The 56,225-nt window shown below is 70.7% G+C and carries 50 protein-coding genes and 2 pseudogenes (1 of these 52 running past the window's edge); 33 read left to right on the plus strand and 19 right to left on the minus strand.

What is annotated here, in order from left to right; translation table 11 throughout:
• From ACWDAG_RS34235 to ACWDAG_RS34245, 3 genes and pseudogenes are all read left to right on the plus strand, one after another.
• Positions 1–95: pseudogene (locus tag ACWDAG_RS34235) on the plus strand (Uma2 family endonuclease); the annotation flags it as partial.
• 40 nt (positions 96–135) lie between these two features.
• Complete coding sequence (locus ACWDAG_RS34240; protein ID WP_450699441.1) at positions 136–477, plus strand: DUF6193 family natural product biosynthesis protein; 342 nt, start codon at positions 136–138, stop codon at positions 475–477.
• Positions 478–620: 143 nt separating this feature from the next.
• Positions 621–902 (plus strand): hypothetical protein, encoded by a 282-nt coding sequence (locus ACWDAG_RS34245; protein ID WP_450699442.1) that lies wholly within the window; start codon positions 621–623, stop codon positions 900–902.
• A 208-nt stretch (positions 903–1,110) separates the two neighbouring features.
• Here ACWDAG_RS34245 and ACWDAG_RS34250 read toward each other — a convergent pair whose 3' ends face one another.
• Complete coding sequence (locus ACWDAG_RS34250) at positions 1,111–1,611, minus strand: NUDIX domain-containing protein (protein ID WP_450699443.1); 501 nt, start codon at positions 1,609–1,611, stop codon at positions 1,111–1,113.
• Between the two features lie 35 nt (positions 1,612–1,646).
• A pseudogene (locus tag ACWDAG_RS34255) lies at positions 1,647–2,354 on the minus strand (tetratricopeptide repeat protein); the annotation flags it as partial.
• A 14-nt stretch (positions 2,355–2,368) separates the two neighbouring features.
• On the opposite strand from ACWDAG_RS34255, the gene ACWDAG_RS34260 reads away from it, so the two are divergent.
• Positions 2,369–3,514 carry a tyrosine-type recombinase/integrase gene (locus ACWDAG_RS34260; protein ID WP_450699553.1) on the plus strand — a complete coding sequence of 382 codons (1,146 nt, stop codon included), beginning with the start codon at positions 2,369–2,371 and terminating at the stop codon, positions 3,512–3,514.
• Between the two features lie 7 nt (positions 3,515–3,521).
• On the opposite strand, the gene sodN is transcribed toward ACWDAG_RS34260, so the two are convergent.
• On the minus strand, positions 3,522–3,917 hold the full coding sequence (gene sodN / locus ACWDAG_RS34265; RefSeq protein ID WP_007491258.1) for a superoxide dismutase, Ni: 396 nt from the start codon (positions 3,915–3,917) through the stop codon (positions 3,522–3,524).
• Between the two features lie 145 nt (positions 3,918–4,062).
• Here sodN and sodX point away from each other — a divergent pair, with 145 nt between their 5' ends.
• Positions 4,063–4,497 carry a nickel-type superoxide dismutase maturation protease gene (gene sodX, locus ACWDAG_RS34270; RefSeq protein ID WP_123970629.1) on the plus strand — a complete coding sequence of 145 codons (435 nt, stop codon included), beginning with the start codon at positions 4,063–4,065 and terminating at the stop codon, positions 4,495–4,497.
• On the opposite strand, the gene ACWDAG_RS34275 is transcribed toward sodX, so the two are convergent.
• Positions 4,401–5,030 (minus strand): CGNR zinc finger domain-containing protein, encoded by a 630-nt coding sequence (locus tag ACWDAG_RS34275; protein WP_450699444.1) that lies wholly within the window; start codon positions 5,028–5,030, stop codon positions 4,401–4,403. The genes sodX and ACWDAG_RS34275 overlap by 97 nt on opposite strands.
• Positions 5,031–5,128: 98 nt before the next feature.
• On the opposite strand from ACWDAG_RS34275, the gene ACWDAG_RS34280 reads away from it, so the two are divergent.
• Positions 5,129–5,908, plus strand: a complete 780-nt coding sequence (locus ACWDAG_RS34280) for a class I SAM-dependent methyltransferase (RefSeq protein ID WP_450699445.1) — start codon at positions 5,129–5,131, stop codon at positions 5,906–5,908.
• Between the two features lie 76 nt (positions 5,909–5,984).
• Here ACWDAG_RS34280 and ACWDAG_RS34285 read toward each other — a convergent pair whose 3' ends face one another.
• The 3 genes from ACWDAG_RS34285 to ACWDAG_RS34295 are packed head-to-tail and all read right to left on the minus strand — an operon-like array spanning position 5,985 to position 8,671.
• Positions 5,985–6,737 (minus strand): amino acid ABC transporter ATP-binding protein, encoded by a 753-nt coding sequence (locus tag ACWDAG_RS34285; protein ID WP_450699446.1) that lies wholly within the window; start codon positions 6,735–6,737, stop codon positions 5,985–5,987.
• 12 nt (positions 6,738–6,749) lie between these two features.
• Positions 6,750–7,679, minus strand: a complete 930-nt coding sequence (locus ACWDAG_RS34290; RefSeq protein ID WP_450699447.1) for an amino acid ABC transporter permease — start codon at positions 7,677–7,679, stop codon at positions 6,750–6,752.
• 29 nt (positions 7,680–7,708) lie between these two features.
• On the minus strand, positions 7,709–8,671 hold the full coding sequence (locus ACWDAG_RS34295) for an ABC transporter substrate-binding protein (protein WP_450699448.1): 963 nt from the start codon (positions 8,669–8,671) through the stop codon (positions 7,709–7,711).
• A 571-nt stretch (positions 8,672–9,242) separates the two neighbouring features.
• Between ACWDAG_RS34295 and ACWDAG_RS34300 the strand changes: the two genes are divergently transcribed.
• The 5 genes from ACWDAG_RS34300 to ACWDAG_RS34320 all read left to right on the plus strand — a co-directional run bounded on the left by ACWDAG_RS34300 (position 9,243) and on the right by ACWDAG_RS34320 (position 13,306).
• On the plus strand, positions 9,243–10,466 hold the full coding sequence (locus ACWDAG_RS34300; RefSeq protein WP_450699449.1) for an NAD(P)-dependent malic enzyme: 1,224 nt from the start codon (positions 9,243–9,245) through the stop codon (positions 10,464–10,466).
• Positions 10,467–10,763: 297 nt separating this feature from the next.
• The gene (locus ACWDAG_RS34305) at positions 10,764–11,729 is read left to right on the plus strand and encodes a zinc-binding dehydrogenase (protein ID WP_450699450.1); all 966 of its coding nucleotides are present in this window, start codon (positions 10,764–10,766) and stop codon (positions 11,727–11,729) included.
• A gap of 104 nt (positions 11,730–11,833) precedes the next feature.
• Positions 11,834–12,043: a helix-turn-helix domain-containing protein gene (locus ACWDAG_RS34310; RefSeq protein WP_016437953.1), complete on the plus strand. Its 210-nt coding sequence runs from the start codon at positions 11,834–11,836 to the stop codon at positions 12,041–12,043.
• Positions 12,043–12,612, plus strand: coding sequence for a Clp protease N-terminal domain-containing protein (locus ACWDAG_RS34315; protein ID WP_450699451.1), 570 nt, complete (start codon positions 12,043–12,045; stop codon positions 12,610–12,612). The genes ACWDAG_RS34310 and ACWDAG_RS34315 overlap by 1 nt, the downstream gene beginning before the upstream one ends.
• Before the next feature lie 82 nt (positions 12,613–12,694).
• Positions 12,695–13,306 carry a hypothetical protein gene (locus tag ACWDAG_RS34320; RefSeq protein ID WP_450699452.1) on the plus strand — a complete coding sequence of 204 codons (612 nt, stop codon included), beginning with the start codon at positions 12,695–12,697 and terminating at the stop codon, positions 13,304–13,306.
• A 33-nt stretch (positions 13,307–13,339) separates the two neighbouring features.
• On the opposite strand, the gene ACWDAG_RS34325 is transcribed toward ACWDAG_RS34320, so the two are convergent.
• A complete protein-coding gene (locus ACWDAG_RS34325) occupies positions 13,340–14,398 on the minus strand; it encodes a PadR family transcriptional regulator (RefSeq protein ID WP_450699453.1) in 1,059 nt (352 codons plus the stop codon).
• Position 14,399: 1 nt separating this feature from the next.
• The gene (locus ACWDAG_RS34330) at positions 14,400–15,428 is read right to left on the minus strand and encodes a DUF4097 family beta strand repeat-containing protein (protein ID WP_450699454.1); all 1,029 of its coding nucleotides are present in this window, start codon (positions 15,426–15,428) and stop codon (positions 14,400–14,402) included.
• Positions 15,429–15,575: 147 nt separating this feature from the next.
• On the opposite strand from ACWDAG_RS34330, the gene ACWDAG_RS34335 reads away from it, so the two are divergent.
• Positions 15,576–16,385, plus strand: a complete 810-nt coding sequence (locus ACWDAG_RS34335) for a hypothetical protein (RefSeq protein ID WP_450699455.1) — start codon at positions 15,576–15,578, stop codon at positions 16,383–16,385.
• Positions 16,386–16,584: 199 nt separating this feature from the next.
• Here the strand turns inward: ACWDAG_RS34335 and ACWDAG_RS34340 are convergent, their stop codons facing one another.
• A complete protein-coding gene (locus tag ACWDAG_RS34340; protein ID WP_003992906.1) occupies positions 16,585–16,764 on the minus strand; it encodes a DUF6104 family protein in 180 nt (59 codons plus the stop codon).
• Between the two features lie 185 nt (positions 16,765–16,949).
• On the opposite strand from ACWDAG_RS34340, the gene ACWDAG_RS34345 reads away from it, so the two are divergent.
• The 7 genes from ACWDAG_RS34345 (at position 16,950) to fxsT (ending at position 28,164) form a co-directional block, all read left to right on the plus strand.
• Complete coding sequence (locus tag ACWDAG_RS34345; protein ID WP_450699456.1) at positions 16,950–17,306, plus strand: CU044_2847 family protein; 357 nt, start codon at positions 16,950–16,952, stop codon at positions 17,304–17,306.
• Positions 17,303–19,267, plus strand: a complete 1,965-nt coding sequence (locus tag ACWDAG_RS34350) for a VMAP-C domain-containing protein (RefSeq protein WP_450699457.1) — start codon at positions 17,303–17,305, stop codon at positions 19,265–19,267. The genes ACWDAG_RS34345 and ACWDAG_RS34350 overlap by 4 nt, the downstream gene beginning before the upstream one ends.
• 148 nt (positions 19,268–19,415) lie before the next feature.
• On the plus strand, positions 19,416–20,426 hold the full coding sequence (locus tag ACWDAG_RS34355; RefSeq protein ID WP_450699458.1) for an AAA family ATPase: 1,011 nt from the start codon (positions 19,416–19,418) through the stop codon (positions 20,424–20,426).
• A gap of 2 nt (positions 20,427–20,428) precedes the next feature.
• Entirely contained in the window at positions 20,429–23,758 is a 3,330-nt protein-coding gene (locus ACWDAG_RS34360; protein ID WP_450699459.1) for an SAV_2336 N-terminal domain-related protein, read from the plus strand.
• Positions 23,755–23,907: a hypothetical protein gene (locus ACWDAG_RS34365; RefSeq protein ID WP_450699460.1), complete on the plus strand. Its 153-nt coding sequence runs from the start codon at positions 23,755–23,757 to the stop codon at positions 23,905–23,907. The genes ACWDAG_RS34360 and ACWDAG_RS34365 overlap by 4 nt, the downstream gene beginning before the upstream one ends.
• The gene (locus ACWDAG_RS34370) at positions 23,904–25,103 is read left to right on the plus strand and encodes an FxsB family cyclophane-forming radical SAM/SPASM peptide maturase (protein ID WP_450699461.1); all 1,200 of its coding nucleotides are present in this window, start codon (positions 23,904–23,906) and stop codon (positions 25,101–25,103) included. The genes ACWDAG_RS34365 and ACWDAG_RS34370 overlap by 4 nt, the downstream gene beginning before the upstream one ends.
• Positions 25,104–25,203: 100 nt before the next feature.
• Positions 25,204–28,164 (plus strand): FxSxx-COOH system tetratricopeptide repeat protein, encoded by a 2,961-nt coding sequence (gene fxsT, locus ACWDAG_RS34375; RefSeq protein ID WP_450699462.1) that lies wholly within the window; start codon positions 25,204–25,206, stop codon positions 28,162–28,164.
• Positions 28,165–28,320: 156 nt separating this feature from the next.
• Here fxsT and ACWDAG_RS34380 read toward each other — a convergent pair whose 3' ends face one another.
• The 4 genes from ACWDAG_RS34380 to ACWDAG_RS34395 form a co-directional block, all read right to left on the minus strand.
• Entirely contained in the window at positions 28,321–32,121 is a 3,801-nt protein-coding gene (locus ACWDAG_RS34380; protein ID WP_450699463.1) for a multifunctional oxoglutarate decarboxylase/oxoglutarate dehydrogenase thiamine pyrophosphate-binding subunit/dihydrolipoyllysine-residue succinyltransferase subunit, read from the minus strand.
• 291 nt (positions 32,122–32,412) lie between these two features.
• Complete coding sequence (locus ACWDAG_RS34385; protein ID WP_450699464.1) at positions 32,413–33,525, minus strand: HAMP domain-containing sensor histidine kinase; 1,113 nt, start codon at positions 33,523–33,525, stop codon at positions 32,413–32,415.
• Entirely contained in the window at positions 33,522–34,259 is a 738-nt protein-coding gene (locus ACWDAG_RS34390) for a response regulator transcription factor (protein ID WP_123967420.1), read from the minus strand. The genes ACWDAG_RS34385 and ACWDAG_RS34390 overlap by 4 nt, the downstream gene beginning before the upstream one ends.
• A 131-nt stretch (positions 34,260–34,390) precedes the next feature.
• Positions 34,391–35,068 carry a spermidine synthase gene (locus ACWDAG_RS34395; protein ID WP_450699554.1) on the minus strand — a complete coding sequence of 226 codons (678 nt, stop codon included), beginning with the start codon at positions 35,066–35,068 and terminating at the stop codon, positions 34,391–34,393.
• A 258-nt stretch (positions 35,069–35,326) separates the two neighbouring features.
• On the opposite strand from ACWDAG_RS34395, the gene ACWDAG_RS34400 reads away from it, so the two are divergent.
• From ACWDAG_RS34400 to lon, 5 genes are all read left to right on the plus strand, one after another.
• A complete protein-coding gene (locus ACWDAG_RS34400) occupies positions 35,327–38,959 on the plus strand; it encodes an ATP-binding protein (RefSeq protein ID WP_450699465.1) in 3,633 nt (1,210 codons plus the stop codon).
• An 84-nt stretch (positions 38,960–39,043) separates the two neighbouring features.
• Positions 39,044–39,418, plus strand: coding sequence for a hypothetical protein (locus ACWDAG_RS34405; RefSeq protein ID WP_450699466.1), 375 nt, complete (start codon positions 39,044–39,046; stop codon positions 39,416–39,418).
• Positions 39,415–39,837 (plus strand): hypothetical protein, encoded by a 423-nt coding sequence (locus ACWDAG_RS34410; RefSeq protein WP_450699467.1) that lies wholly within the window; start codon positions 39,415–39,417, stop codon positions 39,835–39,837. The genes ACWDAG_RS34405 and ACWDAG_RS34410 overlap by 4 nt, the downstream gene beginning before the upstream one ends.
• 146 nt (positions 39,838–39,983) lie before the next feature.
• Positions 39,984–40,748 carry a rhomboid-like protein gene (locus ACWDAG_RS34415; protein ID WP_450699468.1) on the plus strand — a complete coding sequence of 255 codons (765 nt, stop codon included), beginning with the start codon at positions 39,984–39,986 and terminating at the stop codon, positions 40,746–40,748.
• 235 nt (positions 40,749–40,983) lie between these two features.
• Entirely contained in the window at positions 40,984–43,398 is a 2,415-nt protein-coding gene (lon, locus tag ACWDAG_RS34420; protein WP_450699469.1) for an endopeptidase La, read from the plus strand.
• Positions 43,399–43,475: 77 nt separating this feature from the next.
• Here the strand turns inward: lon and ACWDAG_RS34425 are convergent, their stop codons facing one another.
• On the minus strand, positions 43,476–44,300 hold the full coding sequence (locus ACWDAG_RS34425) for a lysozyme (protein WP_450699470.1): 825 nt from the start codon (positions 44,298–44,300) through the stop codon (positions 43,476–43,478).
• A gap of 236 nt (positions 44,301–44,536) precedes the next feature.
• On the opposite strand from ACWDAG_RS34425, the gene ACWDAG_RS34430 reads away from it, so the two are divergent.
• Complete coding sequence (locus ACWDAG_RS34430; RefSeq protein WP_450699471.1) at positions 44,537–45,028, plus strand: MarR family winged helix-turn-helix transcriptional regulator; 492 nt, start codon at positions 44,537–44,539, stop codon at positions 45,026–45,028.
• A 109-nt stretch (positions 45,029–45,137) separates the two neighbouring features.
• Here the strand turns inward: ACWDAG_RS34430 and ACWDAG_RS34435 are convergent, their stop codons facing one another.
• The 3 genes from ACWDAG_RS34435 to ACWDAG_RS34445 all read right to left on the minus strand — a co-directional run bounded on the left by ACWDAG_RS34435 (position 45,138) and on the right by ACWDAG_RS34445 (position 47,626).
• Complete coding sequence (locus ACWDAG_RS34435) at positions 45,138–46,370, minus strand: ATP-binding protein (protein ID WP_450699472.1); 1,233 nt, start codon at positions 46,368–46,370, stop codon at positions 45,138–45,140.
• A 26-nt stretch (positions 46,371–46,396) separates the two neighbouring features.
• Positions 46,397–47,065 carry a two-component system response regulator CseB gene (gene cseB, locus ACWDAG_RS34440; protein WP_450699473.1) on the minus strand — a complete coding sequence of 223 codons (669 nt, stop codon included), beginning with the start codon at positions 47,063–47,065 and terminating at the stop codon, positions 46,397–46,399.
• A gap of 96 nt (positions 47,066–47,161) precedes the next feature.
• Entirely contained in the window at positions 47,162–47,626 is a 465-nt protein-coding gene (locus ACWDAG_RS34445) for a hypothetical protein (RefSeq protein ID WP_450699474.1), read from the minus strand.
• 260 nt (positions 47,627–47,886) lie between these two features.
• Here ACWDAG_RS34445 and ACWDAG_RS34450 point away from each other — a divergent pair, with 260 nt between their 5' ends.
• The 3 genes from ACWDAG_RS34450 to ACWDAG_RS34460 all read left to right on the plus strand — a co-directional run bounded on the left by ACWDAG_RS34450 (position 47,887) and on the right by ACWDAG_RS34460 (position 49,655).
• Complete coding sequence (locus ACWDAG_RS34450) at positions 47,887–48,522, plus strand: hypothetical protein (RefSeq protein WP_450699475.1); 636 nt, start codon at positions 47,887–47,889, stop codon at positions 48,520–48,522.
• Between the two features lie 99 nt (positions 48,523–48,621).
• Positions 48,622–49,461: a helix-turn-helix domain-containing protein gene (locus tag ACWDAG_RS34455; RefSeq protein ID WP_450699476.1), complete on the plus strand. Its 840-nt coding sequence runs from the start codon at positions 48,622–48,624 to the stop codon at positions 49,459–49,461.
• Positions 49,458–49,655, plus strand: coding sequence for a DUF397 domain-containing protein (locus tag ACWDAG_RS34460; RefSeq protein WP_450699477.1), 198 nt, complete (start codon positions 49,458–49,460; stop codon positions 49,653–49,655). Before ACWDAG_RS34455 ends, ACWDAG_RS34460 begins: the two co-directional genes overlap by 4 nt.
• Before the next feature lie 9 nt (positions 49,656–49,664).
• Here the strand turns inward: ACWDAG_RS34460 and ACWDAG_RS34465 are convergent, their stop codons facing one another.
• Positions 49,665–50,453: a protein phosphatase 2C domain-containing protein gene (locus tag ACWDAG_RS34465; RefSeq protein WP_450699478.1), complete on the minus strand. Its 789-nt coding sequence runs from the start codon at positions 50,451–50,453 to the stop codon at positions 49,665–49,667.
• Positions 50,454–50,832: 379 nt separating this feature from the next.
• Here ACWDAG_RS34465 and ACWDAG_RS34470 point away from each other — a divergent pair, with 379 nt between their 5' ends.
• From ACWDAG_RS34470 to ACWDAG_RS34490, 5 genes are all read left to right on the plus strand, one after another.
• Entirely contained in the window at positions 50,833–53,697 is a 2,865-nt protein-coding gene (locus tag ACWDAG_RS34470) for a sensor histidine kinase (protein WP_450699479.1), read from the plus strand.
• Positions 53,694–54,197: a roadblock/LC7 domain-containing protein gene (locus ACWDAG_RS34475; protein WP_450699480.1), complete on the plus strand. Its 504-nt coding sequence runs from the start codon at positions 53,694–53,696 to the stop codon at positions 54,195–54,197. Before ACWDAG_RS34470 ends, ACWDAG_RS34475 begins: the two co-directional genes overlap by 4 nt.
• On the plus strand, positions 54,194–54,604 hold the full coding sequence (locus tag ACWDAG_RS34480; RefSeq protein ID WP_450699481.1) for a DUF742 domain-containing protein: 411 nt from the start codon (positions 54,194–54,196) through the stop codon (positions 54,602–54,604). Before ACWDAG_RS34475 ends, ACWDAG_RS34480 begins: the two co-directional genes overlap by 4 nt.
• Complete coding sequence (locus ACWDAG_RS34485) at positions 54,585–55,211, plus strand: GTP-binding protein (protein ID WP_450699482.1); 627 nt, start codon at positions 54,585–54,587, stop codon at positions 55,209–55,211. The genes ACWDAG_RS34480 and ACWDAG_RS34485 overlap by 20 nt, the downstream gene beginning before the upstream one ends.
• Before the next feature lie 65 nt (positions 55,212–55,276).
• Positions 55,277–56,225 carry the 5' portion of a styrene monooxygenase/indole monooxygenase family protein gene (locus ACWDAG_RS34490; protein ID WP_450699483.1) on the plus strand. Its footprint extends 302 nt past the window's final position, so the window shows 949 of its 1,251 coding nt (coding positions 1–949); its start codon is at positions 55,277–55,279; the stop codon falls past the right edge of the window.

Consider the following 56,225-nt stretch of genomic DNA (forward strand, 5'->3'; position numbering starts at 1 on the left):
CGACGCGGCGCAGAAGGACGACACGGGACACTGGCGCTACCAGGACGTCGAGTTCGTCGCCGAGGTCATCTCGAAGGGAACCGCCGCCGACGACTCCCCAGTGCCGTCACGTCGTAGATATGGCATGATGGCTCCATGCGTACACGTTCTGAAGAGTGGAAGGTTCTGCTCGAGGAGTTCAAGCCACCACATGATCAAAACGGTGTATTCACGGAAGAGATGTGGAAACTCATCTCCGCGGCACATGCTGATCCGATACTGGGGTCACTGTATCCAGCGATCTCGATGTGGTCGCTGACCCTCTCTAATTCGGACGTGTTTAGTGATATTGCCGACAAATTTCCTGCCATCTCGGCGGCAGATGGAGAATATCGCGTTCTCGCGTGGCCCCATACTCAGGACATCTGCTTGTTCCTGACAAGCGATCCGGTGGAGGCCGTTCAATTCGCAGCCGAAATAATAGGCAAACAGCTGTGATCTAACCACGGTTCCGTCTCCGCACGCCGTGGCCGAAGCCGTGCCGATGAACCCCGTGAGTTCGCGAAAGGCAGTCGCAGAAGCGTCGAGCGGCAAAGTGTATATGTTGGGCCGCTAGGGATTATGGTCCCGCTGAATTTCGCATGAAAGGCGTAGAGGTGGCGCCACGGTCGTGGGAGCTGAAGAGCGGAGATACAGCTCTTGGTGTCCTCTTCCTCGTTGACATTGATCAGCCCTGGTTCCGGTGCGAATTCAAGCCAGGCGAAGGCTGGGCTGAATTCGGCCAACTCTTCGATGCGCAGGCTGCTGCTGTTGACAGCACAGACGATCAGAGAATAGTGGAAGCCGTCGGAGCTGTCAGGGATCTACCGCTCAAGCTCCACCCCCTGGGAGAAGGGGAGACCATTACCCCTTTCATCATTTAGATCCGCGACGGCGAGAAGGCAAATTTCCGCTACTGATAGCGTTGACGAAGAGGGATTGTTCCTCAGAATCCTGACGCCACCGTCGGGGCCCCTCCGATGGGCGCATCAGGGAGCCGGTTCGCGTAGCGGCCCTGCACACGCTCCGACACCACCCCGCATCTTATGGCGGCTAACACAATGAGGTGGATAGGCCACACATTTGACGCTTCTATTGCCAGCCGTCGAGGGAGACCTCCGGGCCTCCCCTAAGGTACCGGTGGAGGGCACTTGCGGTGGTGTCCACGAAGTCTTCGGGGATTGCGTCGGCGTCGATCCACTGGACCTGGGCGTGCTTGCGCGGTTCGCGGTTTTCGGGTTCGCCGGTCCAATCGTGGGCGGCGAAGACGACGGTGAGGAAGCCGTTGGGGGCTTCGACGCCCCAGGCGCCGTGGATGATGTGGGCGACTGTGAGGGACTCCGGCTTCACGGTTAGGCCGGTCTCTTCATAGAGCTCCCGTACTGCCGTCTCGGTGATGGGCTCGCCGGGTTCGCTCTTGCCGACGGGGAGGTCCCACATGCCCTGGGCGAACTTGGCGTTCTGGCTGCGCTGGAGGAGGACGACGCGGTCGGTGGCCTTGTCGTGGACGATGACGGCGGCGACCAGCAGGGTCATGGATTCGAGGGCGGGTGGCAGGGCTTTGGGCTGGTCGTCGGTTGTCCGCTGAGCCACGGCTTGTGTCCCTTCGTCGGCCGGTTGGTGGCAGCTTAGGCCAGTGCTTCGCGTGCGTGGCGGGCGAGTTCGGCGGCTCCGGGCACTTTGCGGCGCTGATAGATGGAGAGGGTGGAGCGGAGCGAGGTGATCGCTTTGCGGGTGCGGTCGGACGTCATGCCCTCCATCAGGGTCAGGGCCTGTGACCAGGCGGCGACGGCTTCGTCGACTCGGGCCTGGGCGGCGAGGCTGTCGCCGAGGTCGGCGTGCGTGAGGGCGTGGACGCGCTTGTACTTCTCGGGGTCCCAGCGCACCAGGGCGTCGCGGTGTTGTTGCTCGGTGCCGACGTGGTCGGCGAGGTCGGTCAGGGGGCGGGCGGTGTGGCTGGCGACAGTGCCGGCGGCCGGGCCGCTGACGCGGCAGTAGCTGGGCTGGGGCCCGTCGTCGCGTAGGAGGGCGTCTTCGGCGGCGAGCAGGGCGCGGGCCGCTGCAGGCTTCGCGCCGACCGCGGCGTAGGCGCGGGCGTGGGTGATGTGCAACAGCGCCTCGGTCTGGCCGTCGACGTGGCCCAGGCCGCGGGTGAGGGCGCCTTCGACGAGGTCGACGCAGTGGTGGGGCTGCTTGAGGCTCAGTGCCTGATGGGCGAGGGCGCGCATCATCCAGGCGGCGTGGCCGCGTGGGTCGGCTTCGCAGGCGAGCTGGTAGCCGACCTGGTAGTAGCGCTGGGCGGCGCCTTCCTGGCCGAGGTCGTGGTGCTTCCACCCCCCGCGAGGCGAACATCCAGAAGCGCCCCAACGGCAAATGGCGGGCCCGCTACCGAGACCTCGACGGCAAGGAGCACGCCCGCCACTTCGACCGGAAGATCGACGCCCAGCGCTGGCTCGACGAGGTCACGGCCAGCATCGTCACAGGCCAGTACGTCGACCCACAGGCCGGACGGATCACCTTCGAGAAGTACGCGAAGAAGTGGGAGGAGTCGCTCATCGCCAGCGAGGCGGGCGAGCGGATCACCGACAACGCGCTCCGGCTCCACCTCGTCCCGCCGCTTGGCGCCCGCGCCATGGCGGCCATACGCCGCAACGACCTCCAGGTGCTCTTCAAGAGCCTGTCGGAGCAGCTTGGCCTCGGCAGCGTGCGTAACGTCTACGACGTCCTCGTACGCCTCATGACCGCGGCTGTCGAGGACAAGGTCATCGCGTCCAGCCCGTGCCGCCGGATCACCCTCCCGACCATGCCGGATGACGAGGTCACTCCGCCCACGGTCGCGCAGGTCGAGGCCATGGCCCGCGTGATGCCGCCGTACATCCGCGCGGCGATCGTCACCCTCGCCGGATCAGGCTTGCGAATAGGCGAGTTGCTCGGCCTCAAGGTGTCGGACGTCGACTTCAAGGCCGGCACCATCCGCGTCGAGCGCCAGCGCCTCCAGTCCGGGAAGATCGGTCCGCCGAAGACCGCCAAGTCCCGGCGTACGGTGCCGGTCGGCGAGGTCGTCACCGACGCACTCCTCACGCACCTTGCCGCACGACCCTCCAAGGAGTGGCTGTTCACGATGGAGGAGGGGGAACCGCTCAACTACCGCCGCTGGAAGACCGAATGGAACTGCGCTCGTAAGGAGCTGCAGAAGGGGGAGAACGAGGCGGCCGAGCGCGAGGGCCGCAAGCCCGTCGAGCTGCCGCACATGGTGACCCACGACCTGCGCCACTTCTACGCCTCCGCCCTCATCGCCGGCGGAGCGAGCGTCAAGCAGGTCCAGATGGTCCTCGGCCACGCGTCCGCCGTCATCACGCTGCGGATCTACGCGCACCTGTGGCCGGGCGAAGAAGACCGCACCCGGACCGTCATGGACGCCGTTCTCGGCGGCCTGCGGACCGGGTGCGGACTGGGAGACGCTGCAACCAAAGAAATCGCAGGTCAGAAGGCATGATTAAAGATCAAGCCTTCTTGGTCTCCCAGAAGATCTTGTCGATCTGGGCGATGTAGTCCAGAGCCTTCTGGCCCGTGGCCGGGTCGGTCGAGCCCTTGGCGGCCGAGAGGGCCTTCAGGGCGTCGTTGACCAGCTGGTGCAGCTCCGGGTACTTCTCGAAGTGCGGGGGCTTGAAGTAGTCGCTCCAGAGCACGGAGACGTGGTGCTTCGCGAGCTCGGCGCGCTGCTCCTTGATGACGGTGGCGCGAGCCTGGAAGTGCGGGTCGTCGTTGGCGGCCATCTTTTCCTGGACGGCCTTCACGGACTCCGCCTCGATGCGGGCCTGGGCCGGGTCGTACACACCGCAGGGCAGGTCGCAGTGTGCGCTGACCTTGACCTTGGGGGCAAACAGGCGGGAAAGCATGGAGCGTTCCTTCCTCGTGATCGTCTTCTCAGGTGGGACATTACTCCCTGGGGGAGGGGATTTCGCGGGTGCCCCCGTGGGCTTAGGACAAAAGTCCGGGGTCAGACTGAGACTGGTGGAGGAACGTACCGGGGAGGTGCCGGGGATGCCGGAGCTGTCGCAGGAGATCGAGCGCGGGCGGGCGCTGCTGCCCTTCGGGGCGGCAGAGGTGACCGGTCCGTCCATGGTGCCCACGCTCCACCACGGGGACCGGCTCGTGGTGCAGTACGGCGCCCGGATCAGGCCAGGTGACGTGGTCGTCCTGCGGCATCCGTTCCAGCAGGACCTGCTGGTCGTGAAGCGGGCCGCCGAGCGGCGCGACGGCGGCTGGTGGGTGCTCGGCGACAACGCCTACGCGGGCGGCGACAGCACGGACTACGGGACCGTCCCGGAGGATCTGGTGCTCGGCAAGGTGCGCTTTCGGTACCGGCCGCTGAAGGCGGATCAGCGCTCGCCGTTCGCGCTCGCGCGCTGGGTGCTGTCGGCGGCGAGGCCCGTGCTGTCGGACCGGTCGGCCTCCAGGCGTTTGCGGGCGCGGTAGGCGGCCACGTTGGCGCGGGTCGCACAGCGGTCGGAGCAGTAGCGCCGGGACCGGTTCGTGGAGGTGTCCAGGTAGGAGTTGCGGCACGGCGCCGCCTCGCACAGGCCCAGCCGGTCGACGCCGTACTCCGTCAGGTGGAAGGCCAGGCCCATCGCCGCGATGGCCGCGTAGCCGGCGGTCGCGTTCGAGGGGTGGTCGGCCAGGTGCATGTGCCACAGCGGGCGGCCGTCGTCGTCCCGGAAGTCGTGGCCCGAGATCTGCGGGCTGACCGGGAACTCCAGCAGGAGTGAGTTCAGGAGGTCCACCGCGAGCGTCTCGTCACCCTGGTCGGCGGCCTCGAAGACCGCGCGGAGCCGGGCCCTGACCGAGCGGAAGCGGGTGACGTCGGCGTCGGTGGCGCGGCGGGCCGCCGACGCGTTGCCGCCGAACAGGTCGCGGACGGCCTCGACGGAGGTCAGGTTGTCCTTGCCCCGGGCCGGTTCCTCGCTGTTGACGAGTCGTACCGCATAGTCCGAGTAATAGGCCAGTTCCACTTGTGGTCCTTACGAAGGCGCTCTATGGTCGTGGGTGCGAAGAAGTAACGACTGCCTGTACTTCCAGGGTATTACGCGGGCGAGGGGAGAGGGATTCCATGACGGAAACCACTGCGACCGGAAACAGTACGACGGGGACCGACTGGCAGGCCTGGCAGGAGAGCTGGGACCGGCAGCAGGAGTGGTACATGCCGGACCGCGAGGAGCGGTTCCGCATCATGCTCGACATGGTCGAGGCCTGTGTCGGGACCGAGCCGCGCATCCTCGACCTCGCCTGCGGCACCGGCAGCATCACGGCCCGTCTGCTCGCCCGCTTCCCGAACGCCACCAGCACCGGCATCGACCTCGACCCCGCGCTCCTCGCCATCGCCCGGGGCACCTTCGAGGGCGACGACCGGGTCACCTTCGTCGAGGCCGACCTCAAGGACCCGGACTGGCCGACGCGGCTCCCGTACGAGACGTACGACGCGGTGCTCACCGCCACCGCCCTCCACTGGCTGCACAGCGCCCCCCTCGCGGCCCTGTACGGCCGGATCGCCGGGCTGGTCCGCCACGGCGGCGTCTTCATGAACGCCGACCACATGATCGACGAGACCACGCCCCGGATCAACGCGGCGGAGCGCGGCCTGCGCCACGCCCGCATGGATCAGGCCATGCGGGACGGCGCCCTGGACTGGGCGGAGTGGTGGCAGCTCGCCGCGAAGGATCCCGTCCTCGCCGGCCCGACCGCCCGCCGCTTCGAGATCTACGGCGACCACGCGGACGGCGACATGCCCTCGCCGCAGTGGCACGCGCGCGTGCTGCGGGAGAAGGGGTTCGGGGAGGCTCGGGCGGTCTGGTGTTCGCCGGCGGACACACTGTTGCTGGCGCTCAAGTAACGGCCGGTCGACGGCGCATGTGGAAGGGGCGGTACGGGAATCCCCGTACCGCCCCCGGTCGTATGCGCCGTACGGCTTACAGAACCTTCGACAGGAACGACTTGGTCCGCTCGTGCTGCGGGTTCGTCAGGACCTCGCGAGGGTGGCCGGACTCGACCACCACGCCGTCGTCCATGAAGACGAGCGAGTCGCCGACCTCGCGCGCGAAGCCCATCTCGTGGGTGACGACGATCATCGTCATGCCGTCCTGAGCGAGGTCCCGCATCACGTCGAGTACCTCGCCGACCAGCTCCGGGTCGAGGGCCGAGGTCGGCTCGTCGAAGAGCATCAGCTTGGGCTCCATCGCCAGTGCGCGGGCGATGGCGACACGCTGCTGCTGACCGCCGGAGAGCTGGGAGGGGTAGTGGCCGGTCTTGTCGCCGAGGCCGACCCGGTCGAGCAGGCGCTGTGCCCGCTCACGGGCGACCGCCTTCGACTCGCGCTTGACCTGGACCGGCGCCTCCATGACGTTCTCCAGCGCCGTCATGTGCGGGAAGAGGTTGAAGCGCTGGAACACCATGCCGATGTCCCGCCGCTGCGCGGCGACCTCCTTCTCCTTCAGCTCGTAGAGCTTGTCGCCGCTCTGCCGGTAGCCGACCAGGGTGCCGTCGACGTACAGCCGGCCGGCGCTGATCTTCTCCAGGTGGTTGATGCACCGCAGGAACGTGGACTTGCCCGAGCCGGACGGGCCGATCAGGCAGAAGACCTCGCGCGGGTTCACCTCCAGGTCGATGCCCTTGAGGATGTGGGCGAGACCGAAGGACTTGTGTACGCCCTCTGCTTTCACCATCGGGGTCATGGGTCATCGCCGCCAGTTGGAGAGGGAGAACAAGTTCATCTTGGTCACGTTCGCTCTGACCTTCTGCAACGGCGTCGCCGGCAGGTTGCGCGTCGTACCTCGGGCGTAACGGCGTTCGACGTAGTACTGCACGATGCTGAAGATCGTGGTCAGGAACAGGTACCAGATGCAGGCCACGAAGTACATCTCGACGACGGCCAGCGAGGTGCTGGAGATGTCCTGCGCCTTCTTGATCAGCTCGGGGAGCTGGACCGAGTAGGCCAGTGCCGAGGTCTTCAGCATGTTGATGAACTCGTTGCCGGTCGGCGGGACGATCACCCGCATCGCCTGCGGCAGGATCACACGCCGCAGTGTCTGGCCCTGGGTCATGCCCAGCGCGTGCGACGCCTCCGTCTGGCCCTCGTCGACCGACTGGATGCCGGCCCGGACGATCTCGGCCATGTACGCGGCCTCGTTCAGGCCGAGTCCCAGCAGGGCCGTGAGGACCGGCGTCATCACCTGGTTCATCTCGTCCTTGTAGAACCCCAGGTTCAGGATGGGGAAGACGAGCGAGATGTTGTACCAGAGCAGCAGCTGGACCAGGACCGGGGTGCCCCGGAAGAACCAGATGTAGAACCAGGACACGCTGCTGGTGACCGGGTTCGACGACAGCCGCATCACGGCGAGGAGGATGCCCAGGGCGACACCCAGCACCATGGCCAGCACGGAGATGTACAGCGTCGTCCAGGCACCCTTCACGATGCCCGCGTCGAACAGGTAGTCCGGGACGACGCTGTAGTTGATCTTCGCGTTGGAGAAGGCGACGCCGATCAGCGTCAGAAGGGCGAGGACCACGGCGCCGGCCACCCAGCGGCCGTAGTGGCGCACCGGTATGGCCTTGATCTGCTCCGGCGGCACGGACGGCGCCGGAGCCTTGTCGACAGTGTCAGTCACGGTGACTGCCTTTCAGAGGTGCGCGTGGCTCAGGAGCCGCCGTTGATCTTCGCCTCGGTCACCGCGCCGTCCGTGACATTCCACTTCTGCAGGATCTTGGTGTAGTCGCCGTTCTTGATGATCGCGCTCATCGCGGCCTGGAGGGCGTCGCGCAGCTGGGCGTTGTCCTTGCCGACGGCGATGCCGTACGGGCCCGCCTCGATCTGGTCGCCGGTGACCTCGAAGTCCTTGCCGCCACCGGAGGTCTTCGCGTTGTACGCCGCCACCGGGAAGTCGTTCAGGTCGGCGACGGACGCGCCCTGCTTCAGGCGGAGCAGCGCCTCGGGGTCGGTGTCGAAGGTCTGCAGGTCGATGGCCTTCTTGCCGTCCTTCGTACACTTCTTGCTCTGCGTCTTGGCGATGCCCTCGGACGTGGTGCCCTTCTGCAGGGCCACGACCTTGCCGCACAGGTCGTCGAGCGACTTGATGCCCTTCGGGTTGCCCTTCTGGACCAGGATCGACGTACCGGCCGTGAAGTAGTCGACGAAGTCGACTCCGTTGCCGACCTTCTGGCCGTTGTCGGAGTTGATGCCGTTCTGGCGGTCCTTCGTGTCGCTCATCGCCGACATGAGCACCTGGAAGCGCTTGGCCTGCAGGCCCACGATCAGGTTGTCGAACTTGCCGTTCTGGAACTCGAACTTCACCCCGAGCTGCTTGCCCAGGGCGTCCGCTATGTCCGGGTCGATGCCGACGGCCTTGTCGTTCTGCATGAACTCGACCGGCGGGTACGCGATGTCCGAGCCCACCTTGATGACGCCCGCCTTCTTGATGTCGGCGGGAAGCTTGGAGGCGAGGGGAGCCGAGGACGTGCCCGCGCTGCTGCTGTCGCTGCCGCCCTTGTCCGTCTGGTCACCGCAGCCGGTGAGGATCAGGGCGCCTGCGACCGCGATCGCACCGACCGCTGCCAGACGGGTGCGTGCGGCGGTCGTACGACGGGTGGAGCTTGCGGTCATGTGGGTTCCTCCGGCGGATGGGTGGAGTTGCCGATCGGTCGACGAGAACACTCACCTTCGGGTGGTCGCGACCTCGTGGGTTCACCGCATCCTGCCATTCGGACTCACCCGTTCAGGGGACCCGTCATGTCAAAATCGGATAACGGGTGACCCCCGAACCGCATCAGGCCGGGACAACATGGCCGGACCATCTGCGGGAATCCGGCGTTCCGGCCGGAAGATCTGCGACGCATCTCGGGATGCGGACCTGCGCTCCGAGGTGTTGATCACTGTTCGACCGCCGGTCGAGGATTCGTCGAGGACGTGTCCATATATTTCAGGACGATCCTTGTAGCCGAGATGTGACCTTCGGGTTCCGCGATGTGACCTTGCACTTATTGGACTCGTCCTCGGCCCGGTGCGTCCGGTAAGAAGGTTCTTTACACCCCTCATCCGGGGCTCGGGGCGCGTGTGCGGCGCGCCCGTCGCGTATGACCCGTACGCATCAATAGATCGGGCATGCGCGGTCCCGCCCACTTCTCACCAGAAGTGGCCCACCCTCAACCATTGAAGACTTAAGGGGTAAAACAAAGTGGCAGCGGAGATCGTCAATCCTCGCAGCGACAGCAATACGGATCAGGACGGCGGGGCCGAGCCCCTCGATTCCTTCGATCCGGCGTTCGCGCTGCACCGCGGCGGCAAGATGGCCGTGCAGGCCACGGTGCCGGTCCGTGACAAGGACGACCTGTCCCTGGCGTACACGCCCGGCGTCGCGAAGGTGTGCAGCGCCATCGCCGAGCAGCCGGAGCTCGTCCACGACTACACGTGGAAGTCGTCCGTGGTGGCCGTGGTCACCGACGGCACGGCGGTGCTCGGACTCGGGGACATCGGCCCCGAGGCCTCCCTTCCGGTGATGGAGGGCAAGGCGATTCTGTTCAAGCAGTTCGGCGGCGTCGACGCCGTGCCGATCGCACTCGACTGCACGGGCGTCGACGAGATCGTCGAGACCGTGGTGCGGCTGGCGCCGTCCTTCGGTGGCGTCAATCTGGAGGACATCTCGGCGCCGCGGTGCTTCGAGATCGAGCGGAAGCTGCAGGAGCGGCTGGACATCCCGGTCTTCCACGACGACCAGCACGGTACGGCGGTCGTGACGCTGGCGGCCCTGCGGAACGCCGCGCGGCTGAGCGGGCGGGCCATCGGGGATCTGCGGGCCGTCATCTCCGGCGCCGGTGCGGCGGGTGTCGCCATCGCCAAGATGCTGGTCGAGGCCGGTATCGGGGATGTCGCGGTGGCCGACCGCAAGGGTGTCGTGTCGGCCGACCGGGACGACCTGACGTCCGTCAAGCGGGAGCTCGCCTCCTTCACCAACAAGGCGGGCATCACCGGGTCGCTGGAGGCGGCTCTGGAGGGTGCGGACGTCTTCATCGGCGTCTCCGGCGGTACGGTCGCGGAGTCCGCGGTGGCTTCGATGGCCGAGGGCGCGTTCGTGTTCGCCATGGCCAACCCGAACCCCGAGGTGCACCCCGACGTCGCGCACAAGTACGCGGCGGTCGTGGCGACCGGGCGGTCCGACTTCCCGAACCAGATCAACAACGTGCTGGCGTTCCCGGGCATCTTCGCGGGCGCGCTGCAGGTTCGTGCCTCTCGGATCACGGAGGGGATGAAGATCGCGGCGGCGGAGGCGCTGGCTGCTGTTGTCGGGGACGACCTCGCTGCCGATTACGTGATTCCGTCGCCGTTCGACGAGCGGGTGGCTCCGGCTGTTACGGCGGCTGTTGCGGCTGCGGCGCGTGCGGAGGGTGTTGCTCGGCGCTGACGTGGCGTCGGCTTTGGTGGCCCCGCCCGGTTGGGCGGGGCCATTTTTCTTTGCCCGCAGGCCGGTCCGCCCGTTCGGAGGGTGGGGGTGACGCGGTGGACGTCTGCCGTGGGTGGGGTTCGCCGTCGGCGGGTGCGGGTCCGTGGGGGCTTGTGGCCCTGGGGGCTGTGCCCCCAGACCCCCCGTCGGCCCGAAAGGCCTCGTCCTCAAACGCCGGACGGGCTTGTAGTGCAAGAGGGTGTGTGTCACAGAGCCCTGCGGTTCCGTCAGAGTGGTGTGCCGCCTATCGTCAAGGTCATGTTCGCCGTCTATGCTGCCCGAATCGACCGTGACCAGCCACTGAACGGCCTCGAGTTGGGGGACCGGCCCGCTCCCGGGGCCCGGCCCGGCTGGAGTGTCGTCGACGTCAAGGCCGCCTCCCTCAACCACCACGACCTCTGGTCCCTCAAGGGCGTGGGCCTGCCCGAGGACAAACTGCCGATGATCCTCGGCTGCGACGCCGCCGGTGTCGACGAAGACGGCAACGAGGTCGTCCTGCATTCCGTGATCGGGCAGAGCGGTCACGGCGTCGGCCCCAGGGAACCCCGTTCCATCCTCACCGAGCACTACCAGGGCACGTTCGCCGAGCAGGTCGCCGTGCCGACCTGGAACATCCTGCCCAAGCCCAAGGAGCTCTCCTTCGCGGAGGCCGCCTGTCTGCCGACCGCCTGGCTGACCGCGTACCGCATGCTCTTCACCAACGCGGGCGTGCGCCCCGGCGATTCGGTCCTCGTGCAGGGTGCCGGCGGCGGCGTCGCGACGGCCGCGATCGTGCTCGGGAAGGCGGCGGGGCTGCGGGTCTTCGCCACCAGCCGGGACGAGGCCAAGCGGAAGCGGGCCGTGGAACTGGGTGCCGTCGAGGCGCTGGAGTCGGGGGCGCGGCTGCCGCAGCGCGTGGACGCCGTCATCGAGACCGTCGGCGCCGCCACCTGGTCGCACTCGGTGAAGTCGCTGAAGCCGGGCGGCACGCTCGTCATCTCGGGTGCGACGAGCGGTGACCGGCCCTCGCATGCGGAGCTGACCCGCATCTTCTTCCTCGAACTCAAGGTCGTCGGCTCCACGATGGGCACCAAGGACGAGCTGGAGGACCTGCTGTCCTTCTGTGCCGCGACGGGGGTACGTCCCGTCATCGACGAGATTCTGCCCATGGACCGGGCCAGGGAAGGCTTCGAACGGATGGAGTCGGGGGAGCAGTTCGGGAAGATCGTGCTCACCAACGGCTGACGTTCCCTGTCAGGACATGTGACGGCCGGCCCGGCTTCGGGCCGGCCGTCGGCATTTGTCAATCAGGGTTGACAGGGTCCGATGTGTCAACGTAAGTTGACATCATGACCGAAGCAACGGATCTCGCCGAGCGCGCGGGCGACCGCGATCCACGGGTCGGACTGCGCGCCGTCGCCGCACTGCGCAGGCTGCTGGAGCAGCTGGAGGCGGTGCAGGTGCGCAGTGCGCGCAATCAGGGCTGGTCGTGGCAGGAGATCGCCGCGGAACTCGGAGTCAGCAGGCAGGCCGTGCACAAGAAGTACGGGAGGCATTGATGTTCGAACGGTTCACGAAGGACGCCCGTGCGGTGGTGCAGGCGGCGATGGAACACGCGGAACGGACAGGGGCGCCGGCCGTCGAGCCCGAGCACATACTGCTCGCGCTGCTCGACCGGGAGGGCAGCCGCGTCTCGTTCTTACTCATGTCGCTCGGGGTGACCGGTGAACGCAAGGAGTCGGTACGGGAGGCGGTGGCCGAGGCCCGTCGGCGGGCCGGGCTGTCCCGGTCCGAGGCCGATGCCCTCGCCGGACTGGGGATCGACGTCTCGGAGATCGTCGCCCGCGTCGAGGCGGTGCACGGCGTCGGGGCGATGTCCGGCGACCGCAGGAACACGGGCTCGTGGTCGGGGCGCCGCAGCTTCGGCCGGGGCGCCAAGCGGATCCTGGAGACGTCTCTGCGCACCGCCGTCGCCCACGGCGACCGGCACATCGGCGACGAGCACATACTCCTGGCGCTGACCGTCCGTCCCGGCATCTGCGCCGAGGTCCTCGCCGACCGCGGGGTGACACACGAGTCGCTGACACGGGTCCTGTTCGGCGCGGGCGGTGAGGCGAAGGCGGGCTGAGCGTGCTCCAGGCAGGGTGCGTCCGTGGGGGGTTCTAGGGTGGGGCCTGCCGAGGTTGGCCTGGTCCTTCGAAGGAGCTCTCATGGAGGTGTCCGAGCCCGTGCCGCTCGTGTTCGTCCCTGCGGACGGGGCTGTGCGTGAGGCGGTGACCAAGGTGGGCGGGCAGCCCGTGTGGCTGGAGGAGCCGCAGTGGCCGCTGTCGCGTGAGAGCGGCCGGCCGATGGAGTTCCTGGGCCAGTTCGCCCTGGAGGGCGGCCGGCTCGCCCATCTGTTCATGACCGGGGACGACGGGGAGTACGTCGACGGCACCTGGGAGCCGGAGGGCGGGGAGAACGCACTGGTGATCCAACCCAGCGGCCGCATCCCGGACTTCGTGACCGTCGAGCGACGAGCGGAGGGACCGAGCGCGGGCCCCGACCATCTGCCGCGGCACACCGACTCCGGCGAGCACTCCGGTGAGGAAGAACACTCCGGTGCGGAAGAGGACCGTCGGCCCTGGCAGTTCCTCGGCGGTCCCGGTGTCGAACCCCACTGGCTACAGGGCGACGAGACGCCCGGTGACGGATGGCAACTGGTGGTCCAGCTGGACTCCGGGAAGCTGCCCTTCGACGTCAACTTCGGTGACGCGGGCGTCGGTTATGCGTTCCTCTCGCCGGACGGCAAGGAGGGCCGCTTCCTCTGGCAGTGCACCTGACGTCTGCCTCCGCAGAGGGCGGCCCGTCGGTACTCAGGCCCTTGGTGTACGCAGTATCGCTCCGATGTGTGCCGCCGCCGTCGACAGATGGCGGCGGGCGTCGCGGAGCTGCTCGTCCGTGACGCCGTGGTCCCGGGCCGCGTCACGGATGTCGTCCCGGAAGCGGTCGAGCAGGCGGTCGAGGTCGCGGGACGGGTCTCCGGTGGTGGCCTCGTGCGCCCAGGACGGTTCGTACTCCGCCGGGAAGTCCTCCTTGGTGTGCGAGTACTCGGGCCGTGCTGCCGAGGTGCCGGTGCCGGTCCGCCCGAATCCGAAGTCCTTTCCGAACTCCCTGCCGAAGTCCTTCCCGAAGTCACCGAACTCCTTGGCCAGTTCGGTCAGGCCCTCCCGCACCCCCGTCGGCCAGTCGCCCCGCGCGAAGTGGTCCTGCACCTGCTCCTGCACCCGCTTGGCGATGCGCTGCAGCTCCTCCTGCGCCTGGGCCCGGGCCTGCTCCTGCGCCTCCTTGGCCTGGCGCCGGGCGCGCTGGGCCTCCTCGCGGGCCCTGCGGCTCTCGTCCTTGGCGCGCCTCGCCTGCTCCTTCCACTCCTGCTTGACGCGCCGCATCTCCTCCTTCGCGGCACGCCAGGACTCGTTGTCGGCGTACTCCCCGAAGTCACCGGGGGAGCCGTCCTGTTCGCCGCGCCCCTTGCCTCCGGCGCCCCGCCGGGCCTCCGTGGCCGCGGCCCGCATCTCGCGCCGCAGATCGCCCGCCGCGCCGCGTACATCGGCACGGATCTCGGCGGCCAGCTCCGCGACCGACTCGCGGATCTCCAGCTCCAGGTCGGCCAGCTCGCCGCTGCGGTCGGCCAGTTCGGCGCGGCCCGCGTCCGTGATGGCGTACACCTTGCGGCCGCCCTCGGTGGTGTGGGTGACCAGCCCCTCGGCCTCGAGCTTGGCCAGGCGGGGGTAGACGGTGCCTGCCGACGGCGCGTACAGCCCCTGGAACCGCTCTTCGAGGAGGCGGATCACCTCGTAGCCGTGGCGCGGGGCCTCGTCCAGCAGTTTCAGCAGATAGAGGCGGAGGCGGCCGTGGGCGAAGACGGGAGGCATGTCAGAGCACCTTCTTGTCGGTCGTGCCGTCGGCCGGGGCGTCGGTCGAGTCAGCGGTCGAGTCGTCGTCCTGGCCGGAAACGGAATTGTCCCCCGATTCGTCGTGTGGTCCGTCCGCCGGGGTGTTCGCCGGGCCGGTCTCCGCGGCCGGCTCCGAACCCGCCGGAGGCTTGTCCTCGACCAGGGGGCCGATGTCCTCGGGCGCCACGTCCCACGGCTCGTCCTCCGCCGGGGGCCGCCGCAGCAGGGCGATCGAGCCCGAGACGGTCGTCGCCTTCAGGCTTCCGCTGCCCGAGCCGAGCCGGCCGGTGATCCTCTTGGCGCCCCACTGGCCGCTGACCCGCAGGTCCTCGAAGGCGTTGGACACCGTGCCGCTCGCCGTGTTCGCCTCCACCTCCGCGTCCGCCGGGTGGGGCAGCCGGATGGCGATCTCGCCGGAGACGTTCGCCAGGACGATGTCGGTCGGGCGGCTCGCCGGATCGAGGTCGACGATCATCGAGCCGCTCACCGAGTCCGCCTTGACCGAGGATCCGGCCTCGACCACGGTCAGATCGCCGGAGACGGAGTTGAAGCGGAGGTCGCCGCGGAGGGCCTGCGCCTCCAGGTTCCCCGACACGGTGTCGGCGCGCACCGGGCCCGTCAGCCCCACCAGGGTCGTGTCCCCGGTGACGCCCTTCACCTCCGTACGCCCGTCGATTCCGGAGACCACCGCCGCGGCGCCGACCACGCCCACCTCCACGCGCGTGTCGGCGGGGACGGCGAGGGAGACGACGGCGCTGCGCCGCCATCCCTTGCGGTCGAGCCACTTGAGGAAGCCCTTCCAGGGCAGGTCGTCGTACGCGACGGTGAGTGTGCCGCCCTGCTGGCTCACCAGCAGCGGTGGTCCCTCGATCTCGGAGACCTCCAGCCGGGCGGAACCTTCGTCCGTGCCCACCACGTTCACCGTTCCGTTGACGATGCGTACGTGGAGCTCGCGCACGGGCTTGTCGAACGTGAGTTTCCGCGGCTCACCGACAGACCACTCGGACATGGTGCAGACCTCCCCGTCACAACGCGCCATATCGCGTCTCCTGCAATTCACGATATATCGCGGACGGGGAAAGTCAAGACACTCGTGCAGGTGATCTCCGCAGCCTCGAAAATGACCAAAGCGGTCGAATCGCCCTAGCGTGTGACCATGTCGAACGTCGGTGCCCTGCTCCTGTGCCGGGCGCAGCCCGAGTCCGTCGCCCCCGCCGCCCACCTGCTGCGCGACCGCATGCTGCTCGCCCCGGCGGGCGCCGCCTGGAGTCTGCTCGTTCCCGAGGGCAGGCCCTGGCTGCAGGACGGCGACCCCGTCGACCGCGTCCTGACCGGCTGGGCCACCGCTCTCGCCGTCGGCGCTCCCTGGCCCGTACTCGCCCTGTGGTGGGACGCCGACCGCGCCGGTTTCACCCTCGCGTCGGGCTTCCGCCGCCCCGTCGGCTACATCTGGCTCGCGAACGGCACCCCGGCCGGTGAGGACGAGGCCATGCGCACGTTCGCGGCCCGCCTGGGCCTGGACCCGGTTCTCGACGTCGAGGGCCTGGACCACCTCACGAAACCCGCCCCCGGCACGGACGCCCGCGCCCGCCTGCGCGCCCTGATCGCCGTCCTCACGCGCGCGGGAGTCGCTCTCCCCGACGGCCTCACCCCGGGCCAACCCGCCGACCGCCTCCGCGCGGCCGCGCACGCCCTGCCGGACGCCCGCCCCGCCGAGTGGCCGGGATGGCGCGAGGCGGTACGGGCGGAACTCGACGCCGTCGAGAGCAGCCACCTGGGCCCGTGGCTGCCGTGGTCGGGGACCCCACGGGCGCGCGCCCTGGCCCTGGCCCAGGTGGCGGCCGGGCTCCCGCTCACGGCATGGGGCCTACGGCGCCGCAGCGGCGGCTGGACGGTGGCCGGGGCGCTGCTGCTGGCACACGGGGCGCTGGGGTTGGCGTACGACCTGGTGCGGCCGTGGGACTGAGGGCGACGCCTGCCCTGGGACTGCGGGCCGTGCCGTCTTGGGAGTGCGGGCCGTGCAGCCCTAGGACCGAGGGCTGGGAATGCCTTGGGGGTCAGGGGCCACGAGTGCCCTGGGGCTGAGGCGCACGAGTGCCCTGAGACCGAGGGGCACGGAAAAGGGGCGCCGCGCGGGCGCCCCGGCAGCCGGACCCCCCGGAGTCCTACTCGTCGTCCTCGTCGTCCAGCCGCGCCAGCCAGGTCGCCAGCCGCTCCACCGGCACCTCGAAGTCCGGGTTGAGGTCGACGAACGTGCGCAGCTGCTCGGCGAGCCACTCGAAGGTGACCTCTTCCTCGCCGCGCCGCTTCTCGAGTTCTTCGATGCCTCGGTCGGTGAAGTACAACTCTTGCTCCTGATGCGGACGAGCCTGGGGCCTGCCTCCCCAGGATATTCCGTGCCGTGCACGCCCCGATCCGGAAGGCAGGCGGGGTCGCGTGCAACCGAGTGGCGCATTAGCCTCGTCGCAGTTCAAGTGGACGTCGAACCCGGTCCGTTGACCGGGCGGTGCGAGCTCGACGGGGGAGCGGAATGAGTCACATCCAGGACATCGAACTGCCTGACGGCACGGTGATCACCGCGAGGATCGGTGCGGGGGACGCCTACGGGGACCAGGAGGACGTCGGCTTCACCGAAGCCGCCCTCGCCAAGGTCGAGCAGCTCCAGGAGCTGATCAGGGGGGTCGGCGGCACCGTGCTGGAGGCCGCGCGCGCGGCCAGGCCCTCCGAGGCCGCCATCACCTTCGGGGTCGAGCTGACCGCCAAGGAGGGACTGGCGGTGGCCGTACTCGCCCGAGGGGAGGCCAAGGCGTCCCTGGAGGTCACGCTGACCTGGAAGTTCGACGGTCCACCCGCGCCGGACACCTCCCTCGACCCGTCCGCGCAGTGACCGGGGTCAACGAGCGCCTGGACGCGCTCGCCAGAGCCGCCACCGTGCAGATACTGGACGCCGGTGGCGGCGACGGCCCCACATGGGGCAGCGGGTTCTTCGTCGCGCCGGGCTGGGTCCTCACGGCCGCGCACGTACTGAGCGCGAACCTCAAAGGCGATTGTCAGAAGAAGTTCCGGGTGCGCGGCGTGGGCGTCGACGCCCCGGCCCGGCTGGAGCAGTGGCTGCTCACCGATCCGGGCCGGGCCCGCATACCGCTGGAGGAGGACCTGGCCCTGGTCCGGCTGACCGGCGACCCCGAGGACCACCCCCACGAGTGCATGTGGCTGCCCGACCGGGCCGTGCAGCACTTCGGCGTCGTCCACGTCTACGGCTCCTATCCCGCTCCGCCGTACATCCACGAACGGCCGGTGATCGCCGAGATCAACGGCCACGAGGACACGTACGGGCTGATCATCAAGCCCGACATCGAGTTTCCCGGCGGGCTGTCGGGCGGGCCGCTGGTCGATCCGGACAGCGGAGCCGTCGTCGGACTGGTCAAGTCGCGCCGCGTGCAGAAGGACGGCGGAATGGCGGTGTCGATCTCAGCCCTGCGCCGTTTCGGGGAGGAGACGTACCGCACGGTGATGGCCGCCCACGACCGGTGGCACGGCGGGGAGCCGGTGTCCGAGGCCGGCGACAACTGGATCGACCTGCAGGCCGGCCCGCGGGCCGGTGACGGCGAGCGGTGGACGCCCGGCGACCGGCGTGAGGCGCTGCGCCTGCTCGCCTCGCTGCCCACGCCGCCCGACACCCACACCGTGGAGATCCTCGCGGCCCGCGCCCGCAGCAACAACCGGTGGCCGGGCGAGACCCCGGCCCTGCTCACCTGGCGCGACGGACACGGACTGCTCTACGAGGGAGCGCATCCGCTCGACTCGCTCGCATTCCTGCGGTACCTGAGGTTCGCGGCGGAGTACACCCGCTCCCGAGGGGGCGAATGCGACGAGCTGAGCAGGTGGATCGAGAAGCGGCTGCGCAGGCACCCGTACCGACACATGCACGACTTCGTCCGGGAGGCCGGCCTCCCGCAGGCCCTGCTGCCGGCGCCCGGGGAGAAGCCGGAACGCATCGTGATCCCCTACCCCGGCCCCGGCGAGGGCCCCACCGTCGCCGTCCTGCTCGATCCCGTGATCGATGATCCCAGCCGCTTCTTCTGGCAGATCTGGTTCGACGAAGGCACTCCCGGGAGCGAACCCGAACTGGTCGAGGCGGACGACTCGGCGGACGGAGTGCTGCCCCGCGACCTCGTGCGGGCACTGCGTGCTCCGCTGAACGATCTGCTGCGTCGCAAGGACCGGGCGGGCCGACCGGTGCCGCTCGAAGTCGCCCTGCCCGCGGACCTCTTCGACACCGCCGTGCATCGCTGGCGGCTGGAGGACGTCGCCGAACTGGACGATCCCGGAGCCCTGGGCGCACGCCGGGGCGTCGTACTGCGCTCCATCGAGCGCCGTGGAGAACCGGACAAACTCTGGACGGACCGCTGGCAGGCCATGACCGCCGAGCCCCGTTTCAGAGGCTGGCGCATTCCCGTGCGGGGCGTCGTCCAGAACGCCCGGGACTACCACAACGCCGACCACGGCCTGGTGCCCGTCATGTGCCGCCCGGCCGGGCGCGGCGCCGGGCAGAACGCGATGAGGCTCGCCCTGGAGAACGGGCACGGCGTCGCTCTGTGGCGCATCGGCGGGCAGGCCGCCCACATCTGCTCGGACGACTGCGACACCCTGCACGTCCGGGCCGGGACACTGCTCGGATCACTGGGCTCCCTCGCCGAACTCCCGGACCGGCTGCGGTCCGTACGGCAGGCGATCAGCGAGCAGCACGCCGAGAGCCGCTGGGCGGAACCGCTCGCGCTGCTCTACGACGACCCCCGCCGGCCCCTGCCCGCGGAGGACTCCGGCCCCCTGGACGCCCCGCTGTGAACGGCGTCCGGCACACAGACGACGGCTGGCCGAAACCGGCGGTGTCGAGGCGCTGGGCTGGGTACATTTCCAGGGGCCCGTTGTGGGCGCCCCATGCCCCCGCCGGCCAGGCCGTGGAACACCACCGACCGTCGGCGAGGAGCACAGCATGAGCCAGTGGTTCGTCTACGAGGGGACCGGGGAACCGGATCCGGACAAGATCGGCCGGCTGCCGGTCCCGCCGCCCTGGCGGGCGTTCGACGCCCCGCCGGTCCCGTACGAGGTCCCGGGCCTCGACTCCTCGACCCGCCGTCGGCTCGGCGAGCGCACCGTCCCGCTGCCCATCCAGGACGTCGACACCCTGGAACTCGTCAACGCGGCCCTGTACCTCAGGCGCCCCCTCCTCGTCACGGGCGAGCCGGGCGTCGGCAAGTCCACGCTCGCGCACTCCGTCGCGCACGAACTCGGCCTCGGCCGGGTCCTGGAGTGGCCGATCGTCAGCCGCAGCGAACTGAGGGACGGGCTCTACACGTACGACGCCATCGGCCGGCTGCAGGACGCACAGCTGGAGCGCACCACGGCCCAGGGGGAGCCGGTCTCCGAGGACATCGGCCGCTACATCAGGCTCGGTCCGCTCGGCACCGCGCTGCTCGCCGCCGAACGGCCCCGGGTGCTGCTCATCGACGAGCTGGACAAGAGCGACATCGACCTGCCGAACGACCTCCTCAACGTCCTGGAGGAGGGCAAGTTCCCCATCCCCGAACTGGAGCGGATCTCGGACCGGACACCGGTGGTGAAGGTGCTCACCGACGACGGGCTCCGGGTCGAGGTGACAGGCGGTCAGGTCCGCTGCCGGGCTTTCCCGTTCGTCGTCATGACCAGCAACCGCGAGCGCGACTTCCCCGCCCCGCTGCTGCGCCGGTGCATCCCCCTCGACCTCAGGGCACCCCGTGACCAGCGCCTCGCCGCGCTCGTCCAGGCCCACTTCGGGCAGAGCTCGTACGACGACAACCGCGACATCGTCGAGCAGTTCACGGAGGCGGAGGCGGACGGCGCGATGCGCCCCACCGACCAGCTGCTCAACGCCATCTTCCTCACCCAGCACGCGGCCCGGGACGCGATCGGCCGCGAGGAGATCGCGCAGTTGCTGATGCGCCCCCTGGACCAGGGGCCCAGGTAGCGATGCCGGCCCGAGCCCCGGACCCGTCGCCCGGCGAGGTGAGCCCCGAGCTCACGGCGCTGGTCGCGCGGCTGCGCGAGGCGGGCATCCCGCCCGGGGTCGAGGAGCTCGCCGACGCCCTGTGGCTGGCCCGCTGGCTGCCGGGGCCGAGCGGCACCGCCCCGCAAGCCGCCCGCGGAGCACCGGACCCGACGACGACGCCCGCCGACGGGCCGGACACCCCCGCGCCCCCGGTGTCGCAGGCGGGATCCGTCGCGCCCCCTGTCGACAGCGAACAGCAGGACCGGGCGGGGCTGTTCGCGCCGGAAGCGGGAGGCGAGGGAGCGGCCGTCCGGATGACACCGGTCCGGGTACCCGCCGCCCCCGCGCTGCCCGAACCCCTCGCACTGCAACGGGGGTTACGGCCGCTGCAGCGGTACCGCGCTCCCGTACGCCCCGTACCGAGGACGCTGGACGAGCGGGCCACCGCCGAGCGGGCCGCCGAGTCAGGGCTCGTGCTGCCCGTGCTGCGCGCCGACCGCCGCCGTGAGGCACGTCTGCTGCTGGTGATGGACGTGTCGACCTCCATGGCGGTGTGGCAGCAGGCGCTCGACGAGCTGCGCCAGGTCTGCGAGCGGGCCGGCGCCTTCCGCGAGGTGCAGATGCAGTACCTGCACGAGACCGCTGAAGGTCTGCCCGGCCTCGCGGCCACCCCCGAGCGCACCGGTCCGCTGCATGCTCCGGAGCAGCTCAGCGACCCGACCGGTCGCAGGCTGACCCTGGTGCTCAGCGACTGCGCGGGCCCCATGTGGCGCAGCGGGCGGATGCAGCAGCTGCTGCACCGCTGGGCCGCGACCGCGCCGGTGGCGGTCGTGCAGCCGCTGCCGCAGCGCATGTGGCTGCGCACCCATCTGCCGGCCCGGCGCGGGGTGCTGCACCGGCGCGAAGGGCCCGCCGGGACGCTGGAGTTCACGCCCGAGAAGGGGCATGTCGACCGGGCCGCGGCACCGATCCCCGTGCTGGCCCTGCGGCGCGGCTCGGTGGAGGGCTGGGCCCGGCTGCTGTCGGGGGCCCGCGGGCAGTCGCTGACGGCTGCCGCGGGCTGGGTGCGAGCCGACCACGCGGCGTCCACCGCGCCGGTGCGGGCGGCGCAGGACCTGAGCGCCGAGGAACGCGTCCGTGCGTTCCAGCGGAACGCGTCCCGGGAGGCCCGCAGGCTGGCCGTGCATCTGTCCGCGGTGCCGCTGTACCTGCCCGTGATGCAGCTGGTGCAGCACGCGATGCTCGCCGGGACCGGCCCGGAGGTGCTCTCCGAGGTGCTGCTCGGCGGTCTGGTGCAGCGCCGTGACGACGCGGACGACCCGCAGGCCGTGCGCTACGAGTTCCTGCCCGGGGTGGCGCCCCGGCTGCGGGAACGGCTGGCGGTCGACGAGGCCGAGCTGCTGTTCAAGCACCTCTCCGACTATGTGGAGCGGAAGTTCGGCCGCAGCGTGCGCAACTTTCCCGCGCTGGCGGGGGCGTTCCTGCGCGGGGCCGTCGACCCGGGCACGGCGCCCGTGGCGGACCCCCGCACGGACGAGCACGAGCCGGCCGGGCTGCGGGCGTTCGCGGAGGTGTCGGCCGACGTGCTGCGCGACCTCGGCGCGCGGATCCCGGCGGTGCCGGTACCGACACTGCTCGCGCCGAACGCCTGGGAACTGCTCAGCAAGGGCAGGGAGGCGATCGGGCGGTACGAGACGCAGGGGTTCACCCGGGAACTCGACGCCGCGGTGGAGTACCTGCGGCAGGCGCTGGCGGCCGCACGAACGGAAAAGGAGTGGACATCGGCGGCCGAGGAGCTGGCCAACGCGCTCCTGGCACGGTGGCGGGTGAGAGGAGTGGGGGACGACCTCCGGGACGCGTGGGAGGCGGTCGGCGACGGGCCGGAGACCATGCGGGCACATCTCATCCGGGGGACGGTCTGCTGGCTGCAGTGGCGCGAGGCGACCCGGGTGGGCCTCGGGTTCTCCGGGATCCCCGACAGCCTGCGCGAATGGGCCGGAAGCGTGCCGCACGGGACGGAGCGTGCACACGCCGTCCTGCTCTACCTGGCCGACCGGGACCTCACCGCGGTCCTCGACGGCGCGGCGACCACGCCCGGTGCGCTCGACAGCAGACGGATCGCCGCTGAGGCGCTGGTGCACGTCCGGCGGGCCGTCGCGGGCTGCGTGCTGCGGACGGAGGACCAGGACGGCTCCTTCCCGGTGCCGGATCCCCAGCAGTGGTACCTCGCGCACTTGAACCGGGCCATCGAGGCGGCCGGGACACGCATCCGGTTCCCCGAGCCGGAGGGCGCGTACGCACTGCGGGGCGCCTTGTGGTTCGAAGTGGCACAGCAGCACGCGGGGTCGGGCCCGATCACCGTACGGCCCCGCCCCAAGCTCGCGTCCATCGCTGCCGAGCGCGCGGTGGAGGACCTGCTGGTTGCGGTCCAGGACCAGGCCGTGCTGCCGTCCGCCGAACGCTGCCGTATCTGGCTGACCGTGGCGTCGGCCGCCGAGATCCTCCAGCCGCCGCGCGACGACCGCCGGGAACGCCGGCTGATCCAGTCGGCCGTGGACCAGGCCCTGGAGGCCGCCGGTGGCGACGAGGAACTGCTGCTCGACTGCCATCTGTGGGCCGCGCGGGTCTACCGGGACCGCTTCGACCGCACCCGGGACCTCGCCCATCTGGACCGTGCCGTCGAGGCGTGGACGGCGGCCGATTCACTGCTCGGCGAGGACGATGCGCGGCGCCGCGAGGTACTGACGGACTTCGGCGTCGACCTGCTCAGACGGGGCGAGTCCACGGGATCCGCCGAGGACGTGAACCGGGCTGTGCACCTGCTGCGCACCGCCGTCGAGGAGACGATGTCCGGCGATCCCCGGCTGCCGTCGAGGCAGCGGCAGCTGGCGCTCGCCCACTGGAGGCGTTACCTGCTCCACGAGGTCTTGTCCGATCTCTACGAAGCGGACTGGATACTGGGTGAGGCCGTGCGCGGCGCCGATCCGGAGGCACATGGCTTCCTCGCGCTGTGCCGGCTGGATCGGGGCAACGTGTGCTCGGCCCTGCACGACCGTACGGGCGAGGTCGGTGACCTCTACAAGTCGGCCGACTACTACGCACAGGGCATCAACGACGCCCGAGAAGCCAGCGACGACGAGCTGATGGCCCGCGCGCTGATGAATCGTGGCGGCGCACTGGAGCTGCTCGGATCTCCTCGGGAGGCCGTGAGCGACTATGCCGAGGCCCTCCGGCGCACCACTGACCCCGAACTCTCCAGGCACGTCCGAGCCGCCCTCGCCCGCCTGAACCCCGAAGCGGCCCCCGAGTGACCGCACCACCCCAGGACACCCCCATACCCCTCCCCGAAATCCCCCGCCCGGACCACACCGACCACCCGGTTCTCTCCGCGATCCTCGCCGAACTCCGTGCCAGGGAAGAGGAGTCCGTCGTCGTCGCCCACTACGAAGACGCCCCATGACCACACACCCGCGCTGGCCCCACGCCGAGCTCGACACCGCGGCCCATCAGCCCATCCCCTTCCGCCAGTTCGTGCTGAAGGTCCACGGCCGCTGCAACCTCGACTGCTCGTACTGCTACCTGTACCAGGGCGCCGACCACGGCTGGCGCGACCGGCCGGCCCGTACTCCCGAAACCACGATGCTGCGCACCGCGCACCGCATCGCCGAGCACGTACGCGCCCATCGCCTCGACGGCATCCGCATCGAACTCCACGGCGGTGAACCGCTTCTCACCGGCCCGGGCCCGGTACTCGCCTACGCCCGTGCCGTACGACAGGCCGTCGCCGCCGACTGCCACGTCACCGCCACCGTCCAGACCAACGGCACCCGCCTCACCGCGGCCGCCCTTCGGCGGCTGGCCGCCGCCGGCATCCGGGTGGGGCTCAGCCTCGACGGCGGGCGCGCCGCCCACAACGCCCGTCGCGTCGACCACGCCGGCCGTCCCGCCTGGCCCGCCGCCCGGGCGGCGGCGCTGCGGCTGACGGCACGCCCCGAGACGTATGCCGGAATCCTCTGCACGATCGACCTCGGGGCGGACCCGCTCGACGTGTACCGGTCGCTGCTCGAACTGGAACCGCCAGGCGTCGACTTCCTCCTCCCGCACGCCAACTGGGCCCACCCGCCACCGGGCCTGGCCCCGATCTCCCCCGGCCGGCACCGCCCGCGCCCCACGCCCTACGGCGACTGGCTCGCGGCCGTCTTCGACGCCTGGTGGGACGAGGGCCGGCTGCGTACGCGGGTGCGGCTCTTCCAGGAGATCGCCGCCCTGCTGCTCGGGGCGCCGAGCGGGGCGGAGGCGGTGGGGCTGTCCCCGCTGGCCGCCGTCGTCGTCGAGACGGACGGCTCCATCGACCAGGTCGACTCGCTGCGGTCGGCGTACGCGGGGGCCTCGCGGACGGGCCTCGACGTCTTCCGGCACAGCTTCGACGAGGCGCTGCGGCATCCCGGGGTCGCGGCCCGGCAGCTGGGCGAGCGGGGGCTGGCGGACGAGTGCCGCGAGTGCCCGGTGGGCAGGGTGTGCGGAGGCGGCAACTATGTGCACCGCTACGCACCAGGCAGCGGGTTTCTGCATCCCAGCGTGTACTGCGCGGACCTCGAACGGCTCATCCGCCATGTCGCGCACCGGCTGAACCGGACCGCGCGAGGATCCGCATGAGACCAAGCAGGCTCAACTCTTCATCCTGGAAACCTTTTTGACGCACAATCGAATAGCCTGTGCACAGTTGTGGCCAGGATCGGTCGAGGGGAACTGAGAGATGGCGGCAGAGCTCGGACACGTCACGGTGGTCTTCGCCGGGCAGAGCGAGTCCTGGGCCAAATGGATCGACCACCAGATCCGGGCCGCCGGGCGCGCCACCACCCTGGTGCGCTGGAATCCGCTGCGCCGTCCGCCGACCCCCGATTCGCTGACCGACCTGCTCAGCGCGCCCGGCCGCATCCTCCTCGTCATCGACGACTGGTACGAGCGGCTCGGGCACGGCAGGTTCGAGGCCTGGGCCGATGTCCTGCGGCAGGTGCTCCCGGCCCACCGGGACCGGATCGCCGCAGTGAGCATCACCGCACAGCCCATGCCGGAGGCCGTCATCGCCCTGGCCCCCGTCGAACTGCGCGGACTCAGACCGGAGGTGGCCCGCAGCCGCGTCCTGGAGTGCGCGGGCATCCCGGCCCCCGGCACCCTCGTCGCCCTCTCCCGCGGCCCCCGCTTCCCCGACGACCCGCCCGAGGTGTGGCAGGCGCCGCGCCGCAACCGCCGCTTCATCGGCCGTACCGAACTCCTGGAGAAGGTCTACGGCGCCTTCTCCGCGGCCGGCCGGGACGGCGCCGCCGTGGCCCTGCTCGGCCCCGGCGGCTTCGGCAAGACCCAGCTGGCACTGGAGTATGTGCACCGCTTTTCCGGCGAGTACGACATCGTTTGGTGGGTCACCGCCGCCCAGCGCATCACCGCACGCCAGCAGTTCGCCGAGCTCGCCACACCGCTCGGCGTGCCGGACGGCGGCGACCTGTCGGAGACGATCAAGGCCGTACGGCGCGAACTCGACAGCACCGCACGCCCCTGGCTGCTGGTCCTGGACGGAGCGGCGGGCGACCCCGAGCGACTGCTCGACATCGTGCCGCAGGGGCACGGGCACGTCCTCGTCACCACCCACCGCACGGAGTGGGGAGCGCACGCCGAGACGTTCACCGTGCCGGCCTTCGAACGCCGGGAGAGCGTCGCGTTCGTCCGGCGCCGCGCCGATCGTCTGACCGACGACGAGGCGGAGCGGCTCGCCGAAGCCGTCGAGGACATGCCGCTGCTCCTCGACCAGATGGCCGCGTGGCTGGACCAGACCCCGACCGCGTCCGTGAGCGACTACATACGGGACATCGGCGAGGGCAGGCCGGACCGGTTCGGAGTGGTGAACTCCGGCGGGTACCCGCGCTTCGAGGTCGCCTGGGCGAAGCTCGTCAACACCTTGCGCGAGGGTTTCGAGCCGGCCTGGAAGCTGCTCAACCTGCTCGCCTGCTTCTCGCCCGACGTGGTGCCGGTACGGCTGCTGCAGACCGCCCGCCGCGGGGATCTGCCGCCCGAACTGGCCGAGTTGGTCGCGGAACCCAGCAGCTGGAACAGCGCACTGCGCAAGCTGTCCGAGATCACCTCCATGCGGATCGAGTACGAGCAGAGCCCGCGCCTGGACACCCAGACCGTCAGCACGCTCCGTATGCACCGGCTCTTCCACCGTTTCGTACGCTCCATCCAGTCGCCCGACGACATCGCGTACTACTCGGCCGCGGCCCGCAAGGTCCTGGTCTCCGCCGACCCGCGCGACTCCTCCTCGGCGGGCAACTGGGCCCGGTACGCCGAGCTCATCCCGCACCTGGAGCCGTCCGGGGCGCTGCGGTCGGCCGAGGACGACGTGCGCGAACTCGTCCTCAACTGCATCGAGTACCTGCGGATGCGCGGCGAGTACCACGAGGGCTGGTGGCTGAGCCGGCAGGTCGTCGAGAACTGGCGCGCGGCCTTCGGCAACGCCGACCGCTCGGTGCTCGTCGCCGTCCACCAGCTCGCCAACATGCTGCGCCGGATCGGCCGTTACAGCGAGGCGGAGGAGGTCGGCCGGGAGAACCTGATGCGGCTGACCGAGGCAGACGACGTACGGCCCATCGAGCTGATCCGCGCCAAGGACGGGCTCGGTGGAACGCTCATGGCGCTCGGCCGGTACACGGAGGCACGCGCCCTGTTCGAGGAGGCCGCCGCGAGCGCCGCCGCCGAGCTGGGCGGCGAGAACGTGCCGCGCACCCTCACCATCCGCAGCAACCTCGCCGTCGCCATCGGCCTCCAGGGCCACTACACCGAATCGCTCTCCCTGCACCGGAGGATCTTCGAGGCCCGGGTCGAACTCCTCGGCGGCAAGAACGCGGCCACGCTCAACTCGGCCCTGCACACCGCCTGGATGCTGAGGCTGCTCGGCCAGTACCGCGAGGCACTGCAGATCCAGGGCCACAACTCCCGTGTCCACAGCCAGATCCTCGACCGCAACCACAGCCAGACCGTGCGCGCCGAGCACAATCTGGCACTGTGCTCCCGGCGCGTGGGGGACCTGCAGTTCGCGCACGCCATGATGCGTGGGGTCCGGGAGAAGCTGCTGCGCCGATGGGGCCTGCTGCATCCGGAGACGCTCATGGTCTCCTGCGACTACGCCATGCTGCTGCGCCACATGGGGCTGGGCACGCAGGCCCGCGAGCTCGCCGAGTCCACCGCCACGCACTACGCCTCCCAGCTCGGCGACGGCCACCCGTATGCGATCGGAGCCCGGGACAACGTGGCCATCGTCATGCGGGACATGGGCGAGAAGCGGGCGGCACTGGAACTTTCCCGGCACACCACGCACCAGATGGAGCGGGCGGTCGGCCAGGACCACCCCTGGGCCATCGGCTGCGCCAAGAACCGGATCGCCGCGCTGGCCACCGTCGGCGACACCGATGCCGCGGCCGCCCTGGGACGGGAGGCCGCCGAGCGGTCCGCCCGCGCCCTGGGCGACTCGCACATCCTGACGATCAGTCTCAGGGCAGGGCTGGCGCTCGACCTCGCCGAGCTCGGGGAGCGTGCGGAGGCCGAGGCCCTGCGCACGGAGGCGGAGAACCGGCTCACCGCCCTGCTCGGCGCAGACCATCCGCACGCAGCCGAGATCCTCGAACGGCACAGCCCTCACTGGGATTTCGAACCCCAGCCGATCTGATCCCCGCGCCCCAAGGGGGCGCGGGGAACTGCGCGACAAGCCACAACGGACCAGCAGCCGCAAACGAACTTGACCAGCCGCCCCAATAGGCGCAGGGCCCGGCCCCGAGTCACCATGAACTCGGGGCCGGGCCTTTTCCGCTGAACCGCCGGAGGCCTACGCCTCGAACACCTCACGGACGAGCTGCTCCTGCTCGGCCTGGTGCCGCTTGGCGGAACCGACGGCCGGGGACGAGCTGTGCGGACGGGAGATCCGCCGCAGCCGCTCGCCGTGCGGGACGTCCGCGCCGACCGCCAGGTCCAGGTGGTCGATCAGGTTGAGCGCGATGAACGGCCAGGCACCCTGGTTCGCCGGCTCCTCCTGGGCCCACAGGTACTTCTCGACGTTCGGGTACTTGGCGATCTCCGCCTGGAGCTCGGCACCCGGCAGCGGGTACAGCCGCTCGACGCGGACGATCGCGATGTCCGTGGCGCCGCGCTTGGTGCGCTCGGCCTCCAGGTCGTAGTACAGCTTGCCCGCCACGAAGACGACCTTGCGGACCGCGGCCGGGTCGACCGTGGAGTCGCCGATGACCGGGCGGAACTGACCCGAGGTGAACTCCTCCGTCTTCGACGCGGCGGCCTTGAGGCGCAGCATCGACTTCGGGGTGAAGACCACCAGCGGCTTGTGGTGCGGGTTGTGCACCTGCCACCGCAGGAGGTGGAAGTAGTTCGACGGGAGCGTGGGCATGGCCACCGTCATGTTGTTCTGGGCGCAGAGCTGGAGGAAGCGCTCCACACGGGCCGAGGAGTGGTCCGGGCCCTGGCCCTCGTAGCCGTGCGGGAGCAGGAGCGTGACGCCGGACGTCTGGCCCCACTTCTGCTCCGCCGCCGAGATGTACTCGTCGACCACGGTCTGCGCGCCGTTGACGAAGTCGCCGAACTGCGCCTCCCACATCACGAGCGCGTCGGGGCGGGCCAGCGAGTAGCCGTACTCGAAGCCCATGACCGCGTACTCGGAGAGCAGGGAGTTGTAGACGTTGTAACGCGCCTGCTGCGACTGCTCCTCGGCGAGGTACTGCAGCGGGGTGTACTCCTCGCCCGTCTCGCGGTCGATGAGGACCGCGTGGCGCTGGCCGAAGGTGCCGCGCTGGGAGTCCTGGCCGGACAGGCGGACCGGGGTGCCCTCAAGGAGGAGGGAGCCGACCGCGAGGGTCTCGCCCATGCCCCAGTCGATCGTGCCGTCCTCGACCATCGTCGCCCGGCGCTGCAGCTGAGGCAGCAGACGCGGGTGTACGTGGAAGGAGTCCGGGATGTTGACCTGGGACTCGGCGATCCGCTTCACGACCTCCGTGGAGATCGCGGTGTTCACGGCGACCGGGAACTCGGCCTGCGGGTCCGAGACCGGGGCGACGCCCGGCTGGGCCGTGGCCTCGCGGACCTCCGTGAAGACCTTCTCCAGCTGGCCCTGGTAGTCCTGCAGGGCCTGCTCGGCCTCTTCCAGGGTGATGTCGCCGCGACCGATCAGGGACTCGGTGTAGAGCTTGCGCACCGAGCGCTTCTTGTCGATCAGGTCGTACATCAGCGGCTGGGTGAAGGCCGGGTTGTCCGACTCGTTGTGACCGCGGCGGCGGTAGCAGATGAGGTCGATCACCACGTCCTTGTTGAACGCCTGGCGGAACTCGAAGGCCAGCCGCGCGACGCGGACCACGGCCTCCGGGTCGTCGCCGTTCACGTGGAAGATCGGCGCCTCGATCATGCGGGCCACGTCGGTGGCGTACATCGAGGAACGCGACGACTCGGGAGCCGCCGTGAAGCCGACCTGGTTGTTGATGACGATGTGGACCGTGCCGCCCGTGCGGTAGCCGCGCAGCTGCGACATGTTGAGCGTCTCGGCGACCACACCCTGGCCCGCGAAGGCCGCGTCACCGTGCAGGGCGACCGGCAGGACGGTGAAGTCCGTGCCGCCCTTGTTGATGATGTCCTGCTTGGCGCGGACGATGCCCTCGATGACCGGGTCGACCGTCTCCAGGTGGGACGGGTTGGCGGCCAGCGAGACCGTGATCTGCTCGCCGTCCAGGCCGGTGAAGGTGCCCTGGGCGCCCAGGTGGTACTTCACGTCGCCGGAGCCGTGCATCGACTTCGGGTCGAGGTTGCCCTCGAACTCGCGGAAGATCTGCGCGTACGACTTGCCGACGATGTTGGCGAGGACGTTCAGCCGGCCGCGGTGGGCCATGCCGATGACGACCTCGTCCAGGCGGGACTCGGCGGCGGAGTCGATGACCGCGTCCAGCAGCGGGATGACGGACTCGCCGCCCTCCAGGGAGAAGCGCTTCTGGCCGACGTACTTCGTCTGCAGGAAGGTCTCGAAGGCCTCCGCCGCGTTCAGCCGGCGCAGGATGCGCAGCTGCTCCTCGCGCTCCGGCTTGGAGTGCGGGCGCTCGATGCGGTCCTGGATCCACTTGCGCTGCTTCGGGTCCTGGATGTGCATGAACTCGATGCCGGTGGTGCGGCAGTACGAGTCACGCAGCACGCCCAGGATGTCGCGCAGCTTCATCAGGGACTTGCCGGAGAAGCCGCCGACGGCGAACTCGCGCTCCAGGTCCCACAGGGTGAGGCCGTGCTCGGTGATGTCCAGGTCGGGGTGCTTGCGCTGGCGGTACTCCAGCGGGTCGGTGTCGGCCATGACGTGGCCGCGGACCCGGTAGGAGTGGATCAGCTCGAAGACCCGCGCGGCCTTGGTGACGTCGTCGTCGTGCGAGGCGTCGATGTCCTTGAGCCAGCGGACCGGCTCGTAGGGGATGCGCAGGGACTCGAAGATCTCGTCGTAGAAGCCGTTCTCTCCGAGGAGGAGGTTCGCGACGATCCGCAGGAACTCGCCGGAGGCGGCGCCCTGGATGACCCGGTGGTCGTAGGTCGACGTGAGCGTCATGACCTTCGAGATGCCGAGCTTGTTCAGGGTGTCCTGGCTGGTGCCCTGGAACTCCGCGGGGTAGTCCATGGAGCCGACGCCCATGATGACCGACTGACCGGGCATCAGGCGGGGCACGGAGTGGACGGTGCCGAGGCCGCCCGGGTTGGTCAGGGAGACCGTGACACCCGAGAAGTCGTCCATCGTCAGCTTGCCGTCGCGGGCGCGGCGGACGATGTCCTCGTAGGCCTGCCAGAACTCGAAGAAGTTCAGCGTCTCGGCCTTCTTGATGCCGGCGACGACGAGCTGGCGGTCGCCGTTCGGCTTCACCAGGTCGATGGCCAGGCCGAAGTTGACGTGCGGCGGCTTGACGAGGGTGGGCTTCCCGTCCTTCTCCGCGTAGTGCCAGTTCATCGACGGCATCGCCTTGATGGCCTGCACCATCGCGTAGCCGATCAGGTGCGTGAAGGAGATCTTCCCGCCCCGGGCGCGCTTGAGGTGGTTGTTGATGACGATGCGGTTGTCGAACAGCAGCTTCACCGGGACCGCGCGCACGGACGTGGCCGTGGGCAGCTCCAGCGAGGCGTTCATGTTCTTCGCGACGGCGGCGGCGGGACCGCGCAGGGTCACCAGCTCGGGGCCGTCGGCGGCCTCGGTCGCGGGCGCGGCCTTGGCAGCAGCGGCGGGCTTCGCCGGGGCCGGAGCGGCCTTCGCGGGAGGGGCAGCGGGCGCCGGAGCGGCGGCCGCGGGCTTCGGGGCCGCGGGGGCCGGCGCGGGAGCCGCGGGGGCGGCCGGGGCCTGCGCGGCCGGAGCGGGCGCCGGGGTGGTGGTGGTCTCTGCGGCCCCCGCGGCCGCAGTACCCGCCGGAGCCGAGGCGGCAGCCGCGCCCGGCTTGTAGTCGGCGAAGAAGTCCCACCAGGCTCGGTCTACCGAATTGGGGTCCTGGAGGTACTGCTGATAGATCTCGTCGACGAGCCACTCGTTGGGGCCGAACGCCGCAGCGGGGTTCTTGCCCGCTTGGTCTGCGTCGGTCGAGATGCTCGAGTTACTGGGGGACTGTGGCGACACGGCGGCAACCGCCCTCTTCCGCTTCACAAGGTGATGGACAGCGGGAATAAAGGCTACGCCCCCAAGACCCGGAAGGTCAGGCCGGGCAGGTTCATCGTCGTGTAAGTCACATCGGAAACCGCGTTTCGGGCCTGGAAATGGCGGGAAACAAACGCGGTTCCGGTACGGAACGAGGGTGTGGGGAAACGCCGGGGCAGGCCCTGCACGCTCAGCGTGCGGGCGTGTGCCTGATCACACGTGTCCGTCGGCGCGGACCGCGGTGGATCTTGAGGCTCCGGTTCGGACTTTACGTCAACTTTGAACGGATGTCTCTCCCGGGAGGGTGACGAGAATCCGGCAGCCCCGCTCGGATTCGGCCACTCCGATCCCGCCACCGTGCAGGTCGACGGCCCAGCGGGCGATCGCGAGGCCCAGCCCCGTACCGCCGTCGCCGCCCTGTCCGTTGGAGGCGCCCGCGCCGCCCCGGTTGAACCGCTCGAAGACCCGGTGCCACTCCGAGCGCGGAATGCCGGGGCCTTCGTCCAGCACCTCCAGCTCCAGCGACTCCGGCAGCGTCCCGCGCCGTGCCTTCACGGTCACACGGCCGTGCGGCGGGCTGTGCTTGACCGCGTTGTCGATGAGATTTGCCACTACCTGGTGGATCCGCTCGGGGTCCGCGTGCGCCGTCAGCTCCGGCGGGGACACGTCGAGGTGCAGATGGACGTCCGTACGGGTGTGGCTGCCGGAGCCGGAGGCGATGCCCGCGCGCGCGGGCACGGCCATGTTGGCCTCCTTCAGCACGCCCGACAGGTACGGCCAGACCTCGAAGCGCCGCCGGCGCAGCGGTACGACCCCGTTGTCCAGCCGGGACAGGTCCAGCAGCGTCTCCACCAGCCGGCCGAGCCGCTCGGTCTGCTTCAGGGCCGTACGCATGGTCTCCGGGTCCGCCGGGGAGACACCGTCGACGATGTTCTCCAGCACCGCTCTGAGGCCCGCGATGGGCGTGCGCAGCTCGTGCGAGACGTTCGCGACCAGCTCCTTGCGCTGGCGGTCCTGGGCCTCCAGGTCGTCGGCCATGCGGTTGATCGTCTGCGCCAGGTCGCCCAGCTCGTCACGGCGGTTCTCGCGCACCCTGCGGGTGTAGTCGCCGTGTGAGATGGCCTTGGCCACCGCGTTCATGTCGTCCAGTGGCGCGGTGAGCGAATGGGCCACGAACTGCGTAATGAGCAGTGTGGCGATCATCGAGAAGACCGTGATGAAGCGCAGCTCCGTCGCCGTGCGCATCGCGATCATCATCAGCCCGGTGGTGATCAGGACCGCGATCACGACCAGCGCGCCCAGCTTGGTCTTGATCGAGAACGGGCTCACACCGCCCCAGGGCTCGGGCTCCCCGGGGCTTCTCCGGCCGACCGGACCGCCGCTCATGGCGTCGGGGTCTCCAGCGCGTAGCCCACGCCGTGCACCGTGCGGATCCGCTCGGCGCCGATCTTCCGGCGCAGCGCCTTGATGTGGCTGTCGACGGTACGGGTGCCGGAGGCGTCCGCCCAGTCCCACACCTCGGCGAGCAGCTGCTCACGGGAGAGCACCGCGCGCGGGGTGTTCGCGAGGCACACCAGCAGGTCGAACTCGGTGGGCGTCAGATGCACGTCCTCGGAGTGCACGCGCACCCGCCGCTGGGCGTGGTCGATCTCCAGCTCGCCGAGGCGCAGGATGCCGCTTCTGGGTGTCGCGGCGGCCAGTGCGGCCCGCTCCACCCGGCGCAGCAGCACATGCACGCGTGCGGCCAGCTCCCGCATGGAGAACGGCTTGGTCATGTAGTCGTCGGCGCCGACGCCGAGCCCGACCAGCATGTCGGTCTCGTCGTCGCGCGCGGTCAGCATCAGCACCGGCACCGGGCGCTGGGCCTGCACACGGCGGCAGACCTCCAGGCCGTCGAAGCCGGGCAGCATGATGTCGAGGATCAGCAGGTCGGGCTGCCAGGCCTCGGCGGTGTCGACGGCGGCCGGGCCGTCACCCGCGGTCTGCACGAGGAAACCCTCTGCGCGCAGGCGGGCCGCGATGGCGTCGACGATGGTCGCGTCGTCCTCGACCACCAGGACCCTGCGCTGTGCGCCCGGGGTCGCCGTCGTGCCGTTGTGGGATGTGTGGGTCTGCTCCATCGCCCGCCCCTGAGTTGCTTTCCGGATCCGTGGGGTGATCCGTTACCTGGCTCATGCCTGCGCATGCTTGCGATTGACGCTTGAATGATCTGCGCCAGAGAAGCAGAGTACGGGGAGTCACCGTCCCTCGGCTATCCAGGTCGGACGGCGATGTGCACAACGTCGGGAACGCCACGGGCAACCGGGATCTCTTCGGTACGCACCCGTTGGAACCCGGCATTCCGCAAGGTTTCTTCGAAATCCGGAGAGGGCTGCGCGGACCACACGGCCAGCACCCCGCCCGGCTTCAACACCCTTGCGCAGCTTGTGAGTCCGCCGGACGAGTAGAGATCGTCGTTGCCCTCGGTGACGGTCCAGTCGGGGCCGTTGTCGATGTCCAGGCAGAGGGCGTCATGAGTGGCGGAAGTCTCATGGACGTACTCGATCAGATCGGTCTCCACGATCTGAGTGCGCGGATCGGCGACGGCCTGGGACGACAGGGCGGCCAGGGGGCCGTTCAGGTGCCAGTCGATGATCGCGCGCTCGCGCTCCACCACGGTGATCGCGCCCCAGCGCGGGTCGGCCGCCGCGTGGGCGAGTGAGAATCCCACCCCGAGGCCTCCGATCAGCACGTCCGGCGCCTCGCGGGGGCCCAGGGCGTCGAGTGCGGCGTCCACGAGGAGCCGTTCCGAGCGTCCGTCCGAGGTGTCCATCAGAAAGCAGCCGTTGGCGATGATCTGGAGCAACTCACCGTGCCGGCGCAGCACGACCTCGCCGTACGGACCCTCGCGACGGTCCAGGACCACAGGGGTGTCGTAGGTGGCGGTCATGGCTTCATCCTGCATGAACGCTCCGCTGGTTGTGCGGGGTTTTCGGCTGCGACGCGGGGCGATCGGCCGTCGATGGTCTGCGGGCTCGTCGTGGCTGGTCGCGCCCGCGCGGCGGAGCCGCATATCGATACAGCCCCCCGCCCCTTCGGGGCGCTGCCGATCCGGCAGCGGACTGCGCCCGGTCTGCTTACGCTCGAAGCAGCGCGAGAGCCGCGTCGGAGGGGCCGCGAGGCCTGTGGGAAGTGCGTGGTGGCTGCCATGGCCGCGAATTACCCGTTCGTGGGACGCGAGGACGTGCTCGGTGAGCTCCGGGCGGCCCTGGAGCGCGCCGCGTCCGGCAGGGGCGGCCTCGTCACCCTCACCGGGCCCGCCGGTGCCGGCAAGACCCGTACCGCCGAGGAAATCACGGCGCACGCCGGTGCCTTTCGCGTCCTGTGGACCTGGTGTCCGCCGGAGACCGCCGGACGCGCCTTCCGTCCCTGGTCACGGCTGCTGCGGGAGCTGGTCGCCGAGGATGTGGCCTGTGGTCGGCTGGTGGCCGCGTCGCCGCCGCTACGGGCGCTGGTCTCGGGTGCGGCCACCAGCGCCCTGCACGGAGCCGACCCGGAGACCGCGCGGCTGCGGCTCGCGGGCGATGTGTCCGAGCTCCTGGCCACGGCCGCGCGCCGCCGCCCCCTGCTCCTGGTGCTGGACGACGTGCACGCCGCCGACGCCTCCTCGCTACGGCTGCTCCTGGAGACGGCGGACGCGGCCCGCACCTGCCCGGTCCTGCTGCTGGCGACGGCCCGGGACGAGGATGCGGCCTGGGGGGACGATGGCTGGGCACGGGCTCAACTGCTGCGGCGGGGGCGGGCGTTGGGGCTCGGTCCGTTGCCGGAGCGGGACGTCGCGGCGCTGGTCGAGGCGGTGACGGGGGCCGTACCGCAGGCGGATGCGGTGCGTGCGCTGGTACGGCGTACGGGCGGGGAGGCGTTCTTCGTCATCGAGCTGCTGCGGACCGGGAGTTGGGGTGTGGCGCCGCCCGGGGAGGGGGACGGCCCCGGTGTCTCCTCGGTCGCCGTCCGGGCCGCCGTACGGGACCGGCTGGACGACCTGACCCCGCGGGCCGCGCGCGTGCTGGACGTGGCCGCCGTCCTCGGTACCCGGTTCCGGCTCGACGTGCTCGCCGAGGCCGCGGAGGTGCCGCTGGGCGAGCTGCGCACGCTGCTGGGGGAGGCCGCCGGCGCCGGGCTGCTCGCCGAGGCCGGGGCCGACCGGGGCGCCTTCCGGCACGACCTGCTCCGGGACGCGGTCTACGACACCCTCACCCCGGCCGAACGCGCGGCCCTCCACCACAGCGCCGCCGAGGTCCTGTCCGGATACGCCCGCCGCGGCCGCGACACCGGCCCGGCGGAAGTCGCCCACCACCTGCTGCTGTCCGGCCCCGAGCAGGCGGAGGAGGCCGCGAGGTACGCCCGCGAGGCGGCGGTGCGCGCGGAGGCGCTGTTCGCGTTCGAGGACGCGGCCCGGTGGTACGAGCGGGCGGTGGAGGTGTGGGGCGGGGGTGCCGTCGGGGCCGTGGCTCCGGGTGTCGGCGGTGCGTCGGCGGAGGTTTTGGGTGTGGGTGCCGAGGGGGTCTGCGAGGGCGCGGGGCGTGGCGGTGGGGGTGGTCGTGGGTTCGGTGGTGGTGTGGGCGAGGGCGGTGGCTCCGGTGGCGAGGGCTGGGGGGTTGTGGCTCCGGGTGTCGGCGGGGCGTCGGCGGAGGCTTCGGGTGTCGGTGCCGAGGGGGTCTGCGAAGGCGCGGCGCGTGGCGGTGGGGGTGCTCGCGGGTTCGGTGGTGGTGTGGGCGAGGAGCGTGGCCCCGGCGATGTGGACGAGGACCGTGGCCCCGGTGGCGAGGTGGGCGAAGACCGTGGCCCCGGCGGCGATGGCAGGGGGGCCGTGGCCCCGGGCGTCGGCAGCGTGACGACACAGGCCTCGGGCGGCCGTGCCGAGGGGGCCCGCGAGGGCGCAGTGCACGGTGGCTGGGGCGGTCGCGGTGCTGACGGGAACCGTCGCGGCCGCGTCGAGCTCGTGGAAGCACTGCTCGGGCTGGGCTCCGCGCGGCTCGCGGTCGGGGAGCGGGAGGCCGCGCGGGGCGCGCTGCTCAGGGCCGCCGGGCTGGCGCGGGAGGCCGGGCGGGCCGATCTGCTGGCGCGGGCCGCGCTGGGTCTCGGGACCGGGGCCGTCGGGTTCGAGGTCGACCTCGAGGACCGAGAGCAGCTCGACCTGCTGACCGAGGCCCGGGCCGCCCTCGCCGCCGAGCCCGCCCACGCGCCCTTGCGCGCCGCCGTCACCGCACGGCTCTCGCTCGCCGCCGGGCTGGTCGAACCGGAGAAGCACCGCATCGCCCTCGCCGAGGAGGCCGTCCGCACCGCCCGCGAGGCCGGTGATCCGGCGGCCCTCGGCCCGGCCCTGGCCGCGCTGTGCGACGCCCGGCCCGGCCCCGACCACTGCCGAGCCCGGCTCGACTGGTCCACGCAGATCGTGACGACCGCCCGCGACCTCCGTGACCCCGTGCTCGAACTCCTCGGCCGGCGGCTGCGGTTGGTCGCGCTGATGGAGACCGGCGACTTCGCCGGGGCCGACGCGGAGGCGGTGGCGTACGAGACGGCTGTACGACCGCTGCGGCGCCCCCTGTATGCCTGGTACGTGCCCCTGTGGCGCGGGGCGCGGGCCCTGATGGAGGGCCGGTACGACGACTGCGCCGCCGCGCTCGACGAGGTCGAGGAACTGGGCCGCAGGGCCGGCAGCGCCAACGCCGCCATGCTCGCCGTCACCCAGCGCTGGTGCCTGTACGCCGAGACGGGCGACACGGCCGGCCTGGAGCGGGTGCGGGCGGAGGCGACCATGCTGGAACGCTCCCCGATGCTCTGGCCCCGGGTCAGCCTCGCGCTCGTGGCCGCACAGTTCGGCCGGCTCGACGAGGCCGCGCGCCGCCTGTCGGCCGTCGCACCCCGGCTCGGCGGTGCGCCTCGGGACAGCGAGTGGCTGCCGATGCTGGCGCAGGCCGCGGAGACGGTCGCCACCGTGGGCTCCCACCCCTGCGCGCCCGTCCTCTACGACCTCCTCGCCCCGTACGCCGGTCTGTTCGCCGTGGAGGGCATCGGCGCGGCGGTACGCGGCCCGGTCGACCGCCATCTGGCGCTGCTGGCAGCGGCCATGGGCGATGCGGAACGCGCCCGCGAGCACCGCGAGAGGGCACTGCGGGCGGCCGCGGCGGCGGGCGCGGTCGCGCTGACGGAACGTATAGCGGGTGAGACGAACGGCAGGCAGCGGGACAGCGGGGCGCAGGCCGACACCCCGTCCGACACCCCCGGCTGCCCCCTCTTCCAGCGCGAAGGCCCCCTCTGGCACCTCCGGTACGCCGGTCACGACGTACGTCTCCCCGACAGCAAGGGGCTGAACGACATCTCCGTGCTGCTCGCGCGTCCCGGCACGCCCGTGCCCGCGGTCGAGCTGGCGGCACCGCCCGGCAGCGGCGAGCACGTCGAGGGCCTGCACCCCCAGGGCGACACCGGCGAGGTCATCGATGCCACCGCCCGGGCCGCCTACCGGCGCAGGCTGGCGGAGCTGGAGGAGGAGGCCCGGGACGCCGACGAGGCCGGGGACGCCGGGCGGTCGGAGCGGATCGCCGTCGAGCGGGACGCCCTGGTCGGGCAGCTCGCGGCCGCGTACGGCATCGGGGGCCGGGTGCGCCGTACCGGATCGGACGCCGAGCGCGCCCGCACCACCGTCACCGCCCGCATCCGGGCCGCCGTGCGGCGGATCGCCGCCGCCCACCCCGAACTCGGCCGGCACCTCGAAACCGCCCTGCACACCGGCACCCTCTGCGTCTACCAGCCGGAACACCCGCCCGAGTGGCGGCTGTGAGGCCTGGCCCCACACCGTGATGTCCGATCTCACGCCTCCTGGGTGAAGCACCCGAGCCAGAACACCCAGGGAAGGCAGGACACCATGCCACGCACCGCCAAGGCCGAGGCCGAACTCAAGGTCGACGAGCCCGTCATCGAGGGGCGCTACGCCCAGCTCGGCCCGTACACCGTCGCGTACGAGTCGATGAAGCAGGACATGGACCCCGCCCCGCTCTTCCGGGGCCTGCCCGACGACCGCTGCCAGTGCCCGCACTGGGGCCAGGTCGTCTCCGGCCGGATCGTGTTCCGGTACGCCGACCACGACGAGGTCTTCCACGCCGGCGACGCCTACTACGGCGCCCCCGGCCATCTGCCCCTGATCTTCGCCGGCACCGAGATCGTCGAGTTCAGCCCCACCGCGGAACTGAACCGCACGATGGAGGTCGTCAGCCGCAACCTCGCGGGAGCGCAGTCATGACCACCGGCACCGACACCACCACCCGCGTCAAGGAACTCGCCGATCTCTTCGTGCGGTTCCTGGAGACCAACACGGCCCCTGACGGGCTGTTCACGGCCGACGTCTTTCTCGACCTGACCGTCCCCCAGTGGCGGCTGCAGGCCTCCGGCCGCGACGAGCTCGTCGCCGCACGCCGCCGCAGTCACCCCTTCCTCGGCACCGTGCCGCGCCACCGCGTCGACGCCACGCCCACCGGCCTCGTCCTCGAGTTCGAGGAGCAGTGGGAGGACGAGCAGGGCGGCACCTGGTACTGCAGGGAGCTGATGCGCGCCGACATCCGCGACGGCGCCATCAGCGAGGCATCCATCTACTGCACCGGCGACTGGGACCCCGCGACCCAGGCCGCGCACGCGAAGGAGGTCCACCTGCTGCGGCCCTGAGCAAGCCGAATGAGCAAGCGGAGGTTGTCCCCTGACGCAAGAAAAGCATGAGAGGTTGCTGTGAATCGCCTCTCGCGTGGCGTCGGTCACAGACAGGGACCCCTGTGGTTGCGAAGGGTGGGGCGCAACGGAAGGAGCGCCGCAACGTGGAACCCATCGCGACGGCCGACAACGAACCCTCGGTCGCGCCCCTTCCCGACGTGTCCGAACTCCTCGACGGTATGCCGCGTCAGCGCGGCCCGGCGACCGTCGCCGGACCGACCGTGCAGGTGCCCCTCCCCGCGGCCCGCACCCTCCGCCCCTGGCGCCTCCTGCCGACCCCCACCGGTACGCCGTTCACCTTCGCCTACGCGGCGGTCCTGGCGCTCACCACACTGATCACCACGTATGCCGCCCCGTCCCTCGTCTACTCCCTGCTCCAGGCCTCCAGCACGGACGTCGCACACCTCGTGCAGACGCCCGTGCTGGTGCTGCTCGCCAGTGCGCTGTGGATCGCGGGCGGGATCGTGTCGCCGTACGTGATCTGCTTCCTGCTCGTCCTGACCGCGCTGGAGCGGCGGATAGGCGGGGCGCGCACGGCCGTCGTCTTCCTGCTCGGCCATGTACTGGCCACCCTCGCGACCGAGGTCCCCGTGGGCCTGGCCGTGCTCGTCGGCCACCTCCCCGACAGCTCCCTGCACCGCCTCGACTACGGCATCAGCTTCGGCGTCGCCGCCAGCGTCGGCGCCCTGGCCGGGCTGCTCACACCCTGGCTGCGCTGGCCGGTGCTGGTCCTGTTCGGCAGCATGCTGGTCGAGGACCTGATCGAGTTCACGGACCCGATGACCAACTGGGGCCACCTGATCTCCCTGGCCATAGGCATCGCGACCTGGCCGATGATCCGCCGCTGGTACCGCACGGCGACGGCCTGACTGCCGCCCGATCGCGGATTCTTTTCACCTCGCCCGGCGTTGAGTCTTTCAGCCCGTCCGGCGTTTGAGGACAAGGCCCCTTCAGGGCCGAAAAGCGGGGGTCTGGGGGCGGCAGCCCCCAGCAGACGCGCACCTCACCGCCGTGATCGCTGACAGCGAACGGGGCCCCGGGAACATTAGCGGAGCGCCATGCATTGAGTCGGCATAACTCAACTTGACTGCCGGAGGGTAGATCATGGCATCGACGTCCACACCGCTCACCCTGCCCGTGCTGCCGCTCGACGACGAGGTCGTGCTGCCCGGCATGGTGGTGCCGCTGGACCTGAACGACACCGACGTACGCGCCGCGGTGGAGGCCGCCCAGGCCGCCGCCCGCTCCGAGCCGGGAAAGCCCAAGGTCCTGCTGGTGCCACGCATCGACGGCAGCTACCCGGGCACCGGTGTGCTCGGCACCGTCGAGCAGGTCGGCCGGCTGGCCGACGGTGACCCGGGCGCCCTGATCCGCGGCCGCGGCCGCGTCAGGATCGGCGCCGGCACCACCGGCCCGGGTGCGGCGCTGTGGGTCGAGGGGACGAGGATCGACGAGAGCGTGCCCGAGCCGCTGCCCGGTCACGTCACCGAACTGGTCAAGGAGTACAAGGCCCTTGCCACCGCCTGGCTGCGCAAGCGCGGCGCCTGGCAGGTCGTCGACCGCGTCCAGGCCATCGACGACGTCTCCGCGCTCGCCGACAACTCCGGTTACTCGCCCTTCCTGACCACCGATCAGAAGATCGAGCTGCTGGAGACCACCGACCCGGTCGCCCGCCTCAAGCTCGCCACCCAGCACCTGCGCGACCACCTCGCCGAGCAGGACGTCGCCGAGACCATCGCCAAGGACGTCCAGGAGGGCGTCGACAAGCAGCAGCGGGAGTTCCTGCTCCGCCGCCAGCTGGAAGCCGTACGCAAGGAACTGCGTGAGCTCAACGGCGAGCAGGACGGCGAGGAGTCCGACGACTACCGCGCCCGTGTGGAGGCCGCCGACCTGCCCGAGAAGGTGCGGGAAGCCGCCCTCAAGGAGGTCGACAAGCTGGAGCGGTCCAGCGACCAGTCGCCCGAGGGTTCCTGGATCCGCACCTGGCTGGACACCGTCCTCGAACTCCCCTGGAACGAGCGCACCGAGGACGCGTACGACATCCAGGGCGCCAAGGCGATCCTCGACGCCGAGCACGCCGGCCTGGAGGACGTGAAGGAGCGCATCACCGAGTACCTGGCGGTGCGCAAGCGCCGCAGCGAGCGCGGCCTCGGCGTCGTGGGAGGCCGCCGCGGCGGTGCCGTACTGGCCCTTGTCGGCCCGCCCGGCGTCGGCAAGACCTCGCTCGGCGAGTCCGTCGCGCACGCCATGGGCCGCAAGTTCGTCCGCGTCGCCCTCGGCGGCGTCCGCGACGAGGCCGAGATCCGCGGCCACCGCCGTACGTACGTCGGCGCGCTGCCCGGCCGGGTCGTCCGCGCCATCAAGGAGGCCGGTTCGATGAACCCGGTCGTCCTCCTTGACGAGATCGACAAGGTGGGCTCGGACTTCCGCGGCGACCCCGCGGCCGCCCTCCTGGAGGTCCTGGACCCGGCGCAGAACCACACCTTCCGCGACCACTACCTGGAGGTCGAACTCGACCTGAGCGACGTCGTCTTCCTCGCCACGGCGAACGTCCTGGAGGCTATCCCGGAGGCCCTGCTCGACCGTATGGAGCTGGTCCGCCTGGACGGTTACACCGAGGACGAGAAGGTCGTCATCGCCCGCGACCACCTGCTGCCGCGCCAGCTGGAGCGCGCGGGACTGCACTCGGACGAGGTCGCCATCGACGAGGGCGCCCTGCGCAAGCTCGCCGGCGAGTACACCCGCGAGGCAGGCGTCCGCACCCTGGAGCGCTCGATCGCCCGGCTGCTCCGCAAGGTCGCGGCGCAGCACGAACTGGGCGACCGGGAGCTGCCGTTCACCATCACGGACGGCGAGCTGCGCGGCCTGATCGGGCGGCCGCACCACGTGCCCGAGTCCGCGCAGGACCCGGCGGAGCGCCGCACGGCGGTCCCGGGCGTGGCGACGGGTCTCGCGGTCACCGGCGCGGGCGGCGATGTCCTTTACGTGGAGGCGTCCCTGGCCGACCCGGAGACGGGCGCGGCGGGCCTGACCCTCACGGGCCAGCTCGGCGACGTGATGAAGGAGTCGGCACAGATCGCGCTGAGCTTCCTGCGGTCGCACGGCGCGGAGCTGGAGCTCCCCGTCGCCGACCTGAAGGACCGTGGGGTGCACATCCACTTCCCGGCGGGCGCGGTCCCGAAGGACGGCCCGAGCGCGGGCGTCACGATGACGACGGCCCTGGCCTCCCTTCTGTCCGGCCGCCTGGTCCGCACGGACGTGGCGATGACCGGCGAGGTCTCGCTGACCGGCCGCGTCCTGCCCATCGGCGGCGTGAAGCAGAAGCTGCTCGCCGCGCACCGGGCGGGCGTCACCACGGTGATCATCCCGAAGCGCAACGAAGCCGACCTGGACGACGTCCCCGCGGAGGTGCTGGACAAGCTCGACGTCCACGCCGTGACCGACGTCCGCCAGGTCCTGGAGCTGGCCCTCGCGCCCGCCACGAGCGACGCGAAGCCGGAGGTTCCGGTGGCGGCGTGACGGACGCCACCGGATAGGGGAAGGCCCGGGTCCCGTGAGGGAGGCCTGGGCCTTCGCCGAGTGTGCACGGGAGGGGATCAGCCGTTGGCGAGGGCGACGACCCGATCCAGCGCCCCGTTGAACTTGTCATGGTCGCCGACGGTCGGCCCGGACGAGGTGTACTGCCACATGGAGTAGTAGCTCCACCCGGCCGGCAGCGTCCCCGCGTCCGACGCATACCGCGCGATCCACAACGGGCTGACGGACGCGAAGCCGCCGTAGTTGCCCGTGCAGTCGCTCCACCAGCTCGTGGCCGTGTAGATCACGGCATTCCGTCCCGTACGCGCCTTGTATGTGTTCAGGAAGTCGGCGATCCAGCTGACCATCGCGCTCGCCGACTTGCCGTAGCAATCGGCGCCGTACGGGTTCCACTCGATGTCGAGGGTGCCGGGGAGGGTCTTGCCGTCCTTGGACCAGCCGCCGCCGTGGTCGACGAAGTAGTTGGCCTGGGTGGCGCCGCTGGTGGTGTCGGGGGTGGCGAAGTGGTACGCGCCGCGGATCATGCCGACGTTGTACGAGCCGTTGTACTGCTGGGCGAAGTAGGCGTTCGTGTAGTACGTGCCTTCGGTCGCCTTCGTGTACGCCCACTTGACCCCGCTGCTCCACAGGGTCGACCAGGCGACGTTGCCCTGGTGGGCGGAGACGTCGACGCCCTCCGTCTGGGTGACGGCGGTGGGGGCGGGGGTGCCCTTGCGCCCGTCGTGGGCGAGGACGCCCATTCCCATGTGGGCGGATCCGCGGGCGGGCCCGTCAGCGGCGGAGGCCGGGACGGCGAAGGGCAGGGCGAGGGTCAGGGCGGCGAGCAGGAGCCCGGCGAGGAAGAGGCGCCGGGGGCGGACCGATCCGGATCTGTGCACGGGCATAGCGTGCCTCCGAGGGCTCGGTGATGCTCGGTGGGGAAGCGCTGAGGTCCAGATGTGCTGCCGGCGTGGGCATGCCGGCCATTTCCTGGTAAGGAAGCTACGCACGTAGAAGAGCGGGTGGGAAGGGGGCCCGGAGTCTGCCGTTGGTCTAGCCCTGCGAAATACTTGAGGAGCTGCGGCAACGACGGGGTCTGGCGGAAACTTTCAGGATCGGGAAAACCGAGGCAGGGGCTGACGTGCACGAAGGCGGAAACGGGGACGAGCGCCGGCTCTCGGACCGGACGGCACCGAGCGGCGCCGACCCGGAGTACCTGTCCCTGGAACGCGAGTTGACGGTTCTGCTGCGACGCGCCCGGGCCAGCCAGGGCGAGATGGCCCGCGAGGTCCACCCCGACCTGGAGTCCGCCGCGTACGGCCTCCTCGTACGCCTCGACGAGCACGACCGGCTGCGCGCCACCGAGCTCGCCGCCTACATCGGCGTGGGCAAGGCCACCATGTCCCGCCAGCTGCGGGCCCTGGAGGACCTGGGTCTGGTCGCCCGCGAGCCCGACCCGGCGGACGGGCGGGCCTGGCTGGTCCACCTCACCGAGGAGGGGCACCGCCGGGTGAGCAAGGTCCGCGACGCGCGGCGGGCACGCTACGTCAGCCAGCTGGCCCACTGGGACCGCCGCGAGGTGGCCGAACTGGCGCGGCTGCTGGGGGAGTTGAACCGGGGCATGGAGAAGTAGACGGACGCCGGTCGTCCGGCCGCCCCGTCGGGGTGGTTTGTGGAAGGCGGGGGGCGGTGAGTGGCCGGGCCGGTGGCGGTGGTGTCCGGTTCGGTCGCCCGGTCGCCGTTCAGGTGTCGGTGTGTCCCGTCCTGGTGAGGCGCAGGGTCGCCTCCGCGCCGCCGTCGGGGTGGTTGCGGAAGGTGAGACGGGCGCCGAGCAGGCGGGCCTGGCCGGTGGCGATGGTGAGGCCTAGGCCCGTGCCCGCGGAGCCGGAGCCGGTGCGGAAGCGCTGCGGGCCGGAGGCGGTGAGGACGCTCAGCAGGTCGGGCGGGAAGCCGGGGCCGTGGTCGCGGACCCGGACGATCGCGCCGTCGTGGTCCTTGTCCACGTCGACCGTCACCGGCGGGGCACCATGACGAAGCGCGTTGGCGACGAGGTTGGTGAGGATCCGCTCCACGCGCCGCGGATCGGTCTCCACGAGCGTGTCCGCGACGATCCGCACCTCCACCCCCTCCAGTCCGGCGACCGCGCGCCGGGCCATGGCGCTGACCTGGCGGGGTTCGGTCTCCACACAGGCCACCTGGGCGTCGAGGCGGGCGACCTCCAGGACGTCCTCGACCAGTCCGCGCAGCTTGTGCACCCCGCCCGCGACCAGGTCGGTGACCGGACCGGCCGGCAGCAGGCCGGTCGCCGTCACCATGGCCGCGACCGGTGTGCGCAGTTCGTGTGCGATGTCGGCGGTCACCCGTCGCTCGGCCTCCAGCCGGGCGCCGAGCGCGTCCGCCATGGTGTTCACGGATGCCGCCAGCCAGGCGATCTCGTCCCGCCCCTGAGGGCCGATACGGGCGTCCAGGTCGCCGTGGGCGATGCGTCCGGCCGTGCGGGCGGCGGCCGTGGCCCGACGGCCCATCCGCACACCGAGGGCCAGACCGGCCAGGGACACGACCACGGTGGCCGCCGCGCCCGTGGTGACCAGCGTCCGGTCCAGCGCGGCCAGTTCGTCGGCCTCACAGCCGTAAGGACGCGACAGCGCGAGCACGGTCCGGTCGGAGATGCGGGTCGCCGCCCACAGCACCGGATCGGGGCCGTCCTGGAGGTAGGTGACGCGGACGCCGCGGTTCACCGCCCTCGACACGGGCGCGGGCAGGTCCGGCGGGTCGAGCCGGGCCTCCGACTTGCGGCCGGCCGCCTGGTCGTAGACGGCGGTCATCAGCCGCCGGTCCATGTCGGAGCGGGCCGTGGTCAGCTGGTTGGCGGCGGTGATGCGGTGGACGAGCAGCCCGACCGCGCTCGCGACGCAGACGGCCGCCGCGGCGACGGCCAGGGCCACCTTCGTGCCGATGTTCAGACGTATGTTCATGGGAGCCGTACCGATGTGCCGGGCCACTACGGGCGCAGCTTGTAGCCGAAGCCGCGCACCGTCTCGATGCGGTCACGGCCGATCTTGCAGCGCAGCCGCCGTATGTGGACGTCCACCACCCGGGTGTCGCCGGACCAGGCGTAGTCCCACACCTTCTCCAGCAGCAGGTCCCGGGTGAGCACCGTGCCGGGCGCCGCGGCGAACATCTGCAGCAGCTTCAGCTCCGTGGTGGTGAGGGCGAGCGGCTTCCCCTCGCGGCACACGTCCAGGGTCTGCGGGTCGAAGGCCAGGTCACCGAAGACGAGCGGGGTGCTGTCCGGCCGTTGCTCGGCGGGCGCGGCGCGCCGCAGCAGGGCCCGGATCCGGGCGGCCAGCACCAGCCCGTCGAACGGCTTGGTGACGTAGTCGTCGGCGCCGGCCTCCAGGCCCATCACCACGTCCACCGGATCGTTCCGGGCCGAGATCAGCAGCACCGGCACCCGCGACTCCTCGCGGATACGGCCCGCGAGGCTCACCCCGTTGAGGCCGGGCAGCATGATGTCCAGGACCGCCACGTCCGGCGCCTGCTCCCGGAACAGGGCGAGCCCGCTCGTCCCGTCGGCGGCGGCGCGGACCGCGTAGCCGCTGCTCTCCAGGGTGAGACGAGTCGCCTCCCGGATCATCTCGTCGTCCTCGACCAGCAGGACCTTGTGCATGTGTGTCTCCTGAGACGTCGTGCTCCGGCCCCAGAGGACCAGTCCTATGTGTCGGTGACCCGGCGGCCGGTTCACAGTCGCGGGGCGGAAACGTTGTCATGCCGCCGGCACCCGTAGGCGCAGGTCTCCGACGTCCTTCGCCCAGTGGGGCGCGGGCGGGGGGTCTGGGCTGAGCACGGCGTGGCTGTAGTAGGCGGCGTACTCGCGCTTGACCAGGCCGCTGAGAACGAGGCGCACCGGGTAGGACGGCGGGTTGTCGTTGCCGTGGGGACACAGCGACACGCAGGCGAAGTCGACCACCAGCCCGGTCCCGACCGCTTGGGGCGTGCCCCAGCCGCGCCACTTCATGCCGTACAGAGTGGTGACTTCGGTCAGATCCATCACGTCGGGGTGCTGCCGCGAGATGGAGCGTGCGTCGTCGACGTAGACCGGCCCGGTCCAGCGGACCGCGGTCGGTGCCGGGCCCTCGATGTGCGCGCCACCGGCCCCCGTGCCGCATCCGGCGAGGCCCAGGAAGCTCATGGCGAGCAGCAGACACCGTGCCCCTCCGCCGTATCGCATGCCGGTTCCTTTCCGCCCGCGCTCACGGGACGACCAGCTTCAGGGCCCCCCGTTAACGACAAATGTCCTGACAGCAAGGACTCGGCAATGCATGGAATCGCTCCCACATCTCTGTAACAGCCGTACGTCATTTCCGTCCGGCAGCCGTGATCCGGCCGCCGGGCCACTGTCATGCGTGGCTGGTCCTCTTTGGTCAGCCGGAGCGCACCGCCCCGGAAAGGGTCCGGAACCAGGATCCGAGACAAGACCAAGGAGCCACCATGTCCTCATCCGAGATGTTGGAGACGCCGCCCGAGAAGCGGCGCGGCCGCGCACGGCGTGCCCGGATGGTCGCCATTCCCGCCATGCTGCTCAGCCTCACCGTCGGCGGGCTCGGCCTGTCCGCCACCGCGCACGCCGCCGATAGTCCCCAGTGCCCCCCTGGGGCGCCCGCGTCCTGCGGGGCGGCCAACAAGGGCAAGGCGCCGGTCTCGGGCGACGAAGAGCACCCCGGAAGGCTGACTCCGGGAAAGATGCAGGACAAGACCCTGAAGACCTGGCAGCGCATCGGCTGGCCGAACTGGCGCAACATCGGCGACCGTGACAGCTCCTTTCAGGTCAGCAGTTGGGTCGACCAGCAGCGCCGCCAGCACGGTGAGTGGGTCGAGACGGGCGGTCGATACTGGGACAACGGCGGCTCTCTCCGGGACTTCATGAACGAGGGCTTTGCGGGCTCGTCGTCGCAGAACTACCAGGGAACGTTCCAGGAGTACGTCGCGACCACCTTCGACCACGACCCCAGCGGGGAGGGCGAGAGGACGGGCCAGGACCGGTTCGTGCGTGCGATCAGCACCGGTGACGTGTGGTTCACGCGGGACCACTACAACAGCTTCATCTACCTCGGCAAGCAGCAGTAAGTCCAGGGCCGGCAGGAACCCCCGGGACGGGAGCCCGGGGGTTCCGTGACTTTCACCTTCCGTGCCCGATCGGCTCCGAAGCGTGCCTATTCTCGAAGCATGCCTCAGCCGAAGAATCTTGACCCCGCCTCGATGAAGGAGTTCTACGGCGCCGAGCTCAGGCGGCGCCGCGAGGAGGCGGGGCTGTCGCAGTCCGGGCTCGGAGACCTCGTGTTCTGCTCGGGGGCGTACATCGGGTACCTGGAAATGGCCGGTCGCAACCCGCAGTTGGACATGTCCGAGCAGATCGACACGATCCTGAAGACCGGCGGGTTCTTCAAGCGACTGTGCGAGGCCATCCTCAAGGCGGCCAAGGCCAAGTTCCCCGGGTACTTCGCTGCCGCCGCGGAGTTGGAGCAACGGGCCCAGACCATCTGCGAGTTCAACACGGCGGTCATCTCCGGACTCCTGCAGACCCCCGAGTACACCCGCGCCCTCGTCCAGGCCATCCGGCCCCGGGTAGCCCTTGAAGAGGTCGAACGGCGCGTTACCGTGCGGCAGGAGCGGGCGCAGACCCTGCTGAAGGACCCGGCCAATCCCGACTTGTGGTTCATCATCCACGAAGCGGCGTTGCGCGTGGCCGTCGGCGGAAGTCAGGTGATGCGTGAACAGTTGGAGCACATCGCCGATGTGGCGCGAAGCGATCAGGCGATCATCCAGGTGATGCCGTTCTCGGTCGGGGGAAACTCGCTCCTGTACGGGATGGTGACGCTCATGACCTTCGCCGACGAACCGCCCGTGGTGTACGCCGAGGCCGCCTACTCGGGGCAGTTGATCGAGGATCCGGCGCTGGTCGCGAGCTGCACCAAGTCCTACGATCTGGCCAGGGCTTCCGCCCTGTCGCCGGAGGCGTCCCTCGTCTTCGTCGAAGGTCTACTCGCGAAGGACTACTCATCATGAACCGCACGTACGATCTGCGTTCCGCCCGGTGGCGCAAGTCGTCGTACAGCAATGGGGACGGCGGCGCGTGCGTCGAGGTCGCCGACGGCCTCCCCGGCATCGTCCCCGTCCGCGACAGCAAGGTTCAGGAAGGCCCGGTCCTGCTCGTCTCCGCCGGCGCCTGGACGGCGTTCATACGCAACGCCGTCAAGTAGCCCACCGGCTTACAACTCCACGTACACGACCGTCGCGTCATCGTGCGTCTTGCTGCGCCGCAGATACCTCCGCTCCTCCGCATCGGCCCGCTCCAGCATCCGTACCCGGTCGACCAGCGCCTGCGCCCCCTCCTTCCGCACGAAACGGAAGCAGTCCGCCCAGTCGCCCTCCCGGAACTTCTCCACCCACCGGGTGGCGCCGTCCGTCAGGGCGGCCAGGGCCCGCACGTCGCCCCGCGACAGCACGCCTGTCACCGCCCGCGCCGCAACCGACGGATCGGCGGCGGCCGTAAAGAAGCCGCCCTCCTTGTTCCGGACCGTCGAGTCCACGATGGCGTCCGTGGCCAGGGACGAGCGCGGCAGCCGGGACAGGCGGTCGTCCAGGAGTGACGTGACCGTGCCCTCCGGCGACTCCACCAGCAGGGCCGAGTCCGACAGGACCAGGTACTCGACCCTCTCCATGCCCCACCGCGCCACGACCACCGTTGCCTGTGGGGTGCGTGGGTGAGAAAGGTCACAGGTGGTCGCATGGGCCTCGGCCGTACGCGCGATGGCGCGGGCCAGCGCCTCCTGCAGCGGAACATCCGGGAGGGAAACGGTCAGTTCGGTCAGGGCTCCGCCCAGCCGGGACGTGTACCAGGGGACCGAATGCAGACAGCCCGTCTCGCCGCGCGGTGGCGTCACCCCGTCCAGGACGACGAGGGTGCCGCCCTGGCCGGAAGCGGGGAGCGTGGCCGCGGCGAAGTCCTCGTTGGGGTAGGTGGGATCACCCGGCTCCGAGACAAGTTCCGTATGCATTCAGCCAGTCTGCACGACGTCTTCACAAGGTTCGCCAAAGCCTGTCATTGGTCGCTGATTTGGCGCACTCGTGCAGGTCAGACGCCCTGTTTGGGATGGAATCCGTTGTTCCGGGAAGTCGCGGCGGCGAATACTGCCACCGCCCGGCGCGGACGTCCAACCGGCCTGCCGTACAGGGGTGCTGAGCCGTTCCCAGGAACTTGCTCGCCCACTCTTCTCCGAGGTTCACTCCTTCGGGTGGCGGGTCAGGTGATGCTCGTCCACTGCCCACCGGCACTGGGAGGGTCGGCACCGTACTGGGCGTACGTACAGTCGACGTCAGTTGACGGAGCGTCACACCCGGGCCCATGAGTACCACGAGTCAGGATTGCGAGCACCGGTGCAGAAGACGCGGCCTCGTCGCACAGGCAAGCAGACGGACCCCGCAGCGGGCGTGGAGAGCACGCCAGGCAGCACCGGCACCACCACCGGCAAGGGCCGGCCCACGCATGTACGCAACCGGCTCGTCGTCGCCGTGGCCGTCGTTGCCGCCGCGATAGCCGGGGCCGGTGTCCCCTCCGTCCTCACCGCCTCAGGGCAGCTCAGCGACTCCCAGGACCTGGTGACGCTTGCCGGGCAGACCCAGGACGCCCTGACCCTGGCTCATTCGCTCGCCGACGAGCGGGACGAGGTGACGTCCTACATCGCCGCCGGGCGGCCCAAGTCCAAGGCGCCCTCCGAGCAGCGCAGCGCCCGCGTCGACCGGCAGGTCGAGGAGCTGCAGCAGAACACCGACACCCCCGCCTCCCTCCGCGGCGACCTCGACGGCATCGCCGCGTTGCGCCGCTCCGCGCTCACCGGCAAGAGCGACGCCCTGCAGGCGCACGACGCGTACTCGGCCGCCATCACCGAACTGCACGGGCTCGCCGAGCAGCTGGCGCAGCAGATGCCGCCCCGCGCCGGAGCGAACGCCCACGCCCTCGCCGAGCTGGACACGGCCGTGCAGCAGGCCGCCGCCGCCCGCGGTCTGCTCCTCGCGGCGCTCAACGTGCCCACCACCACCCAGACGGTCATCAGCCCGGTCACCGGCCTGCCGACCACGGTCACCTCCTCCTCGGACGCCGACACCAAGCAGCGGGGCGCGCTGACCGCCGCCGCCCAGCAGGCCCGGCTGCGCTCGGACGCGGCCCTCGCCGACTTCCACGACACGGCGACCAAGGCCGCCCGGACGTCGTACGACTCCACGGTCACCGGACCCGAGGTCAACTCCGCCGAGAAGTACCTGGCCGCCCTCACCGACCAGCCGACCCTCTCCGCGTCCGAACTCGGCACCAGCGCCTCGAAGCTCAACGCCGCGCTCTCCGCCCGTATCGACGCGATGCGCGGCGCGGAGTCCGCCCTCTACGACCGCCGCACCAAGGACCTGGCCCAGCTGCGCGACGACGACGTCAACGCGCTGGAGCTGCGGATCGCCGTCCTCGGCGCCCTGATGCTGCTGGCCGTCGGCATCGCCACGGCGATGGCCCGCAGCCTCACCCGCCCGCTCTCCGTGCTGCGCCGGGGCTCGGCCCGGCTCGCCGAGGCGGCGGACCCCGCCGCCGAGGAACCGGTCACCTTCACCGGCCGCAACGACGAGTTCGCGCAGGTCGTCCGCTCCGTCAACGCCCTGCACGCGCACGCCGCGGCCCTCAGCGAGCGCATCGTCACGCTGGAGGCCGACCGCAAGCACCTCGTCGGCCAGCGCCAGAAGATGGCGGACGCCCGTGAGGAGCTGCGTGCCGAACTCGGTGAATCGGCGGCCCGGTTGGAGCGGCTGCGGGAGAGCATCGGCGGCACCTTCGTGAACCTCTCCCTGCGCACCCTGGGCCTGGTCGAGCGCCAGCTCGCCGTCATCGAGGGCCTGGAGGAGCGCGAACAGGACCCCGAGCGCCTGGCCACCCTCTTCAAGCTGGACCACTTCGCGACGGTCATGCGCCGCCACAGCGAGAACCTCCTGGTCCTCGCCGGCACCGAGCACGTCCAGCAGCACGCGGGACCCGTCCCGCTCGTCGACGTCGTGCGCGCCGCGGTCAGCGAGATCGAACGGTACGAGCGCGTCCGCATCGCCGTGCTGCCGCCGCACGCGCACGTGGCGGGCTTCGCCGCGGACGACCTCTCCCACCTGCTGGCCGAGCTGATGGAGAACGCCACCTCGTTCTCCCCGCCGGACCTGCCCGTCGAGGTCTCCGGCTGGCTCCTGGAGAACGGCGAGGTCATGCTCTCCGTCCAGGACGAGGGCATCGGGATGACGAGCGACCGTCTGACCCGCCTCAACACCCGCCTCGCCGAGTTCGACCCCGAGTCCCCCTACGACCAGGAGGGCGAGGAAGGACTGGGTCTCGGCCTCTACGTCGTCGCCCGCCTCGCCCACCGCCACGGCGTCCGCGTCCAGCTGCGCGAGCAGAAGCAGGGCGGCGTGGCGGCGGTGGTGGTCCTCCCGAGCCCCCTGCTGGCGGCGGCCCCCTCCGCCGCGGTCCCGTCGTCGACATCGCCGGGGCCCGGCGGCACGCTCGGCTTCTCCCTCCCGGGGGCGGACGCGGAGGCCAACTCCAACGAGCTGCCCGCCCGCCCGAAGCCGACGGACCCCCTGGTGGCCCTGGCGGAGAAGGCCCTCCAGCACGAGACACCCACGCCGGCCGAAACCACGATGGAACTCCTGCTCCCTGACCTGGCGGCGCCCGAGGCCCATGAGGGCCGGTCGGCCGCCGAGGGGACGGAGGCCCATGGGCGGTCGGCCGCCGAGGAGGCGGAGAGCCATGGCGGGCCCGCGCCCGAGGCGACCGAGGCCCACCCGCCCCTCGCCTCCGGGATGATCCCGCCCCAAGCCCGACCGGAAGCGGCCGACGGCGAGTCAGCCCCACAGGGGCCTCCCGCACCCGAAGACGAAAGTGGTACGGGTGATGCGGCTGGGAACATTCCCGCCGAAGACGAAGCCGAGGCGGAACACACCCGCGCCCCGGACGAGGAGCAGCTCACCGACAAGGGCCTCCCCAAGCGCACCCCCAAGATCACCGCACCGACCGAGTCCGCGCCCCAGCGCCCCCGCACGGTGGACGCGGACGCCCTCCGCCGACGACTCGGCGGCTTCCGCACCGGTGCCCAGGCCGGCTACCGCGCCGTGGAGGCGGAGATCGCCGAACAGACCGCCCAGAACCAGATGCCGGGCACCGCACCAGCCGTATCCGAAGAAACCACGGGGGGCACCGTCGAGGAGGCAAGCAGTTGACCGCGCCCAGTACCTTCGGACTGAGCAGTGAAGCCCGCAACCTGCACTGGCTGCTGACGAACCTGGTCGAGGAGGTGCCGGGCATCCAGTCAGTAGCGGTGGTCTCCTCGGACGGCCTGCTCCTGCTCTCCTCCGACCCCGGCCGGAACGCAGCGGCCAAGGACCAGGCCAAGCAGCGGCGGACCGGCCCCCGGGGCTCCTCCGCCGACCTCGCCGCCATCGTCTCCGGCATCGGCAGCCTCACCATCGGCGCGGCCCGGCTGATGGACTCCGGCCCTGTGAAGCACACGATGGTCGCGATGGACGAGGGCAGCCTGTTCGTGATGTCGATCAGCGACGGCTCGCTGCTCGGCGTGCACGGCTCCGCGGACTGCGACATGAGCGTGGTGGCGTACCACATGGCCCTGTTCGTGGGCCGCGCCGGCCACGTCCTGACGCCGGAACTCCGCAGTGAGCTACGAAAATCCCTGGAGTCGGAGTCCGCCGGGAGTCACCGATGAGCAGTTCGCCCAAGAAGCTGCCCGTTCGCGGCGGCGACCGCAAGCCGGCCCGCGTGCGCCCCTACTCGCTCACCGGCGGCCGTACCCGCTTCGGCCACGTCCTCCTCGTGGAGACGTTCGTGGCCGCGCTCGACGCCCCGGAGGAGCGCAAGGAACTGACGAATGGGTCCCTCAGCACCCGGGTCATGCCCGAGATGCAGGCCATCGTCGAACTGTGCCGCCGTATGCGCACGGTGGCCGAGATCGCAGCACTGCTGAAGATGCCGCTCGGCGTGGTCCGCGTGCTGCTCAGCGACCTCGCGGACCAGGGCAGGATCCGCGTGTACGGAACAGGTACCGGTCACGGCACGGGCCGCCCGGACCGCGCACTGCTCGAAAGGGTGCTGAATGGACTCCGTCGCCTTTAGAGACACCGCCTTCGTGGACACCGATGAGGACCTGAAGTCCTGGCAGACGGACCGCACCCGGGCCCCGATCGCGACGAAGATAGTCGTGGCGGGTGGTTTCGGCGTCGGCAAGACCACCCTGGTCACCGCCGTCTCGGAGATCACGCCGCTGCAGACCGAGGCGCTGATGACCGAGGCGAGCGAGGAGACGGACGACCTCACCGCCACGCCGGGCAAGCTCACCACCACCGTGGCCATGGACTTCGGCCGTCTCACGCTCGACGACGACCTGGTGCTGTATATGTTCGGCACGCCGGGCCAGCAGCGGTTCTGGTTCATGTGGGACGACCTGGTGCGTGGCGCGATCGGCGCGGTCGTCATGGCCGACACCCGTCGCCTGAAGGACTGCTTCCCCGCGCTGGACTACTTCGAGAGCTGCGGACTGCCGTACGTCGTCGCGGTCAACCACTTCGACGGCAGCGAGCTGTTCGAGCCGGAGGACGTGCGGGAGGCGTTGACGGTCCCCGCGCACATACCTGTCATGATCATGGACGCGCGCCGCCGGATCTCGGTGATCGAGACCCTGCTGTCCCTGGTGGGCCACGCGCTGGACGCCACCCCCGCGTAGGCCCCGGTAGCCCCGGCAGCCCCCGAGCAGTCCCGAGCCGTCCCCGAGTAGGAGAACAGCCCCGTATGCGGAAGATACTCGTCGTAGGAGCCGGCCAGTCCGGTCTCCAGATCGCCCTCGGACTCCAGTCGCACGGGTACGAGGTCACCCTGATGTCGAACCGGACGGCGGACGAGATCCGCTCCGGCCGGGTCATGTCGACGCAGTGCATGTTCCACACGGCACTGCAGCACGAGCGCGATCTCCAGCTGAACTTCTGGGAGTCCCAGGCCCCGAAGATCGAAGGACTCGGCGTCTCGGTCGCGGCCCCCGGCTCGCACGACCCGGGGCCGACACAGCGCGCGATCGACTGGGTGGGCAGGCTCGACGGGTATGCGCAGTCGGTGGACCAGCGGGTGAAGATGGCCGGCTGGATGGAGACCTTCGCCCAGCGCGGCGGCCAGCTGGTCATCCACGGCGCGGCGGTCTCCGACCTCGACTACTTCTCCCGTACGTACGACCTGGTCCTCGTCTCGGCGGGCAAGGGTGAGCTGGTGTCCATGTTCGGCCGGGACGCCTCCCGTTCGCCGTACGCCGAGCCGCAGCGCGCCCTCGCCGTCTCCTACGTCCACGGTCTGGGCCCCCGCCCCGAGCACCCCGACCACGACGCGGTCCGCTGCAACCTGGTCCCGGGCGTGGGCGAGCTGTTCGTCATGCCGACGCTCACCACCTCCGGACGCGCCGACATCCTCTTCTGGGAGGGCATACCCGGCGGCCCGCTCGACGTCTTCAACGGCGTCAAGGACCCGGCGGAGCACCTCTCCCTGACCCTGGAACTCATGGAGAAGTTCACGCCCTGGGAGTTCGAGCGGGCCAAGGGGGTCGAACTGACCGACGCGGGCGGTGTGCTGGCCGGCCGTTACGCCCCCACCGTCCGCAACCCCATCGGCCGGCTGCCCGGCGGCGGACTGGTCCTCGGCGTCGCGGACGTCGTCGTCGCCAACGACCCGATCACCGGCCAGGGCTCCAACTCCG

The sequence above is a fragment of the Streptomyces sp. NPDC001157 genome, assembly GCF_053598255.1.

Coding starts and splice junctions, on each gene's coding strand:
- ACWDAG_RS34310 (WP_016437953.1), top strand. CDS start 11,834: ATGACCGAAGCAACGGATCTCGCCGAGCGCGCGGGCGACCGCGATCCA.
- fxsT (WP_450699462.1), top strand. CDS start 25,204: ATGGCGGCAGAGCTCGGACACGTCACGGTGGTCTTCGCCGGGCAGAGC.
- cseB (WP_450699473.1), bottom strand. CDS start 47,065: ATGCACAAGGTCCTGCTGGTCGAGGACGACGAGATGATCCGGGAGGCG.
- ACWDAG_RS34455 (WP_450699476.1), top strand. CDS start 48,622: ATGCCTCAGCCGAAGAATCTTGACCCCGCCTCGATGAAGGAGTTCTAC.
- ACWDAG_RS34295 (WP_450699448.1), bottom strand. CDS start 8,671: ATGACCGCAAGCTCCACCCGTCGTACGACCGCCGCACGCACCCGTCTG.
- ACWDAG_RS34305 (WP_450699450.1), top strand. CDS start 10,764: ATGTTCGCCGTCTATGCTGCCCGAATCGACCGTGACCAGCCACTGAAC.
- ACWDAG_RS34465 (WP_450699478.1), bottom strand. CDS start 50,453: ATGCATACGGAACTTGTCTCGGAGCCGGGTGATCCCACCTACCCCAAC.
- ACWDAG_RS34480 (WP_450699481.1), top strand. CDS start 54,194: ATGAGCAGTTCGCCCAAGAAGCTGCCCGTTCGCGGCGGCGACCGCAAG.
- ACWDAG_RS34285 (WP_450699446.1), bottom strand. CDS start 6,737: ATGGTGAAAGCAGAGGGCGTACACAAGTCCTTCGGTCTCGCCCACATC.
- lon (WP_450699469.1), top strand. CDS start 40,984: ATGGCATCGACGTCCACACCGCTCACCCTGCCCGTGCTGCCGCTCGAC.
- ACWDAG_RS34405 (WP_450699466.1), top strand. CDS start 39,044: ATGCCACGCACCGCCAAGGCCGAGGCCGAACTCAAGGTCGACGAGCCC.
- ACWDAG_RS34410 (WP_450699467.1), top strand. CDS start 39,415: ATGACCACCGGCACCGACACCACCACCCGCGTCAAGGAACTCGCCGAT.
- ACWDAG_RS34315 (WP_450699451.1), top strand. CDS start 12,043: ATGTTCGAACGGTTCACGAAGGACGCCCGTGCGGTGGTGCAGGCGGCG.
- ACWDAG_RS34345 (WP_450699456.1), top strand. CDS start 16,950: ATGAGTCACATCCAGGACATCGAACTGCCTGACGGCACGGTGATCACC.
- ACWDAG_RS34450 (WP_450699475.1), top strand. CDS start 47,887: ATGTCCTCATCCGAGATGTTGGAGACGCCGCCCGAGAAGCGGCGCGGC.
- ACWDAG_RS34385 (WP_450699464.1), bottom strand. CDS start 33,525: ATGAGCGGCGGTCCGGTCGGCCGGAGAAGCCCCGGGGAGCCCGAGCCC.
- ACWDAG_RS34240 (WP_450699441.1), top strand. CDS start 136: ATGCGTACACGTTCTGAAGAGTGGAAGGTTCTGCTCGAGGAGTTCAAG.
- sodX (WP_123970629.1), top strand. CDS start 4,063: ATGCCGGAGCTGTCGCAGGAGATCGAGCGCGGGCGGGCGCTGCTGCCC.
- ACWDAG_RS34425 (WP_450699470.1), bottom strand. CDS start 44,300: ATGCCCGTGCACAGATCCGGATCGGTCCGCCCCCGGCGCCTCTTCCTC.
- ACWDAG_RS34400 (WP_450699465.1), top strand. CDS start 35,327: ATGGCCGCGAATTACCCGTTCGTGGGACGCGAGGACGTGCTCGGTGAG.
- ACWDAG_RS34435 (WP_450699472.1), bottom strand. CDS start 46,370: ATGAACATACGTCTGAACATCGGCACGAAGGTGGCCCTGGCCGTCGCC.
- ACWDAG_RS34360 (WP_450699459.1), top strand. CDS start 20,429: ATGCCGGCCCGAGCCCCGGACCCGTCGCCCGGCGAGGTGAGCCCCGAG.
- ACWDAG_RS34485 (WP_450699482.1), top strand. CDS start 54,585: ATGGACTCCGTCGCCTTTAGAGACACCGCCTTCGTGGACACCGATGAG.
- ACWDAG_RS34330 (WP_450699454.1), bottom strand. CDS start 15,428: ATGTCCGAGTGGTCTGTCGGTGAGCCGCGGAAACTCACGTTCGACAAG.
- ACWDAG_RS34320 (WP_450699452.1), top strand. CDS start 12,695: ATGGAGGTGTCCGAGCCCGTGCCGCTCGTGTTCGTCCCTGCGGACGGG.
- ACWDAG_RS34370 (WP_450699461.1), top strand. CDS start 23,904: ATGACCACACACCCGCGCTGGCCCCACGCCGAGCTCGACACCGCGGCC.
- ACWDAG_RS34390 (WP_123967420.1), bottom strand. CDS start 34,259: ATGGAGCAGACCCACACATCCCACAACGGCACGACGGCGACCCCGGGC.
- ACWDAG_RS34335 (WP_450699455.1), top strand. CDS start 15,576: ATGTCGAACGTCGGTGCCCTGCTCCTGTGCCGGGCGCAGCCCGAGTCC.
- sodN (WP_007491258.1), bottom strand. CDS start 3,917: ATGCTTTCCCGCCTGTTTGCCCCCAAGGTCAAGGTCAGCGCACACTGC.
- ACWDAG_RS34445 (WP_450699474.1), bottom strand. CDS start 47,626: ATGCGATACGGCGGAGGGGCACGGTGTCTGCTGCTCGCCATGAGCTTC.
- ACWDAG_RS34325 (WP_450699453.1), bottom strand. CDS start 14,398: ATGCCTCCCGTCTTCGCCCACGGCCGCCTCCGCCTCTATCTGCTGAAA.
- ACWDAG_RS34245 (WP_450699442.1), top strand. CDS start 621: ATGAAAGGCGTAGAGGTGGCGCCACGGTCGTGGGAGCTGAAGAGCGGA.
- ACWDAG_RS34280 (WP_450699445.1), top strand. CDS start 5,129: ATGACGGAAACCACTGCGACCGGAAACAGTACGACGGGGACCGACTGG.
- ACWDAG_RS34355 (WP_450699458.1), top strand. CDS start 19,416: ATGAGCCAGTGGTTCGTCTACGAGGGGACCGGGGAACCGGATCCGGAC.
- ACWDAG_RS34460 (WP_450699477.1), top strand. CDS start 49,458: ATGAACCGCACGTACGATCTGCGTTCCGCCCGGTGGCGCAAGTCGTCG.
- ACWDAG_RS34395 (WP_450699554.1), bottom strand. CDS start 35,068: ATGACCGCCACCTACGACACCCCTGTGGTCCTGGACCGTCGCGAGGGT.